The sequence below is a fragment of the Leptospira mayottensis 200901116 genome (assembly GCF_000306675.2).
Classification (GTDB): Bacteria; Spirochaetota; Leptospiria; order Leptospirales; family Leptospiraceae; genus Leptospira; species Leptospira mayottensis.
This window is the reverse complement of record NZ_CP024871.1, coordinates 2,522,501-2,580,171: the sequence shown is the minus strand read 5'-3', so window position 1 is coordinate 2,580,171 and position 57,671 is coordinate 2,522,501. Positions and strand designations below refer to the sequence as shown.

47 protein-coding genes and 5 pseudogenes (2 of these 52 running past the window's edge) are annotated in these 57,671 nt (G+C 41.0%); 28 read left to right on the top strand and 24 right to left on the bottom strand.

The window, feature by feature from the left end; translation table 11 throughout:
• The 3 genes from LEP1GSC190_RS11680 to LEP1GSC190_RS11670 all read left to right on the top strand — a co-directional run.
• Window positions 1-701: the 3' portion of a sensor histidine kinase gene (locus tag LEP1GSC190_RS11680; protein ID WP_036035978.1), read on the top strand. It extends 409 nt beyond the left edge of the window; only the last 701 of its 1,110 coding nucleotides appear in the window; its start codon lies beyond the left edge, outside the window; the stop codon is at window positions 699-701.
• A 720-nt stretch (window positions 702-1,421) separates the two neighbouring features.
• The gene (locus tag LEP1GSC190_RS19815; RefSeq protein WP_338034142.1) at window positions 1,422-1,742 is read left to right on the top strand and encodes a DUF1565 domain-containing protein; all 321 of its coding nucleotides are present in this window, start codon (window positions 1,422-1,424) and stop codon (window positions 1,740-1,742) included.
• 656 nt (window positions 1,743-2,398) lie between these two features.
• On the top strand, window positions 2,399-3,532 hold the full coding sequence (locus tag LEP1GSC190_RS11670) for a sensor histidine kinase (protein ID WP_002762754.1): 1,134 nt from the start codon (window positions 2,399-2,401) through the stop codon (window positions 3,530-3,532).
• Between the two features lie 293 nt (window positions 3,533-3,825).
• Here LEP1GSC190_RS11670 and LEP1GSC190_RS11665 read toward each other — a convergent pair whose 3' ends face one another.
• Window positions 3,826-5,913: a heterodisulfide reductase-related iron-sulfur binding cluster gene (locus tag LEP1GSC190_RS11665; protein ID WP_002762798.1), complete on the bottom strand. Its 2,088-nt coding sequence runs from the start codon at window positions 5,911-5,913 to the stop codon at window positions 3,826-3,828.
• 234 nt (window positions 5,914-6,147) lie between these two features.
• Here LEP1GSC190_RS11665 and LEP1GSC190_RS20310 point away from each other — a divergent pair, with 234 nt between their 5' ends.
• From LEP1GSC190_RS20310 to LEP1GSC190_RS11645, 4 genes are all read left to right on the top strand, one after another.
• Complete coding sequence (locus tag LEP1GSC190_RS20310) at window positions 6,148-6,564, top strand: WGR domain-containing protein (protein WP_004280034.1); 417 nt, start codon at window positions 6,148-6,150, stop codon at window positions 6,562-6,564.
• A 214-nt stretch (window positions 6,565-6,778) separates the two neighbouring features.
• Window positions 6,779-7,066 carry a leucine-rich repeat domain-containing protein gene (locus LEP1GSC190_RS20305; RefSeq protein ID WP_004280532.1) on the top strand — a complete coding sequence of 96 codons (288 nt, stop codon included), beginning with the start codon at window positions 6,779-6,781 and terminating at the stop codon, window positions 7,064-7,066.
• A gap of 303 nt (window positions 7,067-7,369) precedes the next feature.
• The gene (gene mqnC / locus LEP1GSC190_RS11650; protein ID WP_004280381.1) at window positions 7,370-8,470 is read left to right on the top strand and encodes a cyclic dehypoxanthinyl futalosine synthase; all 1,101 of its coding nucleotides are present in this window, start codon (window positions 7,370-7,372) and stop codon (window positions 8,468-8,470) included.
• A 107-nt stretch (window positions 8,471-8,577) separates the two neighbouring features.
• The gene (locus LEP1GSC190_RS11645) at window positions 8,578-8,946 is read left to right on the top strand and encodes an LIC11299 family lipoprotein (RefSeq protein ID WP_004280286.1); all 369 of its coding nucleotides are present in this window, start codon (window positions 8,578-8,580) and stop codon (window positions 8,944-8,946) included.
• Here LEP1GSC190_RS11645 and LEP1GSC190_RS11640 read toward each other — a convergent pair.
• From LEP1GSC190_RS11640 to LEP1GSC190_RS11630, 3 genes are all read right to left on the bottom strand, one after another.
• Window positions 8,930-10,159, bottom strand: a complete 1,230-nt coding sequence (locus LEP1GSC190_RS11640; RefSeq protein ID WP_002762715.1) for a GGDEF domain-containing protein — start codon at window positions 10,157-10,159, stop codon at window positions 8,930-8,932. The genes LEP1GSC190_RS11645 and LEP1GSC190_RS11640 overlap by 17 nt on opposite strands.
• Window positions 10,160-10,275: 116 nt before the next feature.
• Entirely contained in the window at window positions 10,276-11,076 is an 801-nt protein-coding gene (locus LEP1GSC190_RS11635) for a GerMN domain-containing protein (protein ID WP_002762789.1), read from the bottom strand.
• A gap of 43 nt (window positions 11,077-11,119) precedes the next feature.
• Window positions 11,120-11,794 (bottom strand): HAD family hydrolase, encoded by a 675-nt coding sequence (locus tag LEP1GSC190_RS11630; protein ID WP_002762690.1) that lies wholly within the window; start codon window positions 11,792-11,794, stop codon window positions 11,120-11,122.
• Between the two features lie 95 nt (window positions 11,795-11,889).
• Here LEP1GSC190_RS11630 and LEP1GSC190_RS11625 point away from each other — a divergent pair, with 95 nt between their 5' ends.
• From LEP1GSC190_RS11625 to LEP1GSC190_RS11615, 3 genes are read left to right on the top strand one after another with little or no spacing between them, the layout of a single operon-like run.
• Window positions 11,890-13,152: a KamA family radical SAM protein gene (locus LEP1GSC190_RS11625; protein WP_002762704.1), complete on the top strand. Its 1,263-nt coding sequence runs from the start codon at window positions 11,890-11,892 to the stop codon at window positions 13,150-13,152.
• Window positions 13,145-14,206, top strand: a complete 1,062-nt coding sequence (locus LEP1GSC190_RS11620; RefSeq protein WP_002762796.1) for a D-alanine--D-alanine ligase family protein — start codon at window positions 13,145-13,147, stop codon at window positions 14,204-14,206. The genes LEP1GSC190_RS11625 and LEP1GSC190_RS11620 overlap by 8 nt, the downstream gene beginning before the upstream one ends.
• Window positions 14,207-14,218: 12 nt before the next feature.
• Window positions 14,219-14,914: an iron-containing redox enzyme family protein gene (locus LEP1GSC190_RS11615; protein ID WP_036035972.1), complete on the top strand. Its 696-nt coding sequence runs from the start codon at window positions 14,219-14,221 to the stop codon at window positions 14,912-14,914.
• Here the strand turns inward: LEP1GSC190_RS11615 and LEP1GSC190_RS11610 are convergent.
• The 4 genes and pseudogenes from LEP1GSC190_RS11610 to LEP1GSC190_RS20295 form a co-directional block, all read right to left on the bottom strand.
• Window positions 14,891-15,235 (bottom strand): DCC1-like thiol-disulfide oxidoreductase family protein, encoded by a 345-nt coding sequence (locus LEP1GSC190_RS11610; protein ID WP_004280670.1) that lies wholly within the window; start codon window positions 15,233-15,235, stop codon window positions 14,891-14,893. The two genes, LEP1GSC190_RS11615 and LEP1GSC190_RS11610, sit on opposite strands and share 24 nt — an antisense overlap.
• A gap of 256 nt (window positions 15,236-15,491) precedes the next feature.
• Window positions 15,492-15,940 (bottom strand): annotated as a pseudogene (locus LEP1GSC190_RS11605) (transposase); the annotation flags it as partial.
• Window positions 15,941-15,958: 18 nt separating this feature from the next.
• Window positions 15,959-16,321, bottom strand: coding sequence for a transposase (locus LEP1GSC190_RS20300; protein WP_237578380.1), 363 nt, complete (start codon window positions 16,319-16,321; stop codon window positions 15,959-15,961).
• A complete protein-coding gene (locus LEP1GSC190_RS20295) occupies window positions 16,225-16,617 on the bottom strand; it encodes a transposase (RefSeq protein ID WP_004280231.1) in 393 nt (130 codons plus the stop codon). The genes LEP1GSC190_RS20300 and LEP1GSC190_RS20295 overlap by 97 nt, the downstream gene beginning before the upstream one ends.
• On the opposite strand from LEP1GSC190_RS20295, the gene LEP1GSC190_RS20290 reads away from it, so the two are divergent.
• The gene (locus tag LEP1GSC190_RS20290) at window positions 16,539-16,724 is read left to right on the top strand and encodes a hypothetical protein (RefSeq protein ID WP_237578392.1); all 186 of its coding nucleotides are present in this window, start codon (window positions 16,539-16,541) and stop codon (window positions 16,722-16,724) included. The genes LEP1GSC190_RS20295 and LEP1GSC190_RS20290 overlap by 79 nt on opposite strands.
• Window positions 16,725-16,815: 91 nt before the next feature.
• Here LEP1GSC190_RS20290 and LEP1GSC190_RS11590 read toward each other — a convergent pair.
• The 4 genes and pseudogenes from LEP1GSC190_RS11590 to bfr all read right to left on the bottom strand — a co-directional run.
• Window positions 16,816-17,261, bottom strand: a pseudogene (locus LEP1GSC190_RS11590) (IS110 family transposase); the annotation flags it as partial.
• A gap of 551 nt (window positions 17,262-17,812) precedes the next feature.
• On the bottom strand, window positions 17,813-18,928 hold the full coding sequence (locus LEP1GSC190_RS11585) for an acetylglutamate kinase (RefSeq protein WP_004280877.1): 1,116 nt from the start codon (window positions 18,926-18,928) through the stop codon (window positions 17,813-17,815).
• A gap of 15 nt (window positions 18,929-18,943) precedes the next feature.
• Entirely contained in the window at window positions 18,944-20,188 is a 1,245-nt protein-coding gene (locus tag LEP1GSC190_RS11580) for a THUMP domain-containing class I SAM-dependent RNA methyltransferase (RefSeq protein WP_004280031.1), read from the bottom strand.
• A complete protein-coding gene (gene bfr / locus LEP1GSC190_RS11575; protein ID WP_002762783.1) occupies window positions 20,185-20,652 on the bottom strand; it encodes a bacterioferritin in 468 nt (155 codons plus the stop codon). Before bfr ends, LEP1GSC190_RS11580 begins: the two co-directional genes overlap by 4 nt.
• 146 nt (window positions 20,653-20,798) lie before the next feature.
• Between bfr and LEP1GSC190_RS11570 the strand changes: the two genes are divergently transcribed.
• The 3 genes from LEP1GSC190_RS11570 to LEP1GSC190_RS11560 are packed head-to-tail and all read left to right on the top strand — an operon-like array spanning window position 20,799 to window position 24,249.
• Window positions 20,799-21,917 carry a thiolase family protein gene (locus LEP1GSC190_RS11570; RefSeq protein ID WP_002762721.1) on the top strand — a complete coding sequence of 373 codons (1,119 nt, stop codon included), beginning with the start codon at window positions 20,799-20,801 and terminating at the stop codon, window positions 21,915-21,917.
• 14 nt (window positions 21,918-21,931) lie between these two features.
• The gene (locus LEP1GSC190_RS11565) at window positions 21,932-22,963 is read left to right on the top strand and encodes a glycosyltransferase family 9 protein (RefSeq protein WP_002762781.1); all 1,032 of its coding nucleotides are present in this window, start codon (window positions 21,932-21,934) and stop codon (window positions 22,961-22,963) included.
• Complete coding sequence (locus LEP1GSC190_RS11560) at window positions 22,960-24,249, top strand: aminopeptidase P family protein (RefSeq protein ID WP_002762799.1); 1,290 nt, start codon at window positions 22,960-22,962, stop codon at window positions 24,247-24,249. The genes LEP1GSC190_RS11565 and LEP1GSC190_RS11560 overlap by 4 nt, the downstream gene beginning before the upstream one ends.
• Before the next feature lie 494 nt (window positions 24,250-24,743).
• Here LEP1GSC190_RS11560 and LEP1GSC190_RS11555 read toward each other — a convergent pair whose 3' ends face one another.
• The 6 genes from LEP1GSC190_RS11555 to LEP1GSC190_RS20285 are packed head-to-tail and all read right to left on the bottom strand — an operon-like array spanning window position 24,744 to window position 32,491.
• The gene (locus tag LEP1GSC190_RS11555) at window positions 24,744-25,427 is read right to left on the bottom strand and encodes a response regulator (RefSeq protein ID WP_002762750.1); all 684 of its coding nucleotides are present in this window, start codon (window positions 25,425-25,427) and stop codon (window positions 24,744-24,746) included.
• A 4-nt stretch (window positions 25,428-25,431) separates the two neighbouring features.
• The gene (locus tag LEP1GSC190_RS11550) at window positions 25,432-28,059 is read right to left on the bottom strand and encodes a sensor histidine kinase (protein ID WP_004280823.1); all 2,628 of its coding nucleotides are present in this window, start codon (window positions 28,057-28,059) and stop codon (window positions 25,432-25,434) included.
• Window positions 28,056-28,640, bottom strand: coding sequence for a potassium-transporting ATPase subunit KdpC (gene kdpC, locus LEP1GSC190_RS11545; protein WP_002762740.1), 585 nt, complete (start codon window positions 28,638-28,640; stop codon window positions 28,056-28,058). The genes LEP1GSC190_RS11550 and kdpC overlap by 4 nt, the downstream gene beginning before the upstream one ends.
• Before the next feature lie 10 nt (window positions 28,641-28,650).
• Window positions 28,651-30,735: a potassium-transporting ATPase subunit KdpB gene (gene kdpB / locus LEP1GSC190_RS11540; RefSeq protein ID WP_004280215.1), complete on the bottom strand. Its 2,085-nt coding sequence runs from the start codon at window positions 30,733-30,735 to the stop codon at window positions 28,651-28,653.
• A 10-nt stretch (window positions 30,736-30,745) separates the two neighbouring features.
• Window positions 30,746-32,422, bottom strand: a complete 1,677-nt coding sequence (gene kdpA / locus LEP1GSC190_RS11535) for a potassium-transporting ATPase subunit KdpA (protein ID WP_004280064.1) — start codon at window positions 32,420-32,422, stop codon at window positions 30,746-30,748.
• Window positions 32,423-32,431: 9 nt separating this feature from the next.
• Complete coding sequence (locus tag LEP1GSC190_RS20285) at window positions 32,432-32,491, bottom strand: potassium-transporting ATPase subunit F (RefSeq protein WP_228484330.1); 60 nt, start codon at window positions 32,489-32,491, stop codon at window positions 32,432-32,434.
• 886 nt (window positions 32,492-33,377) lie between these two features.
• On the opposite strand from LEP1GSC190_RS20285, the gene LEP1GSC190_RS11525 reads away from it, so the two are divergent.
• On the top strand, window positions 33,378-35,297 hold the full coding sequence (locus LEP1GSC190_RS11525) for a phosphoethanolamine transferase family protein (protein ID WP_002762701.1): 1,920 nt from the start codon (window positions 33,378-33,380) through the stop codon (window positions 35,295-35,297).
• A 141-nt stretch (window positions 35,298-35,438) separates the two neighbouring features.
• Here the strand turns inward: LEP1GSC190_RS11525 and LEP1GSC190_RS21115 are convergent.
• From LEP1GSC190_RS21115 to LEP1GSC190_RS11510, 3 genes and pseudogenes are all read right to left on the bottom strand, one after another.
• A pseudogene (locus LEP1GSC190_RS21115) lies at window positions 35,439-35,652 on the bottom strand (hypothetical protein).
• 197 nt (window positions 35,653-35,849) lie between these two features.
• A complete protein-coding gene (locus LEP1GSC190_RS11515) occupies window positions 35,850-36,944 on the bottom strand; it encodes an IS110 family RNA-guided transposase (protein WP_004280751.1) in 1,095 nt (364 codons plus the stop codon).
• Window positions 36,945-37,108: 164 nt separating this feature from the next.
• Entirely contained in the window at window positions 37,109-39,097 is a 1,989-nt protein-coding gene (locus LEP1GSC190_RS11510) for an LTA synthase family protein (protein ID WP_002764383.1), read from the bottom strand.
• A gap of 310 nt (window positions 39,098-39,407) precedes the next feature.
• On the opposite strand from LEP1GSC190_RS11510, the gene LEP1GSC190_RS11505 reads away from it, so the two are divergent.
• The 5 genes from LEP1GSC190_RS11505 (at window position 39,408) to LEP1GSC190_RS11485 (ending at window position 44,245) form a co-directional block, all read left to right on the top strand.
• The gene (locus tag LEP1GSC190_RS11505; protein ID WP_002764387.1) at window positions 39,408-40,151 is read left to right on the top strand and encodes a TetR/AcrR family transcriptional regulator; all 744 of its coding nucleotides are present in this window, start codon (window positions 39,408-39,410) and stop codon (window positions 40,149-40,151) included.
• A gap of 30 nt (window positions 40,152-40,181) precedes the next feature.
• The gene (locus LEP1GSC190_RS11500) at window positions 40,182-40,997 is read left to right on the top strand and encodes an efflux RND transporter periplasmic adaptor subunit (protein ID WP_002764385.1); all 816 of its coding nucleotides are present in this window, start codon (window positions 40,182-40,184) and stop codon (window positions 40,995-40,997) included.
• Window positions 40,997-42,235 carry an ABC transporter permease gene (locus tag LEP1GSC190_RS11495; protein WP_002764381.1) on the top strand — a complete coding sequence of 413 codons (1,239 nt, stop codon included), beginning with the start codon at window positions 40,997-40,999 and terminating at the stop codon, window positions 42,233-42,235. The genes LEP1GSC190_RS11500 and LEP1GSC190_RS11495 overlap by 1 nt, the downstream gene beginning before the upstream one ends.
• Before the next feature lies 1 nt (window position 42,236).
• Complete coding sequence (locus LEP1GSC190_RS11490; protein WP_002764390.1) at window positions 42,237-42,956, top strand: ABC transporter ATP-binding protein; 720 nt, start codon at window positions 42,237-42,239, stop codon at window positions 42,954-42,956.
• A gap of 65 nt (window positions 42,957-43,021) precedes the next feature.
• Window positions 43,022-44,245, top strand: coding sequence for a hypothetical protein (locus tag LEP1GSC190_RS11485; RefSeq protein ID WP_002764391.1), 1,224 nt, complete (start codon window positions 43,022-43,024; stop codon window positions 44,243-44,245).
• Window positions 44,246-44,669: 424 nt separating this feature from the next.
• On the opposite strand, the gene LEP1GSC190_RS11475 is transcribed toward LEP1GSC190_RS11485, so the two are convergent.
• Both LEP1GSC190_RS11475 and LEP1GSC190_RS11470 read right to left on the bottom strand, forming a co-directional pair.
• Window positions 44,670-45,521, bottom strand: a complete 852-nt coding sequence (locus LEP1GSC190_RS11475) for a prepilin peptidase (RefSeq protein WP_002764376.1) — start codon at window positions 45,519-45,521, stop codon at window positions 44,670-44,672.
• Window positions 45,505-46,617 carry a pyridoxal phosphate-dependent aminotransferase gene (locus tag LEP1GSC190_RS11470; RefSeq protein ID WP_002764389.1) on the bottom strand — a complete coding sequence of 371 codons (1,113 nt, stop codon included), beginning with the start codon at window positions 46,615-46,617 and terminating at the stop codon, window positions 45,505-45,507. Before LEP1GSC190_RS11470 ends, LEP1GSC190_RS11475 begins: the two co-directional genes overlap by 17 nt.
• Here LEP1GSC190_RS11470 and LEP1GSC190_RS20280 point away from each other — a divergent pair.
• From LEP1GSC190_RS20280 to LEP1GSC190_RS11430, 8 genes and pseudogenes are all read left to right on the top strand, one after another.
• Window positions 46,609-46,839, top strand: a pseudogene (locus LEP1GSC190_RS20280) (hypothetical protein). The gene LEP1GSC190_RS11470 and the pseudogene LEP1GSC190_RS20280 sit on opposite strands and share 9 nt — an antisense overlap.
• Before the next feature lie 17 nt (window positions 46,840-46,856).
• Complete coding sequence (locus LEP1GSC190_RS11460) at window positions 46,857-49,883, top strand: AAA family ATPase (protein WP_002764375.1); 3,027 nt, start codon at window positions 46,857-46,859, stop codon at window positions 49,881-49,883.
• Window positions 49,884-50,015: 132 nt separating this feature from the next.
• Window positions 50,016-50,905, top strand: a pseudogene (locus LEP1GSC190_RS11455) (hypothetical protein).
• 443 nt (window positions 50,906-51,348) lie between these two features.
• The gene (smpB, locus tag LEP1GSC190_RS11450) at window positions 51,349-51,831 is read left to right on the top strand and encodes an SsrA-binding protein (protein ID WP_002764372.1); all 483 of its coding nucleotides are present in this window, start codon (window positions 51,349-51,351) and stop codon (window positions 51,829-51,831) included.
• Window positions 51,832-51,853: 22 nt separating this feature from the next.
• On the top strand, window positions 51,854-53,326 hold the full coding sequence (gene der / locus LEP1GSC190_RS11445) for a ribosome biogenesis GTPase Der (RefSeq protein WP_004280236.1): 1,473 nt from the start codon (window positions 51,854-51,856) through the stop codon (window positions 53,324-53,326).
• The gene (gene plsY, locus LEP1GSC190_RS11440; protein WP_002764384.1) at window positions 53,323-53,979 is read left to right on the top strand and encodes a glycerol-3-phosphate 1-O-acyltransferase PlsY; all 657 of its coding nucleotides are present in this window, start codon (window positions 53,323-53,325) and stop codon (window positions 53,977-53,979) included. The genes der and plsY overlap by 4 nt, the downstream gene beginning before the upstream one ends.
• On the top strand, window positions 53,954-54,751 hold the full coding sequence (locus LEP1GSC190_RS11435; RefSeq protein WP_002764394.1) for a hypothetical protein: 798 nt from the start codon (window positions 53,954-53,956) through the stop codon (window positions 54,749-54,751). The genes plsY and LEP1GSC190_RS11435 overlap by 26 nt, the downstream gene beginning before the upstream one ends.
• A gap of 108 nt (window positions 54,752-54,859) precedes the next feature.
• On the top strand, window positions 54,860-55,072 hold the full coding sequence (locus LEP1GSC190_RS11430) for a hypothetical protein (RefSeq protein ID WP_002764388.1): 213 nt from the start codon (window positions 54,860-54,862) through the stop codon (window positions 55,070-55,072).
• A gap of 840 nt (window positions 55,073-55,912) precedes the next feature.
• Here the strand turns inward: LEP1GSC190_RS11430 and LEP1GSC190_RS11425 are convergent.
• Window positions 55,913-57,671: the 3' portion of a motility associated factor glycosyltransferase family protein gene (locus tag LEP1GSC190_RS11425; RefSeq protein ID WP_002764386.1), read on the bottom strand. Its footprint extends 74 nt past the window's final position; the window shows 1,759 of its 1,833 coding nt (coding positions 75-1,833); its start codon lies off the right edge, out of view — the gene reads right to left on this strand; it ends in the stop codon at window positions 55,913-55,915.

Genomic DNA, 57,671 nt, shown 5'->3' with positions numbered 1-57,671 from the left:
ACAAGCTCAAATTGAGAAATGCGTTAAACGGTGTTTTTGTTGTAGACTCCGTATTGGGTTTCTTTCTTTTTACGATTCTTGCCTTTTTAACGGTCAATCTTTTGAATTCTTACATTAAGGAAAAAGACGAATTGATCAAGGAAATCCATCACAGGGTGAGGAATAATCTTCAAGTTCTGAGCGGACTTGCGGATCTTCATAGAGACGACAAATCGGATTTGCAAAGAGTATTATTCGAATTCCAGAATCGAATTCTCGCGATGTCGGAAGTGCATAATTATATGTACAAAACGGATAATTATCATAGTATAGAATTTGCAAATGTGATCGAAAGAATCATAGAAAATCTGAAAAATAAACATAAGGAATTAAAAGTAGTCATCCGTAATTATTCGGAAAAAATCGATCTACCGATTGAAACGGCAATTCCTTGTGCGATGATCTTCAACGAACTTTTGAACAATTCATTGACGCACGCTTTTAAGGAATCGCAGGATCCGAACATAGAGATTCGTTTTTCTAAAAACGGAGAAAATTACAAATTAATCATAAAGGATAATGGAGTGGGAATGGCAACCCCGGTTGATTTGAAAAAACCGAATACGACGGGGTTTACTTTGATTCATATTCTTTCCAAACAAATTCGAGCCAATTTTGAACTTTTTAACGATCGTGGTTTGGTCGCCGTTTTAGAATTTTGATCTGGTTTTGGATAATTTTCAAAGTATAGATATACGTTTCAAAATCTCATCCAAGTGTTGATTTGAATTTTCGAGGCAATGGTCGAACATAAAATTTTGCAAGCGCTTCGGGTGTAGATAGAATATACAAACGATCATTCGTTTTGTATTCAAAGCGATTGGGTGGTGGAACGTTAGATATATCTTAAATCTTAAAAGCCTGATTATAGGACCTAATAAAAGAATTCTATAAATTGATATACGTTTATTCAGAAACTATATTTGTTTTTATTAGAATTGTGTTGACAAATTTGTAATTTTATTTTATACTCCGCCCCCTTGATAAGGAAAAAAATGAAACAAATCTTCAGTATTTGGATTATCGTCTTACTATGATTAGACGGATGCGCGGAACAAGGCAACGGGGGAAAAGAAGTTTCCACTTTGCTTACGTTACTTTCTGGTAAGATTTCGTTGGATCTTACAAATAATCTTCAGAGGATCGTCTGCGATTGTGTTTTCTGGTACTACGTATTACGTCGACGCTTTGGGAGTGATTCCAATTCCGGAATTGTACCTTCTCTTCCTTTTAAGACCATCACAAAGGCCGCGTCTTTAGCGGTAAATGCGGACGTATCTTGGTCGCGGCGGGAACGTATAATGCGACATGAGGCGAAGTATTTCCGATTAAAATTGCAGATGGTGTAACGATACTCGTCGACGAACAAAGTAAAGGGAACGCTGAGGGATATATTCAATAACAACTCTTATGGAGTTTATACGTTCGATTCTAGATTGGATTTAGGCGGTGATACTATGGGAAGTGTCGGACGAAATTGGCTCTATTGCAATACAATGTATGATATGGTTGTAAATCCGAATTTAGTCGGAAACAATTGGTTACCCGATTTGTATGCAAATAACAATACTTGGGGTCATAAGCCTCCTACGGTTGAAACCTCCAATTTTACAGTGTCTGCAGACATTTATAACGATAATAGTTTGACCAATGTTCATTTGGATAACTCCTATCTGGTAGCTCCGTCATTGTGCACGCCTTAAGGTTTTTGTTTGTTCATTGCCTCACATTTTTATGTGAGTTGTAAGATTTATTTTTGAAATCCCGACTGCATTCGCTCGTCTTTTGCAGTCGGGTTTTTCGTTTGAACGATTTTCGTAATGTTATATGATCTGGATTTTTTTTACTTACTTAAAACTCTATGGGGATAAAAGCAGATAGAAGCTCAAACGAACTGAATATGTGTCACAAGCCCAACTTTATAGATTTGAATTGGATATTTTTAGCGGATTAGATGGTATATTGTAACTGATTTCTTAAATCGGACTTGGTTTTTATGAATAAGGTTTTAAAAACTTTCGTTTTGGCGATTGTGAACTATCTCAAAAATACTTTATCTTTGTTTCAATGTTGATCCCAAATATTTTAAAATGTTTTTGAGATGGCTTCTCATTCCATCCGGCCTTTCGAAGTCCCCGCCTGTTTTTTGTATTTTCCTTGCACACGCTTTTTCTCAGAAGATGGATCGTAAATCTCAATTGGTTTGCTCGTCGTCGAATCCCATATTCGACGGAAAACATTTGCGCTGAATCTATTTTTGAAAGAAGCTATCGGTTTTATGGGAATCTTTAAGAATGAAACTTCAGAATAGAGGTTGGCGCTTTTTTAAAAATGAAGGATTTTTCGAAAAATTCGGTCTATGATGGATTGGGCGAGAGGATTTATGTTCTTAAAAAGAATTCAAAAAATGTATGCGGAGGAGAATTTTCTCGTTCGAGTACGGGCTGTCTATCTGTTTATCTTCAACACGATCGCGTTCGTATTTGCCGGAATCACGTTTTCAGTCTTCGTCTACGAAGGAGAACTCACGTATCGTCCGAGTTTTGTTCTTCTAATCACCGCCTCTGGAATTTCAATCGCTCTTATCCTTTCCGGACGTTTCTGGTGGGCCATTTTGATAACTCTGGCTTCTGTTCTACTCGGAATCACTCTCGGAATTTTTTTTGGAGACCTGGAAGGAAATCATGTATTGAGCCTACCGATACTCGTCATCATATTTCTTCTTTTTACGAACATACGGACGACCATATTCGTTTCATTATATTCTTTTTTTCTAATGTATATTTTTCTTTACAGAATGTACGGGAACGGGGGATTGAAGACGAGTTTCGCCGTGGATTCCGTCTTGGGTTTTTTGTTTTTTACGCTGATGTCCGTTTTGACGGTCAATCTTTTGAATTTGTATATCAAGGAAAAGGACGAGCTGATCAAGGAAATTCATCACAGGGTGAGAAATAATCTACAGGTATTATGCGGACTTGCGGATCTGCATAAAAACGATTGGTCGGATTCGAAAAAGGTTTTGTTCGAGTTTCAGAACCGAATTCTTGCGATGTCCGAAGTGCATAACTATTTGTACAAATCGGACAACTATCATAAGATAGAATTTTCCGAAGTCATTGCAAGAATCGTGGAGAATCTAAAGAACAAACACAAGGATTCCAAGGTGAACGTTCTAAATCATTCCGAACAAATTGAACTTCCGATTGAAATTGCGATTCCTTGCGCGATGATCTTCAACGAGCTTTTGAACAATTCCTTTACGCACGCGTTCAAAGAAGCGAAGGAGCCGAATATCGAGATTTTTTTTTCGAAAACAAGCAAAAACTATAACTTGACCATTAAGGACAACGGAACCGGAATTCCTTTGCCCATAGATATGAGAAAGCAGAAGACGACAGGGTTTACGTTAGTTCATATCTTAACCAAACAAATTCGCGCCAACATAAAATTTTTCAACGACAACGGACTCGTCGCCGTCCTGGAATTTTGATCTTTATTTCTTAACGAAAAAAAATGAATCGGTTTCGGAATTTGAAACAGATCTTCAAAGTGTATATTCTAAATTTTTAATTGTGTTTCTCTTGGAAATCGGCGCGTTTTTACGGATGATTCTGATCGCGATTGGGTTTGATTGAAGGATTGTTTTTTGAGATAGAAATCCCGAAGGTTTGTTCTATCCTTTCCGGAGGGAAATAAAGGAAGGAGTGCCGCGATCGAAAATTAAAAAAGCCGCAAGTGATTGCGGCTTTTTTAATTTAGAAAATTCTAAAGTAGAATTGGTTGTTAGATGTTGTCTGCGACCAATTCTGCAATGTCTTTTACCTTTACTTCTTCGATCTTTCCTTCGTGTTTTACGCCGTCGGTAATCATGGTTACGCAGAACGGACAAGCGGTTGCGATTGTGGTCGCGCCGGTGTCGAGAAGTTGTTTGGTTCGTTTAATGTTTACTCTGTCGTTGTTTTGTTCTTCCATCCACATCTGAGCCCCGCCTGCGCCGCAGCAGAGACCTTTCGTATGGTGATCGGAAGGTTCCGCGAGTTTACCGCCGGAAACTTTTTTCACCACGTCTCTCGGATTTTCGTAGTTGTCGTTGTAACGTCCGATGTAGCAGGAATCGTGATACGTGTATTTACCGGAAGAAGCGTCTTCCGCAGTTTTCACGTCGAGTTTTTTCTCTTTCACGAGATCGTTAATGAATTCGGAGTGGTGAACCACTTCGAAATTTCCACCGAACTGAGGATATTCGTTTTTGATTGTGTTGTAACAATGGGGACAAGCAGTTACTACTTTTTTCACATTGTATCCGTTCATCGTATCCACGTTCGCTTGTGCGAGAGTTTGATAAAGATACTCGTTACCGCCTCGTCTCGCGGAGTCGCCGGAGCAGTTTTCTTCGGTTCCGAGGATTCCGAATTTCACGTCCGCCTTTTGAAGAATTTTAACGAAAGATTTCGCGATACTCTTGTTTCTATCGTCGAAAGCGCCCGCACATCCTACCCAATAGAGAATATCTACGTTGGAATCTTCCGCCATGGTTTTGACGCCTAGACCTTCCGCCCAATCCGCTCTTGTGTGAGCTCCCACGCCCCAAGGGTTCGAATTGTTTTCCATATTCACAAAAGCGTTTTGGAGTTCTACAGGAAACTTGGATTCCGCAAGAACCAAATGTCTTCTCATTTCCATGATCGCATTGACTTGATTGTTTCCGACAGGGCAGGCCTCCACACAAGCGTAGCAAGTAGTGCAACCCCAGAGAGCTTCTTCGGAAAGACCTTCATAGTTGTTGATCACTCCTGTATCCAAAGCGGCGATTTTTTCAGCCGCAATAGTCGCATCGGTTTCTTCGGCTCTGATTTTTGCAACTTCCGGCATCTTGTCCAAAAGCGCGTGTTTGAGATCTGCGATGATTGCTTTCGGGTTCAGAACTTTTCCGGTTCTATTAGCGGGACATTGAACTTGACAACGACCACATTCGATACAAGACATTCCGTCCAGAAGATTAGGCCAAGGAAAGTCTTCTACACGGTTCACACCCCAGACTACATTCTCATCTTCTAAATTAAGTTTAGAAAGAGCTCCTTTCGGAGTATCGGATTGGAGAAAATAATTAAATGGTGCAAAGATTAGGTGGGCGTGTTTGGAAGTAGGAACGTAAAGCATAAAGGAAAACACAGAAAGAATATGGATCCACCACATGATCTGAACGACTACGTCCGCAGAGGAATATTCTATGCCGATCGATTTCCAGATTGCGCCGACCCCCGCCGCAATCAAAGAAGCGTTTTCGGTTGGACTATCGTAAACTGCTCCGACTGCTTTTGCCCCTTCTCCTAAAAGAGTGGAGATCATCAAAAGAGAGATCATTCCGATTACGATCGCGGAAGCGGGAGAATGAACGTCCAGCCCTTTCGCTTTTTGAATCCATCGTCTCCAAGCGAAAAAGCCGAGACCGATTAAAACGAGGATGGAAACGACTTGGACGATGGACTCGTAGGCATGTCCCGTGCTTTCTCCGAATAAAAAACCGATCAGGGAGAATTTATAAGGATCATCCATTCCGTATCCGATGATACCTGCGATCATCTGACTCGTAGTGTGAATGGTATACACGACGAAACCGTAAAAGATAAACGCGTGCATGATTCCTCGAAGAGGCTCTTTGAAATTCTTTTTTTGAAGAATTACGTTTTGAATAAAGCTGTTGATTCGGAAAATCCAGTTCGGGTTTTCCAAAAAGTTTTCCGTTCCCGCGGCTTTTCTCGCGCTGAAAATCAATCTCAGACGGTAGAGGATTGCACGGATAAAAACTACATTCGCGATTACGAATAGGACTGTGAAAATCAGATGAAAGGCGATTTGTGAAATTGCCATATGAATGAGTTACCCTTTCTTGTGAATTGGTGAATGATTTACAGCGTAGGAATCGAGAACCTACTTGTCGAGGAATTTTCAAAGCAGAGTATTAGAGCTAAGTTCCGGATTGAGTTTCAGTCTCGTTAAAGAATTTCGTTTCTAGAAGATGTTTCCAACTGCAAAAAAAAGTGAATGAAACGATAGGTCAATTGGTCGTCTATTATTTTGGTTCGAGCCATCTAAATTAAATCATTGCTTTTACTGATCTCTATTTACAAAGACGAAAAGTCGGATAAATTTTGGAGCATCGATATCACTGGAAATACATTTACTATAACTTATGGTAAAATAGGAGGGGCGGGGCAAACACAGACGAAGAAATTTAAAGACGAAACCGCGTGTTTGAAAGAAGCGCAAAAACTTTTCAACGAAAAACTCAAAAAAGGTTACTTGGCAAAAAAAGGCGCTAAAACGAATCAAAATAAGTCTTCTCAAAAGAATAAATCCGCAGAACGCATCCCTGACGCTAAAACTGCGGTTCCCAAGCAGGGAAAAAATGAATGGTGGAAATATCTATTCTGGATTTTGGACGAAAGGGATTCTGCAACTGAATCTAACATATATTCTCTTTCGGAAGACGGAGTTTTGTCCGCTTACACCTTCCGATGAAAAGTTGAGTCAAGGTACCGAAGTTAGGTTCGAGGGGTTGACTTCTTTAGCAGAGGTTCCGTTGGATAAAATGCTGGCTTTGGATACTTTGATAGTATAACTTGGGGAATCCTAAACTTTCTTCTTTGGACGGAATCAAACGAGCGTCTGGCTTGGCTGTATTGAATGTGGAGAGAAATCAAGACATCTTGGATCTTTGTCGAAACTTCTTAATTTGAAAGTTTTTAGCGGATCGAATAATTCAATCAAGGATCTGACTCCTCTTTCTCAGTGCAAAAATTTAAATGCGCTTTATCTCAATAAAAATAAAATCTCCGATGTTTCCCCGCTTTCTCCACTTTCAAAAATAGAAACTCTTTGGTTAGCCGACAATCCGATCCAGGATATTCTTCCTTTGGTCGGTTTAAAAAAATTAAAAGAATTGCAAGTGTCGTTGAAACTCCCCAAAGAAAATTTAGCGAAGTTTGAGAAATTATGCCCCGATGTGAAAATCTCGTTCTAAAGATCGGAATTGCAAAAATGTAGTTATTTCCACAAGTTCTAAAAATCGGGCTACTACGTTAATGTGGTTCATTTCTTTCGTAAAAACAAAATGTGGAAACTACTGATTCCCACACGATAAGGCGTAAATTTTGAAATAAATTCTCTTTTGGAACTGGACGTTCTGTTTAAGGGATTTTTAACTTTACAATTGTGGGGAATTTCAAATGTACTCCGCGGTTAGATTGAAATGAAAATCTAAAAAGAGGATGCAAATTCGGAATCGGTTCCTCTCAGATTTTGGAACAACCCATAAGGAGCAAATGTGGCAACCATTTTTTCACCACAACCTGCAGATCGGATTTTGGAAAAAGCTTTGGATGGGAATCGGATTGCTCCCGAGGAAGCTCTGACTCTTTATCGGGAAGGGGATTATCTCAAGATCATGGCTACGGCTCGTGCACTTCGGGAAAAAATTCTCCCTCGTACACATGCAAGTTATACGATGTTTCGAGTCGTGAATTATACAAATTACTGCAATGTAGAATGTAGTTTCTGTTCTTTTATGGATGAGATTGGAAACGGGAAAGGTTACGTTCTTTCTACGGAACAAATTTTGGAGAAAATGGACTATGCGGTCGGTGAAGGGGCTGATCAGATGTTTCTTCAGGGCGGGGTGTACCCGAATCTTTCGTTCGATTATTATTTGGATGTGATCGTTTCCGTGAAAAAAAAATATCCGGACATGCACATTCGCGCTTTTTCTCCGGTGGAAATCATCAATTTGGAAAAGATTACCGGGCTTTCACTTAAGGAAGTTCTTCGGATTCTAAAACAAGCGGGACTTGATTCTGTTCCGGGAGCCGGAGCGGAAATTTTAACCGATAGAATGAGAAACATCATCTCACCGAAAAAAGCGACTACGGAGGAATGGGTACGTGCGATGGAAACCTGCCATGAAGTGGGACTTCCCGGAAGCGCAAACATCGTATTCGGTTCCGAAGAAACTCAGGAAGAAGTCATAGAACATTTAAGCGTTGTACGAAATCTTCAGGATAGAACCGGGGGATTTTTATCTTTTATTCCTTGGACCTTTCAACCACAGACGAAACGATTCAAGGTCCGCGCGGTTGCAACTCAGGAATATCTAAAGGTACTGGGAATTTGCAGAATCTTTTTGGATAACATTTCACATATCGAAACTTCGGTGATGGTTCTCGGGAAAGGAGTTGGACAATTGGCTCTCACGAGTGGTGCAGACGATATATCCTCCGTGGTTATCGAGGAAAACGTTCTTCGGTCTTACGGACTCAAAACCGAAAAAGAAGCGATTAAGTTTTTGAAAGAAGGTGGATTTACACCGAAACGAAGAGATCTTTTCTATAACTATGATCGTTATGGAAACGAATTGACGCAGACCCTCTGATCGTTTGAACTTTTCCGAATGGAAAATGAGATCCGTTTTGGTACGAGGAGAGTCTTAAAAAGAAAATTTGCTTTTAAAAAATTGAAGAATGTCTTTAGGGAGATAAGATGATAAAAATTCTAAACTGTATGCTTGTGTTTTTGTTCGCGTTTACTTCCTGTACAAAGCAAGTGAAAGTAAGAGTTCACGTTGATACGGGAGTGACTGTAGAGATCTTAGGTCCTCACAAATATAGGCTCGTTGCGATTGGTGGAGCTTCTTCCAGTTCCGTGGAAGAGAACGATCTATTTAAAATGAAGAATACTTCTTGTACTGCCGCAAAATCCATCGCGGGGCATAAATTGGAAGAATTGGAACCCGAACAAAAGAACAGACTGTTCTTTATGGAAGCGATCGACACGAAATATATAGACGACGGAGCCTATTGCCAAATCACGTTTCGTTACGAACTTCCCGTTCCTAAGAAGCAGCCGTAGTTCCTGGATTCATTTTTGGAAAGTAGTGGCCCGGTTCGATAAAAGAAACTCGATTTCTTCCTTTTTTCTTGGATTCGTAAAGAGCTGAATCGATAGAATGATAAATATCGTCGAAACTGAACTCTTCCATCGGACTGAGAATACAGGCACCGATGGAAACGGAAATTTTAACTGGATCCCCACTTGGAGTCCGATAGGATAATTCTTTTTCGGCGACTTCCATTCTTAATTTTTCGCAGAGTTGAACGAGATCATCCTTTTTGATCGCGTCCAAAAGAATACAAAATTCATCTCCTCCAATTCTGGAGCAGATATCGGTTGCCCTTACTCTTTGTTTCATCACGTCTGAAATTGTACGAAGCGCCAAGTCTCCCGCCAAATGTCCGTAAGAATCGTTGATCTCCTTGAGATAATCCATATCTAAGATGATCATCGCGAGAGAGAATCGATAGCGTTGCGCCCTTTTGAGAAAAAGTTCGAATTGTTCAATTAGATATCTTCGATTGTAAAGTCTGGTGAGTTCGTCCACCTTGGAAATTTTTTCGATTTGGATGTTCTTCTCCCTGAGCTTATTCACCGCTCTTTGCAGTTTTTTCTTTGCACGATGATCCATCACTCTCCAGAAGTTGATCAAAAGATTTCCGAATACACCTGTAAAAAGATAAATCAATACGTTAGCCAAATCGTGTTGTAACGCTTTTGCGTTTCCGGTCAGAGTTGTACACAAAACCAGGGAAAGATAGAAAAATACGTTGAAAAAGATTACGGTCGTTCCGGTGAACCAAAGAAGAATATTTCCGCTTACGACTAGGGTTGTATAAAAATGAAAGTAAAGTTCCATTCTTCCCGAATCAAAGAAGACGTAGGGGAGAATAGAAAGCACGATCACTCCCGAAGAGAGAATGCTATATCTCTCGATTTTTTTACGGAATAAAAATTTCCATTTTATAAGCAAAAATGCGAAAAAAGCGGACAAAAGGACGACCGTTAAACGCGAATAGGCAAGGATTCGATTTTCTTTACCGAGCCCGGATTCTCCGTCCGGGACCAAAGCTGCGATAAGACTGATTCCAATACAAAAAAAGAAATAGATGACCGTGGCTCTTTTGATTTCCGGTTGATAGATTCTCAAATAATCATCCGTAAGCGGATTAAAAAAAACTCTCCGGGCAAGTAACTTTATTTTTTGATTGTTTCCTAACGAAAATCTCATGTGTTTTATAAAGGACCAAATAGGATCTAACCTCCTCATTTTAGAAGCGATTTTGTTTAAACAATCAGGATTTATAAATCCGTTTGAATGACTTTGTACTATACGTTCTTTGACGATTAAAAAACGACGATCTTTCTAGGGTTTTTTGTCAGAAGAGAGGGCAAAGGCACTCCCTCCCCACCGAGAGATCGTACGAATTTGCCGTTGATCCTAAGCTGGATGCCTCGAATTGGAAGATTTTCCATGAGGCTATAAGTGAGTTGATCGATCCGGTCTTTTAAAAGTTCCGGTCCGGCCCCTCTTTCTAAATCGCTGCTCAGAGAGAGTTTTAAAATCCCTTCTTCAATTCTATAATCTCCGTCATAATGTAGGTTTTGCGGAATGGAATTTAGAATTCCTTTTTCCTTTTCCTGGGAAACCGGGCCTGCAATGAGAGAATTTAAGATTAGTTTGACCCTATCCCCGCCCTTGGAAAGTCGGAGGACCTTTACAAGTCTGGAATGACTTTTGTTTCCCTTGCCGTAAAATTTCAAGAAATACAGAGATAATTCTCCTTTGTCCGTAGGTATCGGGGTTGGGGGGGATTCGTTTTCGAAATTGACGGATGCAAGTGGATGTTCGAGGACTGGAACGAGGTCGTCTTCGTTAAGATCTTCTTCGATGGAATTTTCATTTTCGGAGGAGACGTTTCCGTTTTGAAGAAGTTCTCCCAGGATTTCGTCTTCCGCTTGATCCATAAGCTCTTTGTGATTGAGATTTCCTTTGGGATAGGATTCCGGACTCATCTTTCCGATATTTCGGAATTCGATTCCGGAAAGTGAAAATCCAGATCCTGTACTTTTATCTAAAAGTACTAACGTAAAAATAATTCCGGTAAGAATGAAAATGAGATTTTTTCTTTTTTCGGAATCTGGCACTTTTTCATTTTCGGAAGAAAAGAGGAATCCATACAGGCAAAAATCAGAGGATTGTGTTCAGATCGGAGAGGTTTTTGAGTTCCAATTCAAAGTCCGGAATTTCTCCTGTAGGAGCGTGTCCGTACGAACAAAACGCAAACGGACAACCGTTCTGACGGGCGGCCTCGTGATCTGAAAGTCTGTCTCCTATCATGAGAATTTCGTCCGGTTTAAGATCGTTTCGTTTTACGTATTCTTTCAGGATTTCTCCCTTGGTTTTGATTCGTTCGTTGTCTAAGACAAGAATCGGATCGAAATAGGAAAGAACTCCCGCTACTTCCAAGATGGTTTCGATATATGGCTTTCGTCCGTTTGAAGCCGCTAGGATTCGAAACCCTTTTCTTACAAGGGATTCGATTGTTTCTTTGACCGAGGGGTAGAGTTCTCCCTCTCCTTTTTTGATTCTCTCGCATAAAAAACGAAGCACACTATCGGAAATGGAGTCTCTTTGTTCTTCGTTCAATTGTGGAAGGAGATTGCGGAAAATGGTTTTGACAGGCTTTCCGATTTCCATCATAAGTTGGTCTCTGGACGGAAGATCGACTTGGATTTCGAAAGTTTTGGAAAAATTTTGAATCGAGTCTCTGTAGACTTCGAGTATCATTCCTTCGGACGAAAACAAGGTTCCATCTACATCGAATGCAAGCGCTTTGAGAGAATCGACGGAAAAACCAGTCATCAAAGGACAGTCTTTTGAAAACGGATTCTTTTGACATTTTCTTTTTCCCTTTGCTTGATTTTCCTCGGAGTCGGAGAAAATAGGAAGAACTTCTTATGAAGACTTCTAATTCGCATCTGTTTGCGCAAAAATCTAAGGGAGAAAGTTTTGCAAATCGGTCCAAGTTGTTTTCTTCTTTTGATTGGAACGATTATAAAGCTCAGCTTCAAAATCGTGTGAAAGGTTTTGAGCTGGGGCGTTACTTCGATTTGACGGAAGGTGAAAAAGTCGGAATCGAGAATACGATTCGTCTCAATGTTTCCGCGACACCATATTACATTTCTCTAACGGACCCAGAAGATCCGGACGATCCGATTCGAAAGATGATCATCCCGAGAGAAGCAGAGTCTATTTTTTCTCCGGAAGAATCTCCCGATCCTCTGCACGAGGAACGATTGTCTCCGGTCAAAGGGTTAACTCACATGTACCCGGATCGAGTTCTTCTTTTTACCAATCACGAATGTTCGGTTTATTGTAGACATTGTATGAGAGGTCGTAAGGTTTCCGATTCTAAAGAGAGAATGCTTACGGAGGATTTGGAAGCTTGTTTTGAATACGTTGAAACATGTCCGGAAGTGACCGATGTGGTGTTGTCCGGCGGAGATCCTCTAAATCTGAGCGATTCCAAGATCGACTGGATTTTGGAACGATTGGAAAAGATCGAACACGTAAAGATCTGCAGGCTTGGTACCCGAAATCCAGTCACGCTTCCGTTTCGAATTACATCAGATCTTTGTAATATTATAGAATCTCACAATACTCATCGGCTTTCCATCTTTTGTAATACCCAGTTTAATCACGCAAAAGAATGCACTTCCGAGGCGAAAGAAGCGATCCTAAAACTTCTCAAAGCCGGAGTGAGTGTCGGAAATCAATGTGTTCTACTAAAAGGAATCAATGATTCCGGGAAAATTATGTTAGAACTTCATAAAAAACTGTTAGAGTTGAGGGTTCGTGCCTATTATATGTATGATCCGGAACTGATTCCCGGTTCGAGAGGTTTTCGAACCCCGCTTGCAAAAGGTATCGAAATCATTTCCTATATGAGAGGAAAAATAGGGGGAATGGGAATTCCGCAGTTCGTAAATGATCTTCCCGGAGGAGGTGGAAAAATTACGTTGACTCCGGATTGGTATCTTGGTTTTTACAAACCGAAAAGGATGCACGTATTTCGATCCGCTTTACACGGATCTTATCATCTAAGTCCGGAACCTCCGGATTCCACGATGGAAGAAATCTATCCGGAGATCTCTTTGGAAACTTGGGAAAGAATTTCTCCAAACGCGTTCGGTGCCCAAGAGAAAAAATTGAATGCGTGATGCAACGCCGACAGTTCTTGTTTACGCGGACCTTCATGAGTTTGAAGGGGAATTTCCGGAAATCTACAAACAGGAATGGGAATCATCGAAATCTGTAGACGCTATTTTAGAATTGTTAAGCGAAGTTGGGGAAAGAGTCGAACTTGTCGCCACTCCGAATGAACTTTTAGAAAAGTTAAAACATTATTCCGACTTGGATTTTACAAAACGCCCGGTCCTCTTTCATCTGATGGAGGGATTTCGTTCCAGAAACAGGGAGTCCTTGATTCCTGCCGCGGCGGAGTTGTTTGGTTTTCCTCACACCGGTTCGGACGTTTATTCTCAAAACGTGTCCTTGGATAAAAATCTAACGAGAATATTCGCTCAGTCGATGGGTATTCCGATTGTACCCGGATTTTTAATTCGTTCTGAGACGGATTTTACGGTTTCGAAGGAGTTTTCCTTTCCCGGATTTTTAAAACCTTCTGGAGAAGGTTCCAGTCTCGGAATCGGAGAGGAAAGTATTATTCACGATGAAAAAGATCTTCGTTTTAAGTTATCCTCCAGGCCGGAAGAATTTTTTCCTTATCTCTTGGAAGAATATTTAACAGGAATTGAATATACGATTTCCGTAATGGGATCTAATGTTGTAGGCTATAGAGTCAGTTCTGCGGGAAGATTGCTCCTTCGGGACGAACTCAAAGTAGAAGAGGTTTACGGGGAAAAAACGAAATCTAAAAGTGTAATGCCGGAAGCTCTCATATTTGATTGTCCTTCCGGTTTGGAGATGTTCCTTCAGGAACGGAGTCGATTACTTTGTAGTTTCCTTGGTACTTCCGGTCCTGCAAGACTGGATTGGAAACTCGATTCTTTAGGAAATCCTTATTTTCTTGAGATAAATCTTACTCCCGGTTTGTCTCCGTTTTATTCCACATTTCCGATTTGTTATCGTTGGAGCCTAGGGGACGAAAAAAACTTGTTGCAAGAGATTCTAAAAATAGCCCGTTTGGATTTTGAGACTGATCGATTTTTATATGCCAAAAAGAAAATCAGATCCTTATCAAGTCAAAGATAAAGTCATGGATTTATGCAGACAGTGATCCCTATTCAAACTTCCGAATCCTTTCGAAATTCTTTGGAAGAATCGGTTCGGAATCATCCGGTCCTGGTTTCCAATTGTTGGTTGGAAAAAAAGGAAAAGAAAATGGAAAAGGAAGACCTTCTTCTCTGGCTTCGTCAGGAATACTTCGTCAGCATAGACTTTGTAAATTGGTTTTTAAATACGGCTGCGATCAGTGATTCTGTAGACGCAAAAATCGTTCTTGTCTCTAATATTTGGGAGGAATTGGGCGAGGGTAATGCGGAAGATTCTCACGTTTGTATCTTAAAAAAATTTCTTTCGGATATGGGCGAGGTGGTGCAAGATATACATAGACTTCCCGAAACAAAGTCTTATATAGATTTAATGCGGAGGATAACTACCACGGATTTTTACTCTGCCCTGGGTGCGCTTGGTCCAGCGAACGAATACTTGCTTAAATTAGAATATTCTAGAATGTTTAAGTCTTACAAGGATCTAAAGAAGCGAATTTGTTTGCCGGAAGGAAAATTTTTTCAAGTCAATTTAAATGCGGACGAATCTCACGCCGAAAAACTTTTTCGCTTAATCGAAATTGTGGCGGACACGGAGGAAAAAAGAAATCGAATAATGGAAGGAAGCAGGCTTGCTTTAGATGCAAGACTTGTGTTTTACGATGGCCTAACGACTTTTCAAGGACTTTAGAAAATTCATTCCGATCATTCCTAAAATTGGAATCAAGGGAAGATAAAGAAGTGGTGCAATCCAACGGTACCCTTTTAAAGAATGACTGAGCTTTCGGACCGCAAAAAATCCGGGATATCTCCTTCCGTTTGCGATCATTTGAACGTTTCCTTCTGCGACGCTGATATTCAAATTCGGATGGATTTCTCTCAATTCTTTTTCTGAAAAATCGCGAAAGGACTTAAATCTGATCTTGGGGTCGAGATTCAGATTTTGCAGTTTGGCTGCGAGGTTGGAGCAAAACGAACACTCTCCATCGTATAAAAAAACTCGGGTATCCATCTTGAGATCAATTCTAATAAAAATTTGGAGAAATCATTGTTGCGTTTTACATTTCATAGAATTGTAATTTATTGTTTATTTTCAATCCATTTTTTCTTAAAATATCATAGATCGAATTCGCCTAAGTTACTTCAGTATTAGAAAAGTTACTCTTTTATATCGCTCATCTTAGCTGTGCTAAGAGTCTTCGATTACGCTATCTACGACTATCCTTCTCTCTCCTATATTTCTTGTGTCAAGTCCCCTCCGCTATTTTTTATATAAGACCATAATAAATCAACTTACGATTGAGAACCTTATCCGGCATAGAATCGAAAAGCTCTCCCGTTTTAATCATTGTATAAAGAATTTCGATCATTTTGCGAGAAGTCGCTATGATTGATTTTTTAGGACCTTTTTTAGGATATAATCTTTGATAGAATTCTTTTATCTTTCCGCCATATTGACAACGGACAAGGCTCCAGGCCGCCTGAACGATCACTCTTCGAATTGAAGGCTGACAATTCTGCCGTAATAAACGGAGTCTCCAGAAATATCAACCCTCGGCACAAGACCTACGTAGTAAGCGGCTTGTTTAGCCGAAGAGAATCTTTTACAATCTCCCATATAACTCATGATCTCTAAAGAAGTGAACAAGCCAATTCCTGACATCGAAAGGATCGTTTGAGCATAAGCCTTGTTTTTCTTTAAGGCTTCTTTAATTTGAGGTTATCTCAAAAACTCCTAATAACGATCATGATACATGCGAGTATCAGAATTCCATAAAAGTTTTGATCGTTTCGTTCGTATCGAGTTGCAAATCTTCTGAAGTTCTGTAGCCAAAGAAAAAGTTCGTTCAATTTTCCATCTTCCACGATATTTCCGCAACTTACGTCCATCCTGTGTCTTTTTCTTTTTTCGATTTGATTTGTGTGGAGCGATCAAATTTACTTTATATTTCTTTTTAAGATATTCATCTAAAGGATCAGAATCGTAAGCACGATCTCCGACTAAATCTTTGATTTTGCCTTTGACTTTTTTGCGGATGATTGCACCTTCCGCGAGCTTACTTTCATGCGGCGAAGCACTTTCAATCCCGGCGGAGATAGGAATACCATTTTTGTCGACGATAACCATGACTTTTGTACCCTTTCCCCGTTTAGTTTTGCCAATACGTAGGCCCCTTTTTTTCCAGGAACAAAAGTCCCGTCAATGAAACACGTGCTTAAATCCATCTTGCCTCTTATTTCTAAGTCATGAAGAAGCGCTTCTAAAATTTTATCCAGGCTTCCATTTTTGCGCCATTCTTGGAATCTTCGATGGCATGTTTGATATGCGGGATATCTATCAGGTAGGTCCATCCACGGAGCACCGGTGCGAAGAATCCATAATATACCGTCCAAAATCGATCTTGAATTTACACGCGGACGACCTTTACCGTCATCTCTTGCTTCGGGTTCTACAAGTCAATCGCAAAGCAAATTGCATTGTTCGTTCGTTAGTCACCTAATCAGCTCATAACGATCAATTATATTATTTATAGTTTAAGTACAAGAAATTTTAAATCTGACTACACGGATGACGGTTTTTGAGATAACCTCTTCTTCTTCTATTAGTTTTAGATTTAGTTCTACTAAGCCTAAACTTTTAAAATTCTTTCTGCTTCTTTTTTGTATCGTTCAGGAAGCAAGTTTATGTAGAATTCTCTTGAGAGTTTAGTTCGTAAATGTTTCTTTGTAATTTGAGTCACACCAGCCTGAGTAAATAAACTGTGAAGCCGATTCTTGTTTTGTGTTAGTTGTTTTACACAATTCTACTGTTCGGTGCATAGTTTTCTTTTGTCCTTTTTTTCATCGGAAGGAATCGGAACGACCGGCAATTCGTCTATCGGAAAACGTTGTATGAGTCTTGTGATCTTGAGCGAGTCTTCTTTATCCGTCTTTTTCAAGGATTGGTAAATTGTAGCAAGGTCTCCCGGATTCAATACGATCACTTGAACTTCTTTATGAACTTTTAATATCGTTTTTGCGATTCTGAAGGATTGAGATTCATCTATGGATCGAGGTATCACCCCAAGAGAGCGACCCATGAGAAAGCTCTGCGACCTTCAGTTCAGAAGGCGGACTTACAAGTTGAGAGGAATTTTGAAATAGTAAGACTCCAAAACACATATTTTTTCAAGTGTTCCGACAAGAACGAGGCTTTTTACTTGCAAAAAGTCTGATTTTCTGATAGAGAAAAATCACCGGAGTCTTCCCGCCACCTCTCCTCCTCCACCCAAACGCGGGTGGGGCGCGCACGTTTCACAGAGGATTGTCGGAAGAGATCCAAGTAATTGTGAGAAATAGAGAGCGTTATACTTCGAGTTCAGGAGCGAGATGTCTTAACCTCTTCAAACGACTGGCAGAGCGATCAATCTGCCACCGGCCTTCTTAACTCCGTCGATTCAAGAATATCATACTCGGAACTGCCTCACATCCAAGAATCATACTAATCTATGGATCGCTCATCTTAGCTGCGCTAAGAACCTTCGATTAACTCAACCTCGCTTCTACGGTCGCTCGGTAATGTTTTCGCTATCTACGGCTATCTCGCTCTCTATGGATCGCTCGATAGATCTTGCGGATAATTTCTTAAAAAGAAACAAATACCCGGAATATGCTCTTCCTGGACTCCAATCCAAAAATAAATCCAGATTCCTTCCTTTTGCATTCCGTCACAGACTTTCATGTACCACTTGGATATCGTGTTTTCCTTTCTTGCTCTCCAGAATAAAACGGGAAATTTGCGGGTCATTTCGTCCCAAATATCTCTTCCGACACCTTCTCCTCTGGCAATTTCGTCTACCGCAAACTTGGAAAGAAATGTTCCGAAAGGGGTTTTTTTTACCAACGCACAACCTTTGAATTCGGATTCTAAAAGGATTCCAGCAAACTCTTGACTCCAAAAATTTTCTTTCAGAGATCTTTGAAAAGCTTTTTCAATCAGAAGATTCAACTTATCTCTGGAAATCGAACGATGATCCGGGATGAAGTCGATTCTATTTTTTCTACGGATCAGAGTTCCGCTTCCCTTAATCGTAAATAATTCTTTCAACAGTGAGGAAGCGGATGTAACCGCAATTCCGAATTCCTTATCCTTTACATTTTTATAAAGTTCTAAACAAAAAAACAAAAGCGAAGCATCTTCTGGGTCTGGTTTTATGGAAGAGTCGACATCGAAGATCGAAATTTTATTCCCTTCGCAGAAAATTCCTCCTCTCGAATAAAGATGAACTAGCTTTTTCGTATGCAGAGTGGAGCAGAGCTTAGTCAAGAATGTGAAAAGAGGCGGCCCTTTTTCCCCCGTGACAAAAACCGGAATTTTTTTTTCCGAAAGGGCCGAAATGACCGCACCCGCTAAATTTTGAGGATGTCGGAATAATTTTCCGGGGAGAATCGACGGGGATTCTTCTTTGTTATGGTTTCTATAAAAGAGATTGGTGTAGGAAATTCCGTCTTTGTCTAAAACGACAACCGGATATAAATCTAACTTATGAAGAATCTTGAGATTGTAAAGGAGTGCTTCTGCGGACTCCATAAGTGTACCGGAATCCGCATAGATCACAGCGAACTTTTCAGGTTCGATCGAACGGAAAAGTTTTAGAAATTGAAACGAATCCTTAGTATTATCTGTGACTTCCAAAAGTTTAAGGAAAATTTCTTGATGTTTCATTCCGGTTCGATTGGATTATTTGCCCAAAGTGTAGGCAACTAATTTTCCTTCGAGCTTACCAATCGTTAGGGATTGCTCCTTATCTTTTTTCAATTTGAGAAAACCTAAGAGTGAGGTATCTCCGCAAGCGAGTGCCAAGATATTTCCCGCAAAATGATCTTTGAGCTTTTTGCCCCATACAACATAAATTTCCTTGGCTTCTTCTTTGGTACCTATTCGAACTCCATAAGGAGGGTTGGTCACGATAAAACCGCCGGAAATTTTTTTCTCGTTTTCGGAAACAGTAGCATCCGATTCAAAAAAAGTGATCAAGTGATCCACACCTGCGTTCTTTGCATTTTGTCTTGCAAGATTCAAAGTTGTTTCGTTCTTGTCCGATGCGAAAATTTTCACTTCGGAATAATTTTTTACGTTGAGGTTCGTTTCCCCAAAGAGTTTTTTAAACGGAAGAGAAGCCGTCAGGCTTCTGTAATTCGTATAACCGCTGTATAAAAGTTTGAGAGCCGCCTCCACTACGATGGTTCCCGAACCGCAGAACGGATCATATAACGATGATTTGGTGTTCCATCCCGAATATCGAACCAAAGCGGATGCGAGAATTTCCCGCATAGGAGCCGGTCCTCCGATTCTTCCATGTCCTCTTTGTTGAAGAGGTCTTGTATTGAGTCCCAGGGAAAGTTTTGCATGATCGGAATGGGAACGAAGATAGAATAAAAAATCGGGTTCGTCTCGAGAGACCTTCGGGGGTTCTTTTCCTTGGGAGCGAAATCGATCAAAAATGGCGTCTTTGAGCTTGTATGTCGCATAACGTGAATCTTTCAAGGAATCCTTGGTTGTCGAATCGATTCGAAAAGAATGTTCGGGTCCGAGGATTTTCTCAAACGGAAATTGGACAGCCTGATCGTAAAGATCCTCGGGATTTTCCACTTTCCAGTGTTTTAAAGAAATGCTGATTCCGGACGAGATTCCAGTGGAAAGTGCGAATTCCTTGAGAGTGTGCGCTAAACCTTGAAAAAAAACTCCGCCTCTATTTTCGGAAATAATTTTTAGACCAGCCTCTAAGATTTCCTCTCTTAAAAGCCCGGAAAGTCCGTCCGGGCAAGATGCATGGTACTCGAAAGAATCCGGTTTTGAAAAATCCCATTCCGATTTAAAAGGATTTTGTTTTTGCCTTGGATCGTTCGGAAAATTTTTTATAGCAGGTTTTTTTGATTTTAACCGGAGAGATTTTTTAGGAATTGGTTTTTTAAAATTTGTCACTCTATTTGCTGCGCGAGATAGTTTTCAACGCCGATCTGACGGATGATTTCTTGTTGGGATTCGATCCAATCGATGTGTTCTTCTTCAGAGACGAGAATTTTTTCAAACAGCTCTCTGGTTCCGTTGTCATTGTTCTTAACCGCGATCGCGATTCCACGATTGAATCTTTCCACAGCCGCGTATTCTAAGTCGAGATCCACTTTTAAGATTTCTTCGATGTTTTTTCCTACGTTAATCTTCATGTATTTTTGAAGATCAGGTACGCCGTCCAGATAAAGGATACGATCGATCACTTCGTCTGCGTGTTTCATCTCGTCTATGGATTCGTGTTTCATAAAATCTGCAAGTTTTTTAAAACCCCAGTTCTTGTTCATCTTTGCGTGAATAAAATATTGATTGATTGCTGTGAGTTCTGCAGAAAGCACTTCTGCGAGAATCTCAAGTACTTCTTTATTACCTTTCATTGTTTTCTCCTTGTTATCAATTCAGTATAAAAATCATTCTTAATTTTGCAAGGATAGTTTAGAAACTCGAATGAAAAGTCGTCTTACTTGCGTTATTTAATTTTTTTTGATTTTCAATCTCACAATTTTTAAAAACATAGACTCTGATGTCTGCACCCGTTTTTATTCTCGATTCGGAACTCAGTCACTTCGGTAAGACTGCACTTGATTATCATTCTCTTTCTTATCAAACTGCAATTCAACTTTTGGAAAGAAATTCTGAGTTTGAACCTCAGTTTCTTATTTTTGCTGCGATGGCTCCCGAAAGATACACGGGAGAGATCTTTCTTTCTGCAAGAATTAAGGAGAGCCTTGGTTTAAAGAATTTATTTACTATTAGAACGGAGACCGCTTCTTCGTCGGGAGCGAGTGCTCTTCATACTGCCGTTTACTTTCTGCGATCGGGAGCATTTCAAAGAGGAATTGTAATTGCTACCGAAGTGATGAGTCGTTTGGAAAGGGAGCAAAACAATCTTCTTTTAGGGAGTGTTTTGTCTGAACGTCAGAAAGGTTTTGCGATGTCCATGGCTCAAGGTGGGGGAATGATAGCGACACGTTATCTGCACGAGTACGGATACGACCGTAAGGATTTATACGCTCTTTCCAAGAAGTTGCACGACAACGGACTGAGGAACGAAAAGGCTCATATTCGGAAGAATATTACGGAAGAAGAATATTTTAATTCTCCTCTCTTTGCGAGTCCTCTTTGTCTGTATGATATTTCTCCTCTTTCCGACGGGAGTTGTGCGGTATTACTCGATTCTGAAAAAACGAAATCTCCCAAACGGCTTGAGGTTCGTGGAATCGGTCACGGGATCGGAGATCTTTCTTCTCCTCCGGGTTTTTTAAGTTTCCCTTCCAGTGTTTCCGCGTTTGCGGGAGCGTATAAAGAAGCCGATTTAAAACCGGAGCGGATTCAGATTGCCGAGCTTCACGATGCGTTTACTCCTTTCGAGTTGATCGGTGCCGAAGACGCGGGACTTTTTCCGAGAGGAAAGGCTCTGCGTTATGTGCGGGAAGGTAAAACTCATCCTGATGGACAACTCCCGATCAATGCCTCGGGTGGTTTGAAAACGAGGGGGCATCCTGTGGGAGTTTCCGGTCTTGCTCAAATTGCGGAATTACAGACTTGGATGTATAAAGAGGAACGTTTTCAAAACGGCTTGGCTCTTTCGATTGGTGGATTAGGGATAAACAATTTTGCGACGATTCTTTCCAAAGTTTAGAATGGAATTTAACGGTGAATGAAAAAATACTTCTGGTTCAGACTGCATTTTTAGGGGATCTGATCTTAACGACTTCCTTCTTTCGGGAAGTCAAAAAAAAATATCAGAATTCACACCTTACGGTCGTAGTCAATAAAGGGACCGAAAGTGTGCTGGAAGCTAACCCTTATATAGACAGACTGATTCCTCTGGATAAGAAAGAATTTAAAAGATCTTTGTGGAAATTTTTTTCTTTTTTGTGGAGTCTCCGAAAAGAACGTTATACTCTTTGTATCCTCCCACATTTTTCCTTTCGTTCCACTTTGATCGGGTTTGCTAGTAGGGCCAAGGTGAGAATCGGTTACGAATCCGCGGGTTTTTCTTTTTTACTCACAAAAAAAATTCCGAGGTCTATTCAAGGAATGCACGAGGTGGAAAAACTTTTTTCTTTGTTATACGACAGAGAGGAATATTCTAAAATACAAAAACGTCCTGAACTTTTTTGGCGCGAAGAATCTATCTTTCGAGTTCGAGTTTTGATGCAAGAGAATGGGCTCGAAGAAGGGAATTACGTTTTACTCGCGCCGAGTTCGGTTTGGGAAACGAAACGGATGCCTGCTTCTAAGTTTAGAATTTTAGGAGAACGTCTTGCGAAAGAATCCGGAAAAAAAGTAGTTCTTATCGGCTCCAAAGCGGATATCGATCTTTGTGAAGAAGTGGGTGCTGGTTACGGAATTAATTTTGCGGGAAAAACCAACTTACCCGAGCTTTCATTTTTGGTTTCCAAAACTGCCTTGATGATCAGCAATGATTCTTCTCCTATTCATTTTGCTTCTGCGTTTAATATTCCCACATTAGCGGTTTTTGGTGCAACTATTCCTGATTTCGGTTATACTCCTCTTGCAGATTCTTTCTTTATTTCCGAGATCCAGGGGCTTTATTGTCGTCCTTGTGGGATTCATGGTGGAAAGGTTTGTCCGGAAGGACATTTTCGTTGTATGAGGGAACAGGATATGGATAAGATGTTTAAAGCGGCGATCCAATTAGAAAAAGGAAATGTAAAATGACTCATACCCTTTATAGAGAAAGAATCGCGGAAGTTCAGAAAAAGCTCAAAGACGGAGAGGTTTTGATCGTTTTTGCGGCTTCTCATTTAATCCGAAATCGGGACGTAGACTATAAATTTCGTCAGGATTCTGACTACTATTATCTCACCGGCCTTGACGAATCCGACGGGATTCTAATATTAAAAAATTCTTATAAATCTATCTTTGTTCTTCCCAAGGATAAGGAAAAGGAGATTTGGACCGGGATTAGAGTCGGAAAGGAAAAGGCAAAAGAGCTTTTAAGGCTCGACGAGTCGTTTGATACGACGGAGTGGGAATCCAAACTGGACGAGATCCTCCTCAATCAACATACCTTGTATCATTTTTTCGGAAAAAATCTCGTTCGGGATACGAAACTCATCGAATGGATTTATTCTCTCAATCAAAGATCCAGGGAGGGAAAATTTGGGCCGAGAAGAATCGAATCTCCCGATTTTTTACATTGGATGCGTATGTTTAAATCTCCAGCGGAGATTGATGCGCTTCGAGAATCCGCTAGGATTACCGCTTTGGGCCATGAAAGGCTTATGAGAGAATCTAAGCCCGGTATGTACGAGTACGAACTTGAAGCCATTTTAGAATCCGAATATTTAAAACATGGGGCCTGGGGAGGAGGTTACGGACATATAGTCGCCGGTGGAAAGAATGCTACAATTTTACACTATACGTCTAACAACTGTAAGTTGAACGACGGTGAACTCGTTCTTGTGGACAGCGGTGCGGAAAAAGGATATTATACCGCGGACGTTACTCGAAATTTTCCTGTGGGTAAAAAATTTTCTTCTGAACAAAAAGCAGTGTATGAAGTCGTTTTAAAGGCGCAAAAGGAGGCTGTGTCAAACACAAAGGAAGGAGTCGAATTTGTCGCGATTCACGATCAAGCCGTTAGAACACTCGTGGAAGGTTTGAAGGATCTAGGTTTATTGCGGGATTCGATCGACTCCATCCTAGAACAAGGAATATTCAAAAAGTATTATATGCATAGAACCAGTCATTATCTGGGAATGGACGTTCACGACGTGGGTGCTTATTATCAGAACGGATCTTCTAAAAAATTAGAAAGTGGTCAGGTGATTACGATCGAACCCGGGCTTTATTTCGATCCTACCGATCTTGAGATTCCGGAAAAATTCCGAGGGATTGGAGTTCGAATCGAAGACGACGTTCTTGTGCAAGGTTCTAATCCTTTAAACTTGACTTCGATGATTCCTAAGGAAGTAGACGAGATAGAATCTAGAAAAAACTGACAACGCCTCACTGCTTTTTTACAGATCGAATTTTTCTGCTGAAAAACGATGGAAATCTAAACGTGCAGTCGGATTCCGATCCTAAACAACGTGAGTTCGGCTTAACAAATACGAAAGCGAGGGTTATGCTGGGATCTGTAGATTAACGTGAGTTCGGCGTAAGAAATCCCTGATTCATTTTTTTTGTAGGAAGTTGGAATTTGAACTTTGTAAATCTATTTTAAAATGTGGGAACTACAACAAATTGCGATTTTACGAACAAATCCTAAAAGTAAGAGGGACTCCTACTTTTAGAAAATCGCTTTCTCATTTCGAACCACCGAACTCACCTTAAATAAGGATTCAATAGATTATTATGTAATTCATACGTGCTGGAATGTTCGTTTCTGAAGTTATGCCAATCAATTCGTTTAACAATTGATAGACGAAGATAGCGCGGGTATAACGAAAACAAGAGGTTTAAGATCTTGGAATATAGGAACTCCGAAACTTTATTATACATTTACGGACAGTCTGTAACCTACTCCCGGTTCGGTCAGTAGTAATTCCGGGTTGGAAGAGTCCGTTTCTATTTTTTTTCTTAAGCTTGCTACGTGAACTCTCAGAGGACCCGATTCGTTTTTTGCGAAAGGCCCCCAGATATGACGGATGATTTGTTCCTGAGTCAAAACCTTGTCGGCGTGTTGGATTAAAAGAGATAGGAAAGAATATTCAATCGGAGTAAGATGCACCGTTTCTCCCGATACCTGAACGTTCCTACTCGATAGATCCACGTATAAATTTCCGGAAATAAAAATCGGAGAACCCGGCTCCTGTGTTTTATTGCGAAGCGCCACTCGAATTCTCGCGAGCAGCTCCCCCATACTAAATGGTTTTGTAATATAGTCGTCGGCCCCCCCGTCCAACAAGGAGATCTTTTCTGGATCGGAAGACAGAACGGATAACACGATGACGGGGGTTTCGCTCCAGGTTCTAATCTCTCTAAGAGCCTTGATCCCGTTTCCGTCCGGAAATTGTAGATCTAAAAGAATGACATCCGGAGATTCTTTTGCGGCCTTGAGTATGGTTTCCCCAATCGTCGCCGATTCGATTACGTCGTAATGGGAAGCGCTTAAACTGATTCTTATCATTTTACGGATACGATCGTCGTCGTCCGCTATCAGAATTTTAGGATTCATACGGTTAGCCCGGTTTTATCGGAATGTGGATACAAAATCTGGCTCCTCCTTCCTTTCGATTCTCAGCGATCAAAGTGCCTCCGTGAGTTTCCACGATGGACTTGCTGATGGAGAGACCAAGGCCGCTTCCTATGTGACTTTGATTTTTACTTCGATAAAATTTCTCGAAGATTTTATCAAGTTCTTCTTCCGGGATTCCGGGACCGTTATCTTCCACGACGTATTTCATCTTATCCTTATCGGGAAGAAGTTCGATGGCTACGGGAGATCCTTCCGGAGAAATTTGAACCGCATTGAAGACTACGTTGAAAAGTGCCTGTTCCATTAGAGTGAAATCCATCCAAGTAGGGATCGGATTTTCGGGAAGATGAATCACACAACGGCTGTTTTTCACGGTTTGTCTGAGTCTTCTTACTACGACGTGCACGAGATCGGAAGGATCGTGCCAGTCCATTCTCAACTTCAAAAAACCGGATTCGTAACGACTCATGTCCAGAAGATTGCCGAGAAGAAGGTTCAGAATCATACTGCTTTCGTTGATTTCGTTTAACAATTCTTTGCGGGCTTCGGATGATTTGTCTATTTCCGGTTCTAAAAGAGCCGTAACTGCGCCTCGGATCGTAGAGAGAGGGGTTTTTAATTCGTGTGAAAGGGAATTAAAGATAATTGTATATAAACGTTCGGATTGATTTGCAAGATATCTGGTCCGGGTCTCTTCGGATAACAATTCCCTTTCCAACGCTAGCGCGATCTGATTCCCCATGGTGAGCAAAAGATTTTCCTGATCGAGATTCAATCTTTCACCGAGGACAATACCGATCACGCCGATGATTTTTCCGGGAGCGATCATAGGAAAGTAGGTTCCTAAGGATAAGGGCAGAGTATCCGTAAATTTTCCCGCGGAGATTTTGTTCTTATACGTCCAGTTTGCGACTGCGGTTTCTTTCGCGTCCGGAAAAAAATTTCCGGCCCTGGAAGAATTCGGATCTATGTTTCCCTGATTTTCCAGAAGAATCGCAACGTCCGTCTGAAAGACTTTTTTAAGATAATCGGCTCCGATCCGGGCGATTTGACGGATATCCCTTGCGTGCCCTAATTCTTTGGAAAGATCGAATAACGTGGTCAAACGTAATTCGCGGTTGATCAATACTTTTTCTTTTTGTCTCAACCTGGAGGTGACGTTTCCGATGATGATCGAAATAAAAATAAAAGAACCGAACATCAGAACGTCTTCCAGTTTTTCGATAAAGAAAGTGTATCTGGGGGGAATGAACAAAAAATCCCAAAAGATTCCGGATAACAAACCGGCCAAGACCGTTGGGCCTTTGGAGAAAACGGATCCGATTCCCGATACGAAAAATAGATACAAAAAGGAAATGCTCCAGTAACCCGTGATAGGTTCCAGAAAAAGACTTATACAAGTCGCCAATAAAATGAATGCGACCGAAGCGACGTATTGTTTCCCACCCGATGAGGTTCTTAAGAATCGCCCCAGTGCGGATTCTTCTTCCGAAAAAGAAGTATGATCATAAGGAACGAGGCAGAGTTCGAAGTTCGACGTGATCCTGGCGAGTTTGGAAGATGGAGAGTTCCATTTTTTCCACCAAGACATCGGAGATTTTCCCAAAACCACACGCGTTATGCCCTTTTGCTCGACTATACGAAGAACGGCTTCCACCAGATCTTCATCTGCGGCGTAAAGAATTTCGGAGCCGAGTTCTCTCGCAAAATTTAGATTCTTTTCGAGTCGACTTAGATGTTCCTTAGAAAGATTTTCCCTCGTTTGATTATAGATCGCGAACAATTCCCCGTTTCTTTCGTAAGCAAGACGTTTCGCATAACGTAATAAGGAGTAAGAATTCGGATTTGCGCCGATCGCGACGAGGATCTTTTCCCTGAATTTCGTGGAATCGGGCGAGGTGGTCACGTGTCTCGCGGTGTAGTTGAGTGCCGTCTCACGAAGAAACGCCAGATTTTCCTTTTTAAAAAAATGATCCACGGCTATATTCGCTTTTTCGGGAATGTAGACTTTTCCTTCCTGCAGACGTTTTCTGAGATCATCCGGAGAAAGGTCTATCAACAGAATTTCGTCTGCCACGTCCAAAACAGAATCCGGAATCGTTTCCCTGATTTTTACGGAAGTATTTTTTTCGACGGTCTCCACTTGGCTTTCCAAGTGTTGAACATTCAAAGTTGTGAATACGTTGATGCTGTGATTTAAAATTTCGAAGACGTCCTGATAACGTTTTACGTGTCTGCTTCCCGGTATGTTCGTATGCGCGAATTCGTCTATTAATACGACTTCGGGCTTCCGTCTGAGAATGGCGTCTATGTCCATTTCTTCGAATCGGATTTTTCTGTGTTCCATACTTTTTCTCGGAAGAGTTTCCAATCCTTCCAATAATTCTTCCGTTTCCTTTCTTCCGTGGGTTTCTATGTAACCTATCACCACGTCCACGCCTTCCTTTTTAAGCGCGCGTGCGGCGTTTAACATCGCGTAGGTTTTACCGACTCCGGCGACCATGCCGAAAAAAATTTTCAGTTTTCCTGAAATGGATTTTTTTTCCTCGGCTTGGATCTTACGAAGAAGTTCATCCGGATCCAATTTGGATTTTTCGCTCCAGTCGGTCATTCTTTGATTCTTCCGAATTCACCATCCAATTTCAAGTTCAATCGAAGTACGTTGACGCGTTTTTCTCCGATGTATCCGAGTGTGGGCCGCTCCAGAGATTGTTCTATGATTTTTTGAAATAGAAGAATCTGTTCTTGAGTCAATTTTCTCGCAGCGATCACCCGATTTTTCTGAAATTGAATGCCGGCGGGACTGATATGAGGATCGAGCCCGGAACCGGAAGCAAACAATAGATCGGGAGGAACGCTCTTCTGATCCGGATGTTTCGCCAAAAGGAACTTTCTTCTTTCGTCGATTTTCGATTTCAAGTAAGCGTTAGTCGCACTTGAATTGGACGCCGTCGAAGCCACCGTTGTATAATTTCCGGCTGAGGGTCTAGGCCAGAAATATTCGTTTTTTGTAAACTTTTGGGCGATCAGTTCCGAACCTACGATTTTGCCGTCGACTCGTATCAAACTTCCGTTTGATGAGGACGGGAAAAAGCGTTCGGAAAATCCGGTAATGACGATCGGATAAAGAATTCCGGTGATAAATGTAAGAGATAAAAGGGTTCTGATCGCAATCGATGCCGTGTTTAACATGAAATTCTCCTCAATCGAGCCCTAATAAGACTAGGATCATGTCGATACATTTGATTCCTAAGAACGGAGTAAGAATACCGCCAAAACCGAAGATCAAAAGATTTCGCCTTAATATTTTGTCCGCTCCCAGAGGTTTATAAGTCACACCTTTCAGCGCTAAAGGAATCAAGGCCGGAATGACTAACGCGTTGAAAATAACCGCGCTGAGCACCGCACTTTTCTGCGAGTTGAGATGCATTAAGTTGAGAACGGATAAAGGACCGTCCACAACGTCGGCCGTAGCATAAAAAGCTCCGAAGAGCGCAGGAATGATCGCGAAGTATTTTGCGATGTCGTTTGCGATACTAAAAGTTGTCAGAGCGCCTCTCGTCATCAGAAGTTGTTTTCCGATTTCAACGATCTCTATGAGCTTGCTCGGATTGCTGTCTAGGTCGATCATGTTACCCGCTTCTCTTGCGGTCTGAGTTCCCGTGTTCATCGCAACTCCTACGTCGGATTGAGCGAGTGCCGGCGCATCGTTAGTGCCGTCTCCTATCATCGCAACGAGATAACCTTTGTTTTGTTGTTCTCTGATTTTTTTCAGTTTTGTTTCAGGAGTCGCCTCGGCTAAGAAGTCGTCCACTCCCGCTTCTGCGGCGATTGCGGCAGCGGTGAGTTGATTGTCTCCGGTGATCATGACGGTCCTGATTCCCATCTTACGAAGACTCGCAAATCTTTCCTTCAATCCGCCTTTGACGATGTCTTTGAGTTCGATCACTCCCAAAAGTTTGTCGTCTTCCGCGACAAGAATCGGAGTGCTTCCTTTTTGTGAAACCCTTTGAATGACGTCTTCCATTTCGAAGGAAATTTTTTGACCGAAGTTCTGGAGATAGGCCTTGATCGCGTCCCCAGCCCCTTTGCGGATTCTCCGGGTCACTATTCCTTCTTTCTTTAGGTCCAATCCGCTCATTTTCGTAGAGGCGCTGAATGGAATAAATTCGGCTTCCATTTCGGTAAGATTTCTTTCTCGGATCCCGAATTTCTCTTTTGCTAATACGACAATGGATCTTCCTTCCGGTGTTTCGTCCGCAAGAGAGGAAAGTTGTGCGATGTCCGCAAGATATTTTTCCTCCACTCCTGGTGCGGGGAAGAATGCCCTTGCCTCTCTGTTGCCTAACGTGATCGTTCCCGTTTTGTCCAAAAGAAGAATGTCGATATCACCTGCGGCCTCGATCGCCTTTCCGCTTTTTGAAATCACATTAAACCGAATCAGGCGTTCCATGCCGGAAATCCCGATTGCGGAAAGTAACCCGGCTATCGTCGTGGGTATAAGACAGACAAGAAGAGAAATCAAAACGGGGACGGATAGATCGGCTTTTTGTCCTCCTTCCTTTGCGACGAATTCCGCAAAGAACGGCAGGCTGATGACCACGACCAGAAATACGAAAGACAAACCGGAAAGAAGCATGGTAAGTGCGATTTCGTTCGGAGTTTTTTGCCGTTTTGCGCCTTCCACAAGAGCGATCATCTTATCTAAGAAAGTATTTCCTTGCTCAGCCGTGATGGTGATTATAATCTTGTCGCTTAACACTCTAGTTCCGCCGGTGACCGCGCTTCGATCTCCTCCGCTTTCTCTTACTACGGGAGCGGATTCTCCCGTGATCGCGGATTCGTCCACGCTCGCGATTCCTTCTATAATTTCTCCGTCTCCCGGAATCAGATCCCCCGGTTCGCATAACACCGAGTCGCCGATTTTTAAGGATGTTCCGGGAACCGGACGGATCTTACCGTCTACGAGTTTTTTGGCGACGACATTGGATCTGGTTTTTTTGAGACTGTCGGTTCTGGCCTTCCCCCTTCCTTCCGCGATCGCTTCCGCGAAATTCGCGAAAAAAACTGTAAACCATAACCACAAACCGATCTGCAGGTTAAAGGAGGAATAAATTCCGTGGTATAAGTCTTTGGAGAAGATCCAGATCGTAAAAAGCGCCCCTAAAAAAACGACGAACATCACCGGATTTTTAATTTGAGAAAGTGGATTCAATTTTTTGAATGTGTTTACGACGGCTTCCCTTAAGACTCCCGATTCGAAGAAACCTTTTGATTTACGGCTCATCCGGTTCTCCTTAAAAAGTTCTGCCTTGTAACATTAGAAAATGTTCAAGTATCGGTCCGATTGTCAGTGCGGGAAAAAAGGTCAACGCGCCTACGATCACGATTACGGAAAGAAGTAAAACGTAAAATATTCCTCCCTCCGTGGAAAAGGAACCTTCCGAAACGACCTCGGATCTTTTTTTGACCGCGGTGCTTCCTGCGATCGCAAGAACGGGGAGAATGACTCCGAATCTTCCGATCAACATCGCGATTCCTAACATGGAATTATAATACGGAGTGTTAACATTCAAACCGGCAAACGCGCTTCCGTTGTTTCCGGCTCCGGATGAGAACGCATACAGAATTTCGGAAAGTCCGTGTGGTCCTCGGTTTGACAACGAGGATGAGGCGTCCGGTAAACTCACCGAAATCGCTGTAAAAAGAAGAATGACGGTAGACGGTAAAAGAATTCCCAAGATCGACATTCGGATTTCTACTTTGTCTATTTTTTTACCGAGATATTCCGGACTACGACCCACCATGATGCCGCTCAAAAAAACGGTAAGAAGAATAAAAAGGACCATTCCGTACATACCGGCTCCGACTCCTCCGAATATTACCTCCCCTAGTTGTATATTCAACATTCCTATTAGACCGCCGATCGGAGAAAAACTGTCGTGCATGGAATTGACGGACCCGTTAGACGCTACTGTGGTGGCTACCTCCCAGACCGCGCTGTTTAAGATTCCGAACCTGACTTCTTTTCCTTCCCAAAAGCCGTACGAATCGAAAATAGGATTGTAGGAGGATTCGGAGAACCAAACTGTAATTACTCCGATACAAAAAACCGTGAACATTACGCTGAAGATCACCCATGCGTGTCTGAGATTTCCGATCATTCTTCCGTATAAAAATACGCATGCTCCCGGAAGAATCAGAATGGAAAACATCTGAAAGAAATTAGAAAGGGGAGTGGGGTTCTCGAAAGGATGTGCGCTATTGACTCCGAAAAATCCTCCCCCGTTTGTTCCTAATTGTTTGATCGCGATTTGCGAGGCTACGGGTCCTAACGGGATGATTTGTTCTGCACCCTCCAATGTGTTTGCGGTCACGTAACTCGAAAATGTCTGTACCAATCCTGTTGCGACTAACGTTAAAGCAAGCGCAAAAGCCGAAGGAAAAAGAACGTATAAGATTCCTCGGATTAAATCCTTCCAAAAATTTCCGAGCGCGAATGCGTTTGAGTTCGCCGAAAGCCCCCTTGAAAGTGCGAGAAGGACACAAAACCCCGTCGCCGCGCTGAGAAAGTTCTGAACCGTTAATCCGACAGACTGTGAAAAATAACTCAAAGTCGATTCTCCGCTGTAAGCCTGCCAGTTTGTGTTGGTTGTAAAGCTTACGGCGGTATTGAACGCAAGATAGATATCGAGTCCCGCAAAATTCGAAGGGTTGAAAGGAAGAAAATTTTGAAAGAGCAGGATCAGAAACAGAAGAATAAAGCCAAATAGGTTGAATAACAAAAGTGAGATCGTATATTCTTTCCAGTCCATATTCCGTTTCGGATCGATTCCGCAGAGTTTGTATAAAAGCGGTTCGAATTTTAGAGCCTCCGATGAGGTGAATATTTTATGCAGCCAAAGACCGAATAGGGGAGAAAAGACTGAGATTGAAAAAAGAAAAATCGAAAGTTGAATCCATTCCGTGGCCATAAAATCTCCTTAGAATTTCTCCGGTTTAAAAATAGAATAAACCAAATAGACAAGACAAAGTCCGCCCATGCCAAAGGCCAAAACTGTCTTCGGATTCATAATATATCGTTTCCTGAATGTGTCCGTTTCAATACGGGGTTGAACGTGAAAATTTTCGGATTCTTCATGCTCATAGTGAATCATGGACTCGTTTCCCAGTCAAGAGCGCTCGGGTTAAAGAGCGGAAAACGAAGTTAAGAAGTTGTTAGGAATCAACGCAAATGGGTACGATTTGAAACAGAGTTTGAATCTTAAACGGAGAATCTATCGGTATCGCGCGTTGAAATTTTATAAAATTCCAACAGACAGAAATGTGATGTCGTCTTGACCTGAAAGAAAAAAACATCCGTGAATGCGGATTTTTTTAGGATCTCCCTTGCGCACTTCGACTAACACTTTCTTTCAGCGCTCATTCCCTAATCCTGAAACGGTTATTGGATATTTTTTCCAATTTATTAACGTATTTACCGAGATTTCCAAGTCTTTTGAAACTAAAGTTAATGACTCTTTTGTCTTTGTTAAAAGCTCAACGGCATTTTTTTAAAGTTTTTATCATAGTGTTTTTATGAGCTACGCTTTTTTATCCTTGATTCATGTACGGCCCCGTTCGCTTAAATGGGGGAATTTGCTCAGAGTTATCGATACGGCGGCTAACCAATTCAAGATAGAATATCAGATTTCCTTAAATCAATTATAAAATTAGGAGACTCCTATTTTTGTAGGGGAAGAGTATTTTTTTAAATCCATTTGAAAAAAACTTGATTTCTAAGGCGCTCTTAAAGATAAACATGTAAGCAATTGCTTACTATATGGAGCTTGGGATGTTTCTTTCTCTTCCGGTTTATGATCCGAATAAAAAATAAAATTTCGTATTAAGGTAAGATCGGTCTTATTTCAAGCAAGAACGGAGTATTTTTTGTTTTTTTTATTCAGACAAAAATGGGATGATTTTCATTCTTTTATTTCCGAGTCCAGATTCAGATTTTTTTTCATTTTTCTCATTCCGTCTCTGATCCTGTTCGTAGATCTCGGACTACGGTGGAAAGTTCTAAGTCAGATGGAGGTTTTACAGTGGTACTATTATCTCCTTTCTTTCTTTTATTCGATTTTGATTTATTCTCTGTTGCTTTTTTCTCTTGCTTTTCTTTCGTCTGCATCAAAGAAAAAAGCGTATTGGAGCATACTGATATTTTCCGCCTTCGGTTATTCGAGTTGTATAATCGGTTCTTACGGATATTTTCTATACGCGGGAATCATGCCGAACTTCTTTGTTTTTTCTTATATTTTTCAAGAACCGTTTAATAGTTGGACCATCTTCAAGGGTGGACTGACGATTTCGAGTCTGATAGGTTTCTTACTTATTTTCGTTTTGATATTTCTTAGTTTGAAGGTTGTGTCCGCAAATTTTAAGCCGGTTCGATTTACGAGGAGTATCTATTCTGGTTTGCTTTTTGGGGTTCTTATTCTTACCGCTTTTTTTCACAATAATACACGATTTAACGACCAGATTTACGTTTCGGACACGAATTCGATTTCGTTTATCAATCGGAACATTTACAATGTTCTTACGGGAGATCGACTCGGTTCCGCGGGACTACAATCGAGAAATAAGCCGAAGTTGAACAAAAGTCCTACTCCGTTTCGAAAAAACATTTTAATCATCCTTGGTGAGAGTCTTCGTAGAAAGAATATGGCTCTTTACGGTTACGATAGGGACACGACTCCGTTTTTGAATCGTTGGACACAAAACGCTCGGAATGAATCCGTTGTGGTTTTTCAAAACGCGTATTCGAATGCAAGTTCTACTTTGATTTCGGTTCCGAGTTTGTTGTCGGGTGTGTCTCCGATTCAACCTGTTTCCATGACTCATAGTTTTCCTTTATTTTGGGAATACGGAAAGGCTGCGGGGCTTTCCACATTTTATATTTCGAGTCATAGTTTCCGTTGGAATAATTTTTCAGGTTTTTTTAGAAACGCGGGAATCGATTTTTTATGGAATAAGGAAATCAGTGGACTTGGTGTTTTTAATGATATAGGGATTGATGATCGTGAAACGGTGACTGAATTTCAAAATCAGGTGAAACTTCTCAAAAGCAAGGGTCGCAACTTTGCCGGAGTTTTACATTTGAACACGAATCACTTTCCGTATATCGTTCCGGAAGAATTTGTTTATTTTCCGATCGGTAAGGATACCTACGCACCGTATGACAATTCCGTCCGTTATTTGGATCATCTTTTGGAAAAAGTATTCCATTTTTTGAATGAAGAAAAACTGATGGAAAATACTCTTGTGATCTTCGTTTCCGATCATGGAGAGGCGCTTTTCGAACACAACTACGTCGGACATATAGAAAGTAATCATATCGAAACTTTGGCGGTTCCAATGGTATTTTTCTTGCCGGAGGAGAAAAATCATTTTCGGGAGCGTTTGAAAAGGAATATTGATAAAAACGTTTCCAATACGGATTTAATACCGACCGTCGCGGAAATATTAGGTGTTTCTAATCAACCCGAGATAAAAAGTTATCTCTCAAAATTGGAAGGGGCTTCTCTTCTTTCGGATCTTCCGGAAGGTCGTCGTATCTTTATCGCGAATAATAACGAAACTTCTCTTTATCGAGTTGGAATGAGTTATATCAAAGGAAATTTGCATTATATGCTTCGTCTTAATTCGTTTCCACCCGATGAAGAAGTTTATGATATTCGAACGGATCCATATGAAAAAAAGAATCTCTGGCCCGGCCTGAGTTTAGAAGAAAAACGAGAGATTCGTAGACAATTGGATGAATGCGGTCTTTGTTATGATCTTTATGCCGCTTCCGGAATTAAATTTTGATTCTTACGGAAAACTTTTGCTATTTGTGACCCTTTTCTAATTGATTGGGAATTTTCTCTGAAAACGCGATAGAAGGAAATAACATTCTTTTTTAATTTAAAACCTGTCTTAAAAACCTTTAAAGAAACCAGTTACAATCGTTCAGTAAGTTCGTAATAAAATATAGAAGTTCCCACAAATTACGTCCTTTGGGTAGTTTACGAGCTTTCGAGCATATTTTATAACCGTTAAGCTTCTCATCGAGGTTCCTATATTTTGAGACGGGCTCTGATATGGCGCCCCCATCCGGAGCTGTAAATATTTTTTCGCATTTTTTTTTAATCACCCAATAATTTAACTCGTTAGAGAAAAGCATTCGCGACGATTGATCAGACTGATATTCGCGGGTTGGATACCGCAGGATAATCTATACATCGGGAGCTGTTCTTAGTCTTAAAACGAAGGTCAAATTTGAAATTCAAATTTGCTTCAACACTGAGCCAACAAGTATTCCTCCTTTATCGTACATCTTCTCTAACGAATTCAATTATTGGATGAAACATTACTCTAACTCTATGCAACCAGATTCATCGCTGCCCAAAGAAATCCGGATAACTCTCTTGAAACTGCCGTTATCATTACCTGAGGAGTTTTTCCTCTTTGCTGTAGATTACGAAACTTCTTGTGTAATCTGAGAGATGCTTTTTCCGCCAAAGCAACAACTAACGCAGGTTGTCCCGATCTACGTGCGGTTACAATCTTACTTCCCGTTCCAGGGAAACGATGTTGCCAAGCTGCTTCTGTCAATATTCTTCGAAGTCTGGGACTTCCAGTTTTTGTTATCCCTGTTTGTTTTCTTTTGGAACCGCTGGAATATTCTCCCGGAACAAGTCCTAAAAAACTCATGAACGAACCGGCTGTTTTGAATCGTTTGAAGTCACAAACCTCACAAAGTAAAAACATTGCGGTTAGATAATCCACTCCTCGGAAACATCTTAATATTCCTACTTTCTCTCGATACGGTTCACTTTTCGCTATCTCTTGTATCCTCTTATCCATCGCTTTTAAATTCTCTTCTTGAACTCTTACCCGACTATAATAGTCGTTAAACGTCTCTTGAAGGATCTCGTTGTTAAACTGTAGATTGTTCAACCATTTGTTATGACTGACTGTCCAATACTTTGTTGCTGAGTAAGTTATACCCTTTCTTAATAAGAATTTCATTAACCTTTGACGATTCCTTCCTAAATCCAAACGAAGGCTGTCACGGGATCTCAAATAATCTCTTACCGCTTCGTCCTCTTCACTCGGTACATGAATCGATTCTAATTCTCCACTTCGTAATAATTTTGCTAACTTGATCGCGTCTCTCTTATCCGTTTTGATCTTATCCGAACTTTGTCTTGGTATCTTTCCTGGCGCTACAAGGATACAGTTCACTCCCAAAGACTTTAGATTTCTGTAAAGTGGATAACCGGTTACTCCCGCCTCGTAACAACTATGTATCTCGTTCCATTCTGATTTTAGTTTATTGACGAACTTTTTGATCTGAACCTCATTATGTTTTATCTGCTGTTCTTTTACTATTTCCTTTGTATTGCTCGTTAAACACGCAATTCTAATCGTTTCTTTGTGGACATCCATTCCTACATATACTTTTCTTTTCATTACGTTCCTTCTGTTGGTTTTCTTGTTTTGTGGTAAATGCTTGCATCTAACCCACGCTTTTCAAGCCCAGAAGGGGCGCCATTTTGTCTTAGTAAGTAATGAGAGTTCGGTATAACAAATGCAAAAGCGATTATTATATTGCGAGCGAATCTTTCTATTATTGTTTACGGATTCGTTTTAGTAGATACTACTTTTTGTAATTCGGTTTCCGAAGGAAAAACGATATTTTGATTCAACAATTCGTAACTTAAGTTTAGGTATGCCTTTGCCTTTTTGCTCATTTCATCGCAGACCTTCGGATCCAAGTCGCAGAAGTTGTTCTTCTCACGAGGCGGATTGATATTGTAGGAAAGATCTTCTTTCCCATCGAAAAATCTCAAATAAAAAAGATCATTTTCAATCCAGCCGAATAAATTTCCATAAGCAAAGTAGGCCGTTCGAGTTCTTCCCGGAGCTAAAAGATTTCTTCCCATAGAGGAAAAAACGGCCTTCTTACCAACAAGCCCCAGGATCGTCGGAATTACATCCAATTGGGAAGCGATAGTTTCGTCTAACGCAGGGACGACTCTTCCCGGAGCATAAATCAGAAATGGAACATTTCTGTCCTCGTAGTAATCCAGATATCTGTGATGGGTATGATCCGCAACGAAAACGAAAATAGTGTTCTTGAAGTATTTCGATTTTTCGGCCTGGGTAATAAAATTATGAATCGCCCAATCTGCGTAATTGTAAACGTTCAAAAAATCGTAATCTCTTGTGGAAGTATCAAAAATCCTGAATTTTTCTGAAGGAGTCCTATAGGGGTAGTGAGTCGTCAGGGTCAGGGCAAGACCTAAAATCGGTTTTTTAGAAGTGGAAATTCGTTCATGCAACAATTGTAATACGTCTGCGTCGTCGTATCCCCAGGCTCCCAGTTGAAATCTTCCTAACTTTGCGATTTCCTTTTCCCCGAGTACGGTATCGAAGCCCCAGTGAGGCATAAGAGTACTTTTGTTGTCGAAACTTAAATCTCCACCGGTCACGAAATAAGTATCATAACCCATTCTTTTGAAAATATTACCGATACCAGAAAAGTTTCCGAGAACCTGATGCGTTCTCACTACGGTCAGACCTGGACGGTCGGGAATCCCTGTAAGGATCGACATCATTCCATTTGTGGTTCTTCCGCCGGAGGCGATGAATCGATTATAGAATCTTCCTTTTTTTAAGAGCTGATTAAAATACGGTGTGACTTCCTTTCCCTCTACAAGTCCGTTCGAGATCGGTTTGATAAATTTTCCCGTCCAATTTTCAAGCATAATTAAGACTACATTGGGAGGAGTTCCGGGATTGGTTTCTTGTTGAACGCGTAAGATCGGATATTTATCGCTGACGAATTCTGAGCCCGGATAGGAAATTTCTTTTCGTACGATCTCGATTGCTTCCTCCGTTTCCAATTTTAAGAATTTCGGGATGGACTGGCTTTTTAAATCCATGATCGAAGTGAAAACGCCGTTGAGTGCGATATTGTTTACGAAGTTGTTTCCGGAAACGATTGCGTTCGTAGCTCTTATGGGAGATTCTTGAATGCCTCCTCGGATTGCGATGATCGTAACGACCAAAACGGCCGAGATCTGAAACAGTGTGGATTTCCAAGATTCTTCCCGATATCGGTACGGGTTGTATTTAAGAAATAACCATGTCGATAAGGGAAGAAAAAATAGTAGGAATGCAATTCCGATCAAAAACGTAACCGTGTTTTGCTCCAAGGCCGATTTAAGAATCACGCCTAAATCTTTTCCGAGAAATACGAATCCTTCATAACCGATATGTTTGTTTGCGTTTTCAAAATAAATGATGTCCGCGATCAGATGTGCGATCATCCAAATTCCCAAAAGGATCGGAGTGTATCCCCAAAAAAAGCGATATAGTTTGAATCGATTTAAATACGGCAATACGGAAAGAAGAGCGAACAATCCCAAGGTCATTCCGATCACGACGAGGTCGAAACGAAAGCCTAGAAGAAACGCGAGTAAGACTTCTTTGAAAGGAACGTCTTGGAGTCGATACCAATACACCGAAAGAAATGCGATCTTGTACAGGAAGAGAATAAAAGCGAAGTAGAGAACATAACCTAAGACGAGTTTTAAGTGGGTGGGGATACGTTGAAACATTCTGACTCTTTTTGCGTGTGATATGGATTGAGAATTGAAATCGGATTCTCAAAACTTATAGTTATAATAGGTTTAAGTGGAGGTGGACGCTCAAGTCAAAAATATTTTGCTCGAATACGGTTCCAAAAAATACATTTCTTTGAGTTCTGCTGTCACGAACAGATCAGTACGTTACTTCTGTTGTCGTTACAAGTGTACAAAAATTGAGTTTGAGTTTTTGAAGCTGAGTCGTGAAAAATCGGGAATCAAAAAGAATTTGGGTCTTGACAAATTTTTATGCGTCTCAATAATGAGTGAGTAATCACTCACTATGAATTTGCAAGCACAAGAAGAAGTGCAAAACAGTATCGAACTCGAACGAGATTGGCCGGAAGGGCAAAAAAAAATCTTTTTGGCCGCGGTTGAAGTATTTGCTCAAAAAGGTTTTTCTGCCGCAACTACGGGAGAGATAGCCAAAAAGGCCGGAGTTGCGGAAGGGCTGATCTTCAAGTATTTTAAGAGTAAAAAGGAACTTCTTCTGAGTTTAGTTCTGCCAATCCTAGAAGATTTTATTGCACCGATCTCGCTCAAAAGGCTGCAGGCGATTTTTGCCCAGGAGTTTTCAACTTTAGAAGAATTTCTTACGGCGATTTTCGAAGAAAGGGTGGCGTTCATAATAAAAAATAAGCATTTGATTCGAATCATTTTTCAAGAGGCTTTTATCACGTTTGAGATTCAAACCGTTTTGAAGCGAGTTTTCAAGGAAAAACTGGCACCTAAACTTAAGGAGCGTCTTAAGAGCTTTCAAGAAAAGGGAATGATTATCGATATGCCGATCGATTCCGTATTCCGTTTAATTGTGTCTAACCTTGCCGGATACGTCTTATTTACGGAAATTCTCTATAGACCAGAAACGGAAGGCTACTCGGATCAGGATGTAGAGTTGAAGAGAACGATCGAGTTTATAGCAAGAGGACTTAAGCCTAAAACAAAAAAGGAATTGGCTTTAAAACCTAAAGCTAAAAAGAAGTCACCTATTCCTGTAGCGACGAAAGTGAAAAAAAAGAAATCTTAATATCGGAGCCGATTCTTATCAGAAGTTTGTATGAATGTCTTAATTGATAAAATAAAATTTTGGTTTTCTGTATATCGATCCTTACGTTTTCCGTTTCGAATTCTTTTGCCACTTCTTCCTGTTTTGCTTTTGTTTCTATTCCTATCTATGAAGGGAAAAAATAAGGCGGAAGACGTAGCCGTTCTCGGGCCGATTGCGGAGAAGGTTTACGGGCTTGGGACTGTTCATTCTTTGAATACGTTTCGATTCAGAGTCGGAGTTCCGACTAAAATTACGAAGGTTTTTGTTTTGGAAGGGGACGAAGTGGTACCGGGTCAAGCTTTGCTTCAACTTGAAGGAGCGACCGTTGTTCGTTCTCCGATTCGAGGGGTCGTTTCTGACGTCGGTTATCACGAGGGAGAAGTGGCCTTTCAAAATCTTCTCGCGATCGAAGTTCTGGGAACAGGATCCAAATATCTTATCGTAGCGCTTGATGAACAGATTTTACTTTCGGTTCGTAAGGGACAAAAGGCTTTGATCCGTTTTGAAGGGAAGCCAAACGAGGTCACGCAAGGACGTGTACAGGGAACATTCTCGCGAGCCGGTCAGTTCTTTGCAAGGATAGAAACGACATATTTTCCTGAAGGTGTTCTTCCCGGAATGAGTGCGGATGTCGCGATCGAAATTGGAAATAGGGAAAACGTGGTTCTTGTCCCTAGGAAATACGAAAAGAAACGTAAAATTATAATATTCAGAAATGGTAAATCGATAGAGATTTCTTTTACGCCTGGATTAAAATCGGAGCAATTTATTGAAGTGAAAGAAGGGGATATTCAAGCCGGAGATAGACTTTCAGAGGTACCATAATGTTGTTTATCGCAGTCAGGCAAATGCTCGTTAGAGGAAAACAAACCCTGACGACACTTTCGGGAATCGTTTTGGGCACGGCCGCTTTTATCATCATTTCCGGGGTTCTTCTCGGATTTAGAGGATATCTCGTTGATCAACTGATCAACGCTGATTGTCATGTTCGAATCAGTCCTAGACAAGAAATCATTCAGCCGAATTCTATGGACGATTTGTTTCCGGGAGAAAACGTATTTTGGCTTTCCCCTCCTTCCGGAAAACGCGGTTCCACACATCTAAGCAAAGCTAGTCTCTGGTATGAACGATTGGATCAGGATAAAGAAGTGCAGGCATATTCTCCGCAGGTGAGCGGAAGAGTATTTCTATTTTCCGGTTCCAATCAGGAAACCGGAAAGATCATAGGAATTATTCCGTCCAGACAGGTTCAAGTTACACCTCTCGCCGATTATATTACGGAAGGAAGTGTGGAGTCCCTGTCTGCGGGAAATAGAATCATCTTAGGTGATGGGCTTGCGAAATTTCTCGGCCTCGGGTTGAACAAAACGGTATGGATTTCTTCCAGCTATCAAGACAAAACTCCGTTTCGAATTGCCGGAATTTTTCGTTCCGGAAACAAAGCTCTCGATGATAGTATCGCCTATGGATTGTTATCCGAAGTTCAACTTTTGACGGCTCAGTCTGGAATGGTCACGGATATAGCCGTTCGCTTGAAGGACGTAAATCTTTCACTTCAGAAAGCGGAAGAATGGAGAAATGTGGGAGACGAAAGGGTTGTAAGCTGGCAGGAAGCGAATACAAGTTTTTTTGCCATCTTTAAACTTCAGGACGCAATTAGATATTCCATGACGGCTGCTATTTTGACGGTTGCCGGATTTGGAATATATAATATTCTGAATGTGATTATCAATCAGAAAAAAAGGGAGATTGCGATTCTTAGATCCATCGGTTACAGACCAAATGAAGTGTTGATGATTTTTCTCTTACAAGGACTGATTTTAGGACTTTCCGGAGGAATCATAGGGTTATTGGTCGGATTTTTGGTTTGTATCAGAATCGAAACGCTTCCGTTTACCAATCCGCTTTTTTCTGCAAAAGCTACAACGATGGTCGTTTCTTTTGCTCCTGCGATTTACATGCAGGCGTTTGCACAATCGATGATCGCCACTTTGATCGCGAGTTGGATTCCCGCAAGATCCGCCGGAAAACTATCACCGATCGAAATCATACGAGGAGAATAGAATGCAAACTGCAAGCCGTGCTAGAATCTCCGTAAATGATCTTAGAAAAACTTTCGGTAATTCGGAAATCATCAAAGGGGTCAGTTTGGATATCGAGGAAGGAGACTATGTATCTCTAACGGGAAAATCCGGTTCCGGAAAGAGCACGCTTTTGTATATGATTAGTTCCTTGGATCCTCCGAGTTCTGGAACGGTCGAGGTCGACGGAAAAAATATCTATCGGATGAATGAGGAAGAAATCCACGATTTTAGAAATAAGAAAATGGGATTCATTTTTCAGTTTCATTACTTATTACCTGAGTTCACCGCGATCGAAAACGTTTTGATGCCCGCAAGAAAAGCCGGGCTTTTAAAGAAATGTCAAAGTTATGCGGAATATCTTTTGGAGGAGTTCGATCTAAAGGATAGAATGGACTATCGAATTAATCGTTTATCTGGAGGTCAGGCACAAAGAGTGGCGATCGCACGCGCACTTGTGATGAATCCGAAATACATATTTGCGGACGAACCTACAGGGGCCTTGGATTCGACGAACACAAAGGTGGTTATGAACATTCTCGAAAAGGTCAATCGAGAAACGAAAGCTACGATTCTTGTGGTCACTCACGATTCGGACTTTGCTTCGAAAACAAAAAGACAGATCCATCTTGTGGACGGACAGGTTGTATCTCTGAAAGAATTCGAAACGCTCAAAAAAAGCGGAAAAAAGGAACGTGTCTGACTACTTCTAAAGCGGAAAAAATTTTCAGATAGGCATTCAAATCCTCATTTTTCATTCTGCGTCTTATGCGCTGGAAGTTTCCAAAGTTTAAATCGGGTCAGTTGAGAAGGTGGGAGTATCTACTTCCAACGGGATCTTCCAAAGAAACCGAACAGATCGCGAAAAAAATTATCTCGGATCCTTATCTTCCAAAAGCACAAACTCCGTTTTTAAAGATTTTACCCGGAAAGATATTGCTCGAAAATGCGAACTTTAGACAGGCACTCGAATTATTAATAAGAATTCCTTGGACAAGGGATTTTCGATTGAATTTGGGAATGTATCCGTTTAAACGGTCCTTTTCTTTTCGAGAATTCGAATCTTCATTAAGAAAATCTAAAATTCTTCCGGAGAAATGGAATCTCCAACTTCGTCCTCAGGTTAAGGGACGAGCCGAATGGACTCCTGAGGATTTAAGGAGGCTTTGGGAAACAGAAGGAGTTACCGCGAATTCCGAAAATCATAGAACTACGGAACTCAGTGCGCTTTTGGTGGAGGACGAAATCATTTTAAGCGTTAGTCTTTCCGGAGAGCCTCTCAATCAAAGGGGAAATTTTCAAATTCTCTCCAAGTCTGCTCCGATTCGAGAAGACCTTGCGAGATATTTGGTCGAGAGAATGCACAAAATCCTCCCTAATCCAGACGCGGTTTTGGTTCCGTTTGCGGGAACTGGGACATTCATTCGGGAATCTGTGGATTCGATTTTAGGAATCTGTTTTCCTCATTATTTGAGAGATTATCTGTTTCAGGATATGGAGGAATTTCCGAGAGCGACTTGGGATTTTTTAAAGAAAAAAACGCTGAAGGATTCCATCGGGAGCCCGATTGGAATCTGGTGGAACGAATTGAACGGGGCAACTTTCGAATATACTAAAAATAGAATGAATTTATATCAAGATTTTCTAAAGTACTATGGATTTTTTGATTCTTTTGGTTTTGTTCAAAATGAAGGTGACTTTTTTCTATATTCCCCGCAGGAGGTTTGGAATACCTTAGGAAAACGTCGACGAATCTGGATGTTTCTCAATCCGCCTTACGGACTTAGGTTGGGAATTGGTTCTTCGAGCGCTTTTTATAAAAAATTGGGTGAAAGATTGACACATTGGTGGGAACTTCCTTCCGAGATCGGCGGTTTTGTACTTTGCCCGAACGAAGAGTGTTGGTCCGTTTTGATTCGTAATATGGGAATTAAAACGGATACGATTCATGTCACTCACGGCGGTATGGATATGAGGGTTGTGTATTTTTGAATCGTTGGTTTTTAAGGCCTGTCATAAAATTCCAATGTTATGAGTTTATCTTGGAATCAGCTGCAAGTTTATCTTTTTTGAATTCATTTTCTTGTTTCCGTAGAAATTGTAAGGACTTTTGTTCGTTTAACGAAGAAAAGACGGTAACCTATAAACTCTCAAAAAAGATGAAGTCTATTGGAACTATTGTGCTCTTTTAGAGCTTGTCTTAAAAACCTTAAAAGAAATCAGTTACAATGATTCAGTAAGTTCGTAATCAAATATAGAAGTTCCACAAGTTATGTCTTTTTGGAAGTTTACGAGCTTCCAAGCATATTTTATAATTGTTAAGTTCTCATCGAGGCTCCTATAGTTTTGGGGCAGGCTCTTAAGTAACGAAATGACAATTAGATCTTGATTTGGGACAAGTTCTAAAAAATAAGAATCAATCAGAATTTGAATATTCGGAAAAGATTGTAAATGGAAGTAGATTGGAATCAAAAAGAACCTTGCTTAAAAAAGTGATAATTAGGCCGATTCCGAAATATAAACCCATAGGAATTGGGGCTTTACGCAAACTTTTTCCTCTTTCCCGAAGAACAATCGTGAACAAAACTGCCGGAATGTAAGAGGCGTTTAAAAAGAACATCCACCAAGGATGACCTGCGATCAACGCGTAAACGGGAGCAAACAAAACGTCTCCGAACCCGATTCCACCCGGAAATAAAAAAAACAGGATCAGAAACACGAGAAAAAAACTGCCCAAAACATAAAGTTCGTTTAAACCCGGCAATTTTCCGTTGAATAAAAAAACGGATGTGATTCCGAAAAATAAAATCCAAGGAAGGTTTTCGTAATCCAAGGAGAAGTGAAATGCGTCCGTAAGGCAGGAGATCAAAAGATGGCCGCAGAGAAACAGAAAGATAAGACTGAATGCAGGATTTTTGGTTAAGGAAAAGCAAAAAATAAAAATGCATACAAAGGAAAATTCTATCAAAGGAAAGAGGGGACGAATCCTACCGTTGCAAAATTGACATTTGCCTTTTGAGATGAAAAAACCAAAAATAGGCAACAATTTCGGATAACGTATCTCTGCTTTGCAGTGATCGCAGGAACTTGGATGGGTAAAAATCCGTTTCCATTTTTCGAAAAACGAAAACGATTTTCTGTTTTTACCGTAGTAGTATTCTAAAATTCGAAAACTTAGGGTGACGTAAAAACTTCCTAGAGAAGCCGCACCGAAGCTTCCGAAACTTAAGAACAGCCAAAAGCTCGGAGAATCAGGCAAGTTCGGCAAGTGCGGAGATTCCTCGTTTGAGATTTTCCCATTCGGAGGCGAAACTGATACGGATATAATTTTTGGACTCGGTAAAGATATAACCCGGAACCAGGATCAATTCTTTCTCTTTCACGGCTCTAACAATAAAGTCGTCGTCTTTTTCTTTGATCTTAACGAAAAAGTAAAATGCGCCTTCGCTTTTGTTAATTTCGTAGTGATTTTTTAAAGATTCAAATACAAAGTCTCTTTTTTCTTTGTAGTCCGCAATGTAAGAATTCATATCAGTCTTTAGGGCTTCAAGACCCATCCACTGGGTTACGGAAGGAGCGCAGACTAAAGTGTATTGCTGCAAAGTAGTTAATGCCTTTATAATGTGTTCTGGCGCAAGAATCGAAGACAATCGAAGACCTGTCATGCTGTAGGTTTTGGAAAAACCGGAAAGAGTGATTGCCTTATCGTAAAAAGAGCCGACGGAAATAAATTTTTTGTCGTAGTCGAAAAGTTCGTATATTTCGTCCGAGATTAGATAGGCCCCAGTTTTTTCTGCGAGATCGGCGAGAGCCTCCAGTTGTTTGCGCGAAAGAATTTTTCCCGTAGGATTGGACGGGGAAGAATATATGATGATTTTCAACTTCTTATTAGTAAATTCTTTCAGTGCCTCCGGTTCGAAGGATTCGTGGATCGAATTCATTTTTCCGCCGTAGATTTTGATATACGCCGGATACATCAAAAAGTGCGGAGTTACGACCAAACATTCGTCTCCTTCGTTCAACAACGCGTTGAATAAAAGCAGAAACGCGGAGCTGATTCCGGAAGTAACGAGGATTTTTTCGGGGGTTGCGTAGGAAATTCCGTTTCCATTTTTGTATTTTTCGGCGAGAGCGCTCCTGAGTTCTGGAATTCCTCCCGTAAGTGTATAAGCGGTTTTACCGTCTTTGAGAGCCTTACAACCGGCATCTATGATATTGGAAGGACAAGGGAAGTGAGGTTGACCGATGGAAAGATTGATTGGGTTTTTCAATGTACCTGCAAGCTCGAACGCTTTGCGGATGGCGGAAGTATCTAAACCTTGGATACGATTTGCTAAAACATATTCTAACGTACTCTGACTCATACTAAATCCTTATCACAATTTCTATCTAAGAGAACCACTGCAAAACTTCTTTTTAAAAAAGAATCTTCTCAAAAACTTGATTGGTTCGTCAAACCATTCAAGTTACAGTTTGCCACAAAGCTTGATTTTCTTTTTGAAAATGATAGAAAGAGAAAAGAAGGTTACGCACTTTCAATCGATGTTCTACTAAAATCGGGAATTGAGGTTGCCAGAGGATTCTAAAGGAGAAACTTTGAGTTATGGAAACTGTAAAAATCGCCGGCCTGAATGTTCCCGTTTCAAAATTCAATCCAGGAAGTTTGGGATCCGATCTTGTTGAGACGGATTCTACCGTTCGCAATCTATCCAATATTCTTTATCCTTTGCTTGAGGGAAAACCGGTGTTACTCGTCGGAGATGCCGGAGTTGGGAAAAATGCACTTATCTATTACATCAATTACAAAAGAAAACATCCCACCGCAAGATTCAGTTTTAACGAGGACACACTTCCTGAAGATCTAATCGGTTCGTATCGAATTCTGATGGACGGAAGAGGGTTTACTTGGTCGGACGGACCTTTGACTTCTGCGATTCGTTCGGGTCATAGTTTTGTCGCGGACGAGATGAATCTTTGTCCTCCTCATATCATCAAACGGTTCTCGACGGTGTACGAGTCCGCCTATTTGGAGTTAATCGAAGGGGATAGTTCCAGAATTTATTGTGGAGAAGGTTTTAATTTTATCGGAACGCAGAATCCTGCTGAAGGTTTTGAAGGACGGAAACCTCTGCCTTTCGACATCACCCGTTTTTTCTCCGTTGTCTTTATCGATCCTCATACTCCGGACGAGATTTTATATATCTTAAAAAAACTTTATCCCGCATTGAGCGAATCTTTGCTTCAATCCTGTATTCGAATTTCTCTCGAAACGGAAACCAGAGTCGTTACCGGAAAACTCGGAAAAGGAGATCTGGAAAAATACCACTTCAACATCCGAAACTTGAAAAAACTCTGCAATCGACTTTTGGGTTTAAAAGCAGATACGAGTGAACTTCAATTCCGGGAATTCTGGAATTTTTACGTCGAACCTTTCCGTAAGAAAGAAGACAGGGATTTTCAAATCGAATTGTTACTTGGCGAATCTGGTCTGAAGGTAGTGCCCGAACTTCCGGAGCCGAGCTTTCAGGTTCACAAAGGATTTTTATATTGCAATGATAAGGAAATTCCGATCCGAGACGAAAGCAAAGCCAAACGATTGTTAAGCGAAGTACCTTTGCCGCTCAAACTGAGAGAGTTCTCCGAGAAGATATTTACCGCGATTCAATTTCAGGAAAACGTTCTGATCGAATATTCGGAGGAACAGGATCCGCAGATTCTACTTCCCTTGTTCACCGAAATTTCGGGGCTTCCACTCGAAACGGTCAGTCTTTGTAAGGGAATTCATACTTCCGATATCATCGGAGCCTTAAAGCCGATCGACGGTTCCAAAGTGGATTGGGTGGACGGTCCCCTGACTCGAGGGATCCGAGAAGGTGGAAACATTCTCATTACGAACTTGGAAGCCGCAGGCGCGGAACTAGTAGAAAAATTGAATATGCTTACGGATGATGCAAGATCTTTGACTCTTCCTCCCGAGGCGGGAAGAAACGAGCCGATACAACTCACCGAAGGTTCCAGAATATTTGCACTTAAACTCTTTCGTAAATCCAAGTCTACAGCGACGATTTCCAGGGCGTTCCGAAATCGTTTTACGAGCGTGCTTTTTCCGGATCTTGAAGACGAATCCACGTTGACCGAAATTGTTTCCTTTTATCTTCCGGGCAACAGTCTGATCCTGAAGATGGTAAACTTTCACATGAAGATCCGCGATCTCGCAAAAAAGAGAACGATCGGTTCCGCCAATCTTGTACCGTATCTTTTCGGGCTTTCGAATCTTCTTTTTTGGAAGGATCATATTTTACGTTATGCGGAAGAGAAGAACGGGGAAACGGGTCTTAAAGAAACCGCGGTGCGAGGTGGTAAGATCGCATATACAAATCAGATAGCAGATCCGAAAGAAAGAATGGAACTCGAAAAAATTCTGGACTTTCAAATGTCTGGGATCGAAGTCGAATCGGATTTCTTCAAGGTTCTTGAGGATAAGAAAAAAAAAACTCTGACAACTGCCACCGACATTGAAAAAAAACGTTGGTGGAATCCCGAACTTCATAAAAGAGAAGCGTTAACTGGTAAGGCCAAACTGATCAATTCTGGCAATCCTCTCAAACGAGGAATCGAAATTAATACCCCGGAAACGGGAGGTCAGATGAAGGAAGGCGCGGACGCTTGGTACGGACAAGACACACGCGGTAACAAGGGTCAAGGCGAACCTGCGGGTGGAGGTGGGGCTTGGGGTTACCGCACCGAAGAACTGTATAAACAATTTCTTGCCAAGCGTAAGATTCTATGGGAATACACGATCCAGGTTTCTTTGAAGGAATTCAAAGAAGTGTTCGGCCAAAGTCTTGAAGAGATCGAACTCAATCTGGATCGTCTTTTCGATCCTGAAATTGACATTACTAGAATGTATCGAATGGAAGGAAATCGGATCGATGCTCGAAAATATATTTCCTTCTTATCCGGAAGAGGGGATTCCAAGGTATTTGATCGAACCATCATCGATAAGAACGAGGAAAAACTCAAAGGTGTGGAAGTCGCTTTTCTCGTTTCCAAATCCAGAAGGATCTTTAACTTTGAATACGCGGTCGCGGTGATTTCTGCGATGATTTCTTCGGCTTATATTTTAAGGGAACACGAGGTGGATTTTTCGATCCACGCGTATTCGGACCGAAATAATAGAAAAGATAGAATCGATCTAATTCCGATCAAACGTCTGGAAGAAGAATATGACGAGGCTAAAGAGGAGGAAATGTTCAATTATCTACGGACTGATTGGCAAGGCGATTCCGTGGAAGAATATCAGCTTCTTGAAAAAGTGGAATCGTATTTTTCACCCGAGGCACAAACGAAAATTGTGGTAATGATTTCCGATTTTCGCGGACAAAGAGGAAAGGCGGACGTTTCCGACGAGATCAATTCTCGGGACAACCGCAAACTACATGCAGAAATTTTAAAAAACCAAAATCGGAATTACGTCTTCTTAGGGGTCGGACTCGGAAGAAGATACATTGCGGAACATTTGTTTCAAGATTCCATTCAGATCACTTCGGACAATTTTTACAATATGCCGAATCTGATCGGAACGGAATTGGGCAGGCTGATTCTCACGAATCATAGTATGAGAAATTAATCGGAAGTCGAAAAGAGAAAATTCGAAAAACGCTTTTTGAGAGATTTCAGGCTATAGGAAACGAGATCCGTATTCTCGCTTTGCAATTTTGTAGTATTCCAAATCAGAAGCGTTGATTGAAAAATTTTAGATATGAAATTCAGATTATTTTTTTCATTCCTGTTCGTTCTCCTTTCAGCATTTAGGTTGAACGCTGAAGAATTGAAAATATTTGACTTCATGTCCTATCAAAGAAATAAAAACAAAAATATTGGCTTTGTTTCTCTTTCCGGTGCTCGCCCCCTCACGCCGATTGGTTTGTGATTTCTAATTTAACTAAAAAAGAAGAACGGAAAATTCAAAATTCTGGGTGTATTGAGTTGGGATTGAAATTTAGAAAGTATTTTCTTTCTAAAGAAAAAATTTCAGAAGCGGCGAATGTGTTTATCTACGACTACTCGAAAGACGTATTAAAAACATTTAAAATAAACGATTTGAATTTTATGGCCTGTCTTTCTATATACGAGAATAGCGAGCCGCCGCCATATGACAAAAGCGATTTTATGATTGGATTTGAGGTGGACGAACAGCTTTTATCCAGCTCCAGGTCCTTCGTATTTATCGGTAAAGAAAGTCTATTCGTTCAAGGACAACTGCAGCGTATTGTTTGGCAAAAAATCAAATCCAAATATTTCCCTTCCGGCATGGAAGGAAAATATTTTAAAGATAGTGAATATAGTAAAGGCGACTCTTATAAATATGAAACGGGCGACTTGCAGTATTTTGCGCAAGATTTAGTCAAGGATAATAGCGTTTTTGCCAGACGATTGTTAGTGATGGATCGCCGAACTAAAAGTAAAGTTTATGAAGCGGTTTATTCAGGGAGTCTTGCTCCTTTCGATCACCAATGGACAGGAAGATTATTCAAAAACAAGCCAAAAGTAATATTCGGCTTTGAATATATTTCTTTTGGATGTGATAGTATTACGTTTTTAGAATCATCCGAGGAGGCGATTCATATTGATTGCGACAACCGACATTGAAAGAAATCGGTACTGGTTCTCTTTTAAACTGTGTTCCAAAATCCAATTAATTGTATTTTATCGGAGAAATCAAACCGAGTGAACTTGAATATTCTGCCGACCGGTTCTGATAAAAGAAAAAGACATAGTATTGTCATCGATCAAAATGGATAAAAGATCGGCGTAGAGGACGAAAAGTATCTAGGTTTGCGAGCTGCGAATTGTTTTCTTTGCAATCGAACCTAAAAAATGTGACTTATTCCCTGTCCGGAATTCCGTCCATCGTTTCACATTAAAAACCAACACGCAACCTTTCGTCGTATTCCGTTCCAAAAGGCGGCGAAAAGCGTCGCTTCTTTCCTTCTAAGCAATTCTATCCTTTTTTCGTCTTCGTAAAACGAATCGTTTTTCACTTGGCCCTAGTCTTTTATTCGAAAAACTGGATTTACTTCGGATAAAATATCGTGGCAAATAAAAAAGAAGAATCTGGACATTCTCCCCTGGTCAATAAAAAGGCCAAGTTCAACTTCGAGTTAGTTTCTTACATCGAAGCGGGAATCGTTTTATCTGGATCTGAAGTTAAGAGCCTTCGGGAAAAGAAGGGGAATCTTACCGATGCATTTGCTAAGATCAAAAACGGGGAAGTGTTTTTGGAGAATTTTTCAATTACTCCGTATAAAAACGGAGGTTATGCCAATCATCCCGAAATTCGTCCGAGAAAACTTCTCCTTCATAAGAAGGAAATCGAAAAATTGGAACGTCAGGTAAAAGAAAAAGGTTTAGTTCTCGTTGCTACTAAGGTTTATTTTAAGAATAATCTTCGCGTGAAGGTGGAGATCGCCGTGGGCAAACCAAAAAAGATCCACGATAAACGGGACGACATGCAGAAAAAAGACGCGCAACAAGAAATCGCCCGCGCGTTAAAATCATCCAATCGCTACGAATGAGTCTCGACAAAGTTAGGATCACATGGCTAAAGCCGGAAAAAAACCAACCGCAGAATCGGAAGAAGTCGTTCCGGTAATAAAAGCTCCCCGCAAAGAACCCGGAGAAAGAATTCCTGTCGTATCCATCGTGGGCAGACAGAACGTAGGCAAGTCCACTCTGTTCAATTCTCTTTTGAAGAAAAAACTCGCCATCACGGAAGATTATCCCGGTGTGACGCGTGACGTTCTTTCGGCGAGGATTTATCAGGAAGAAAAAGATCTCGACTTTTATCTCTGCGATACTCCTGGGCTTGACATCGACAATCCAGATTCTCTTTCTCAATCCATATTAGAAGTCGCTTATAAACAATTGAATGAATCTGACGTAATCATCTTTTTGCTGGATAAGAATCTGATCACCGCCGCCGATCATACATTGCTCGATTATTTGAGAAAAGAATACGGACCCGCAGACAAACCGATCATCTATTGTGTCAACAAGGCGGACAAGGAGCTTGACGAATTCGATCTGGAGGAATTTTACAGAATGGGTCTTGCCGAAGTGCTGCCGATTTCGGCGATCGGAAGAAAAAATCTGGGTTTACTACTTGAGAAAATTAAATTTTTCTTAAGTAGTAAACCGGGTAAGGTCTGGATTGAAAAAATTTCCGCATCCAAAAAGAAAGACGCACAACCTCTGCCTCTAGCGGAAGAGGACTACGAATTCCGGCTTGCAATTGTAGGAAAACCGAATTCTGGAAAATCCAGCCTTTTGAATGCGATTTGCGGTTATGAAAGGGCGGTTGTGAGTGACGTAGCCGGAACGACCCGAGATTCCGTGGATACTTTATTGGAATTCGGAGATAGAAGACTTCTACTTACCGACACCGCCGGAATTCGTAGGCATAGCAGGACCGCTGAAGCATTGGAATATTATTCGTATCAAAGAACTCTAAAGGCGATTGAATCGAGCGATCTAGTCATCCATCTTTTGGACGCAAAAAAAGGATTCGGAGATTTCGATAAAAAAATCACGTCCCTTCTACAAGAAAAGGGAAAACCGTTTTTGATCGCGGTCAACAAATGGGATTCCATCGAGGATAAAACCGACAAAACTTTCCGGGAATACAAGGAAAAACTTTACAGTCGTTTCCCATTGTTAAACGAAGTGCCGATCATCACGATTAGCGCAACCGAAAGGTTGAGGGTCCAAAAACTCATCGATCTTTCCTTCGATCTCGCGTCCAGATCTCATAGAAAGGTCAGCACATCCGAGCTTAATAAAAATCTAAAGAACTGGATGAGCCAGGCGGGGAGATCCTTTTCGGCGCATCAACCTCCGAAGATGCTCTATTGCACACAGGTTTCCACTTCTCCCTTTCACCTGATCCTGTTCGTAAATCACGTGGAATACTTTAAATCGAACCTGGTTTCGTTTTTGAAAAAGAAACTTACGGAAGCTTATGACTTGCAGGGGATTCCGGTTCGATTGGAATTTCGATCGGATCGAAAATGAACTTCGCGATATTTGTATTCCTTAGTTTTGTCGCGGGTTCTATCCCTTTTGGATATTGGATTGCTCTTCGATTTGCGAAGATGGATATCCGTAAGTTCGGGAGCAAAAATATAGGAGCCACAAACGTGGGTCGCTCTATCGGTTGGAAGTTCGGCTTTCCGGTGTTGATCTTGGATGTGGCTAAGGGAATATTTCCGGTTTATCTTTCCGGAATTTATGTTCCGGAAGGAGGGGTTCTATTTCAATTGACCTGCGGAGTTCTCGCGGTTTTAGGACATATGTTCTCGCCTTTTTTAGGTTTCAAAGGAGGAAAGGGAGTCGCCACCACACTAGGCGTATTTTTGGTTTTGACTCCGATTGCCTGTCTTGGAGCGATCCTTGTTTTTTTAGTGACTATTAAATATTTTAAATTCGTATCTCTCGGATCAATTTTTGCTTCCCTTACTCTTCCGCTCGTTTATGCTTTTTCATCGGTTATACTTTTACACGAAGAGGTTTCATATTGGGTCTTGGGGACCATGGTGTTCATCTCCATCGGGATCGTACTTACCCATAGGGAAAATATTTTTCGGATCTTAAACCGATCCGAATTGTTCGCAGTCAAAAACGAAGACGAGGAACGAAACGGTGATTCAGAGAGAAATCGACGATAACAAAACCCGTGAAGAAAAGATAAAATTTTTAGAACAATACCTTCAATATCATCCCGTATTCGAAGTCGTCGATTTATACAAATGGCTCTATTATGGAGAATTCGGCGAGGTTGAAAAACAGGAATTCTATTCGGATCAGATCGAAGTCGTTCCCGAATTGCAGTCCATACTAGATGATCTGAAAGCGGAGGAAGGTAAGCCCTATTTTGAGAGGGTTTGGGAGCCGCTTGGGTTTTCTCAAAGATATCTTCTTATTTATCTTACTCCCTATGTAAAACGCGATTATCCTCTCAAACGATTGGTCAATCTGATGCAGAGGTCTTCCGCATTTCAGGGATATCGAATGAGATTCAAATTGGACTGGATCATTCTCAAGGATATCATCACGGAAAAAATGCCCGTGTTCACAAAACAGGAATTCAACGATTTTGAGGACCGGATCGGATTTCAACAATTGCCGGATGTGGAGCTTTCGAATACTTATAAAAGCACGTATCCTGCGAGCTTTCGAGTCGTGTCCGCAAAATTATTCTACGAATACTTTCCCGAGTTTGTGAAGGAGCCACAAGGATTTTCTCTCTTGATGGAAATGGGCGGAGAGCGAGAATCCGAATTGGAATTATCCGAACGAGTAGATTCGTTTGCATCTGAAACGGATCAGGTAGTGCAGAAAAAACATGCACGGGAAATAAAAAAGGGAACCGAGATTTCAACGGAAGATGAAGAATTGTACGAAGAAAATCTGGAAAATTTCAATTTTGACGGTTTGTAAACAACTTGAAAGTCAATGCTGATTGTTCCCACTGGTTTTTGCTTCAGATTCTGCTTTACAAGGTTCTAAATTTTATGTTAGGTTGAATAAAAAAGGAAGTTCGCAGTCATGCTCAAAGAAATTAATTTTGCAGTTCAAAGCTCTACGGGGGCTAGGCAATTTTCCAAATCCGAACTTACTCTTCGTAATATGCCTGATCGTCTTCACCCGCTTTCTGAATTAGAAAACGTACACTCGGGAGCGAGAAGCATAGCAAAGGTAGGGGTTAATACGGATGACCAAGCTATTCGTCGCGGTTATCTGATCGATTTGAATGCGTAGTTATTGAACTTAAGCTCGGATCATAAAAGAAATTTGCAGCCAAGTTTATAACAAAACGTAGCGCTTATGTTTACGGCGGGTTAGGTTCTAAAGACAATATAGATTTATTTCTAACCGCCATCAAATTTGTAAGTGATAATCTCTAAAAATAAATTGATAAATTCCGTAGATTTCCCTCATTCAATCGAATTATTGATAAACGCCTAATCAAACTTACAATTACCCACAATTAAGAATTTCTTGTACCAAATAAAGACCGAATCTAAAATGCCTTTTTATGATATAAGGAGTTTAGGACGGTGAGAAGCTCGACAAGTTTTCGTATCTCGCAGTGATGTCCGTACTTCCGGTAGCGATGCGATCAAATTTCCCGAAAATCTGTCGTTGCTTGACCGATCTTTATCGAAATCAAAAGAAGACCAGAAAACAATACTTGTAATAGATTTTCTGATGGAAACATGAAGAAAATAGCCTACATCAGAAAATTTTGGATGCGAACATGTGTCGCGGGCCAATTCCAGTTCTATAACTATTATAGAATATTCAAAAAATTGCAATCATGAACAAAATAAAAGACTCGCGAACTATATTACTAAAATTATAAAACTAACTGATGTTACATTGGTTTAGTTCTTGGGAAAGATGTTTGTGAATCATTATAAGGAGCTTATGTTTATTTTGAAAGGGAATAGCTTCGGAATCAAACGGCACAGAAGTGTAATTTTCGGTTATTGAATAAAAAGAACATTATTGAAAAGCAATAAATCCTTCAAAAAAACGGAATTTGCGGGGATTCTCCCTTGAGTTCTTAAAAACGATACTGAAAAAGCGTGAGAGCTACTATGAAACGGAGCCACCGGCTAAAAGTTTACGTTTGAGTCCCGTAAATTCTTTGAGGACGGCTCCCAAAAACAGGTTCTTTTTCCTGGTTTCGTCTAATGTATTTTTGTGGCGTAAAATATAAATTTCGGTTTTGCGAACTAAGTAGCCCAAGTCTTCCCATTCTACGATTCCTTTTTGAAAGTCGGAAAGAATGGACTCGTAGGATTCGTCTTGAATCGAAGGGGTAGAAAACTTTTCCAAGATGTTTTGGATTTTTTTCAAAAGGTTCGATCGGAATTCCTCGGCTGCTTTCTCGGAAATTTCGGGATGGTTTTCGGTGTTCCAGGGTAGAAACTCTTTCCAGAAAAAACCGTGAGAAGGGAAAGAGGAAAGAATCAAATCTGCTTGTTCCAAAGAAACATTCTCACAGTTTTCGATCCTTGCACCTCGGCTGTTAACGTTGTAGACCGGAAAGTCCAAGGTTTGAAACGATTCTTCGAACCAATGCCTGTAAAGATCCAAAACATAATCTGTGAGTACTTCTCCTCCGTTTGCTGACGGAACCAGGCGAGTATCTCTTTTACGGATGATCATCTCGTTGATTTTTTCAAGGCTTTGTGTTCTGCGGACAAGAGTGAGCCATTTCTCGTTATGATGTGTTCCCGTAGAATGAATTTCCCTGCCCGAATAAGCGAGATCTTGACCGACTAAAAAAATCGGCTTACAACCTAAGTTTCGAAGGAGATCAAAGGCGGTTGTTGCAACACTTCCTCCTGATTGGACGTCTCCGATCGGACCCAGAAGTTTTTCAGCGGTTTTGGAGCCGGCAGTTACTTCTCGTTTAAATTCTCCGCTTGCGTCTACAACGTACTTTGCAGTTAGGGAATGGACTATTTTTGTGAACTTTTGTGATCTTAAGATCGAAGGGGAACTTACCAAGTCTGCAAACAAAGGAACATTAGACGATTTTGCTCCCATAAAATGAAAGAAAGAATGAGTCTGCGCGTCGAGAGTAATGACTCCGTCGGGAACGATTCCGAATTTTAAAAGGGCTTTAAGAGAAGTATCGCAGGAAAATAAAAACACCTTGTCTCTGATTTTAGAGATCCATTCGCATTGACTTCTGAGGGACGGGCCCGCGGATACGAGCATCGCGGGAGTGTTCAAAAATTTTTCTTTTAGAAATTCAATTCTTGTTCTCTGGTTTTTGGAATTCGGAAAGTTTGCGGTGTTAACGAATGTGTTTCTAACCCAGATTCTTTCGAACTCGAACTTGGTCAAAAGGTCACTCATCTTAGAGGAAAGAATTTTACGGATCTTAATTTCCAATTCTCCGTAGTACACTTCGTTCAGAGACATACTTGCCGTGTTCCTGAAAATTCGGATTCCGGAAACTCGTTCCACGGGAAGGGATTCCAAATAGTTCCAAAGAAGACCCAGAGCAGAATGTCCTAGAAACAAATGTCTTCCCGGAACATCCATCACTGGCTCTAAAATTCCGTTCCAAAGAGGAAAAATGAGTTCTGGATTTTCATCTACGAGAAGAAGAATCTGACCGGGCTCTAAGTTTTTATGGACTTCAAAGATGAGATGCGGATTTCCAAGGCCGATCACCGCTACCAGATCCGTCTGAGAAATTTTTTGAGCCTGAAGAATTCTTTGTGCTTGTGTGAGAGGTGCTACAGTGCTTGAGAGAGCACGGCCATTGAGTTCTAAAAACCATTCTTCCGGATTTTTTGCCGGTTTGAGAGTAAAGATCAGGTCCGGATTTCCGGGC

Coding starts and splice junctions, on each gene's coding strand:
- LEP1GSC190_RS11670 (WP_002762754.1), top strand. CDS start 2,399: ATGATGGATTGGGCGAGAGGATTTATGTTCTTAAAAAGAATTCAAAAA.
- LEP1GSC190_RS11665 (WP_002762798.1), bottom strand. CDS start 5,913: ATGGCAATTTCACAAATCGCCTTTCATCTGATTTTCACAGTCCTATTC.
- LEP1GSC190_RS11645 (WP_004280286.1), top strand. CDS start 8,578: ATGATAAAAATTCTAAACTGTATGCTTGTGTTTTTGTTCGCGTTTACT.
- LEP1GSC190_RS11640 (WP_002762715.1), bottom strand. CDS start 10,159: ATGAGATTTTCGTTAGGAAACAATCAAAAAATAAAGTTACTTGCCCGG.
- LEP1GSC190_RS11630 (WP_002762690.1), bottom strand. CDS start 11,794: ATGACTGGTTTTTCCGTCGATTCTCTCAAAGCGCTTGCATTCGATGTA.
- LEP1GSC190_RS11625 (WP_002762704.1), top strand. CDS start 11,890: ATGAAGACTTCTAATTCGCATCTGTTTGCGCAAAAATCTAAGGGAGAA.
- LEP1GSC190_RS11620 (WP_002762796.1), top strand. CDS start 13,145: ATGCGTGATGCAACGCCGACAGTTCTTGTTTACGCGGACCTTCATGAG.
- LEP1GSC190_RS11615 (WP_036035972.1), top strand. CDS start 14,219: ATGCAGACAGTGATCCCTATTCAAACTTCCGAATCCTTTCGAAATTCT.
- LEP1GSC190_RS11610 (WP_004280670.1), bottom strand. CDS start 15,235: ATGGATACCCGAGTTTTTTTATACGATGGAGAGTGTTCGTTTTGCTCC.
- LEP1GSC190_RS20290 (WP_237578392.1), top strand. CDS start 16,539: ATGTTTGATATGCGGGATATCTATCAGGTAGGTCCATCCACGGAGCAC.
- LEP1GSC190_RS11585 (WP_004280877.1), bottom strand. CDS start 18,928: ATGAAACATCAAGAAATTTTCCTTAAACTTTTGGAAGTCACAGATAAT.
- bfr (WP_002762783.1), bottom strand. CDS start 20,652: ATGAAAGGTAATAAAGAAGTACTTGAGATTCTCGCAGAAGTGCTTTCT.
- LEP1GSC190_RS11570 (WP_002762721.1), top strand. CDS start 20,799: ATGTCTGCACCCGTTTTTATTCTCGATTCGGAACTCAGTCACTTCGGT.
- LEP1GSC190_RS11560 (WP_002762799.1), top strand. CDS start 22,960: ATGACTCATACCCTTTATAGAGAAAGAATCGCGGAAGTTCAGAAAAAG.
- LEP1GSC190_RS11555 (WP_002762750.1), bottom strand. CDS start 25,427: ATGAATCCTAAAATTCTGATAGCGGACGACGACGATCGTATCCGTAAA.
- LEP1GSC190_RS11550 (WP_004280823.1), bottom strand. CDS start 28,059: ATGACCGACTGGAGCGAAAAATCCAAATTGGATCCGGATGAACTTCTT.
- kdpC (WP_002762740.1), bottom strand. CDS start 28,640: ATGTTAAACACGGCATCGATTGCGATCAGAACCCTTTTATCTCTTACA.
- kdpB (WP_004280215.1), bottom strand. CDS start 30,735: ATGAGCCGTAAATCAAAAGGTTTCTTCGAATCGGGAGTCTTAAGGGAA.
- kdpA (WP_004280064.1), bottom strand. CDS start 32,422: ATGGCCACGGAATGGATTCAACTTTCGATTTTTCTTTTTTCAATCTCA.
- LEP1GSC190_RS11515 (WP_004280751.1), bottom strand. CDS start 36,944: ATGAAAAGAAAAGTATATGTAGGAATGGATGTCCACAAAGAAACGATT.
- LEP1GSC190_RS11510 (WP_002764383.1), bottom strand. CDS start 39,097: ATGTTTCAACGTATCCCCACCCACTTAAAACTCGTCTTAGGTTATGTT.
- LEP1GSC190_RS11505 (WP_002764387.1), top strand. CDS start 39,408: ATGAATTTGCAAGCACAAGAAGAAGTGCAAAACAGTATCGAACTCGAA.
- LEP1GSC190_RS11500 (WP_002764385.1), top strand. CDS start 40,182: ATGAATGTCTTAATTGATAAAATAAAATTTTGGTTTTCTGTATATCGA.
- LEP1GSC190_RS11495 (WP_002764381.1), top strand. CDS start 40,997: ATGTTGTTTATCGCAGTCAGGCAAATGCTCGTTAGAGGAAAACAAACC.
- LEP1GSC190_RS11490 (WP_002764390.1), top strand. CDS start 42,237: ATGCAAACTGCAAGCCGTGCTAGAATCTCCGTAAATGATCTTAGAAAA.
- LEP1GSC190_RS11485 (WP_002764391.1), top strand. CDS start 43,022: ATGCGCTGGAAGTTTCCAAAGTTTAAATCGGGTCAGTTGAGAAGGTGG.
- LEP1GSC190_RS11470 (WP_002764389.1), bottom strand. CDS start 46,617: ATGAGTCAGAGTACGTTAGAATATGTTTTAGCAAATCGTATCCAAGGT.
- LEP1GSC190_RS11460 (WP_002764375.1), top strand. CDS start 46,857: ATGGAAACTGTAAAAATCGCCGGCCTGAATGTTCCCGTTTCAAAATTC.
- der (WP_004280236.1), top strand. CDS start 51,854: ATGGCTAAAGCCGGAAAAAAACCAACCGCAGAATCGGAAGAAGTCGTT.
- plsY (WP_002764384.1), top strand. CDS start 53,323: ATGAACTTCGCGATATTTGTATTCCTTAGTTTTGTCGCGGGTTCTATC.
- LEP1GSC190_RS11430 (WP_002764388.1), top strand. CDS start 54,860: ATGCTCAAAGAAATTAATTTTGCAGTTCAAAGCTCTACGGGGGCTAGG.